Source organism: Bradyrhizobium sp. T-12 (assembly GCF_058314695.1).
This window is the reverse complement of the sequence record NZ_JBZFQJ010000002.1, coordinates 689,215-746,649: the sequence shown is the minus strand read 5'-3', so window position 1 is coordinate 746,649 and position 57,435 is coordinate 689,215. Positions and strand designations below refer to the sequence as shown.

The following is a 57,435-nucleotide window of genomic DNA, read 5'->3' as shown; positions in this document are numbered from 1 at the left end:
CAACAACATCTTTGTGCAGCAGGAGACGGCCGTGATGCCAAGACATACACAACTACCAGGAACGAAGGCGGACACCCGATGGCATCGATGACGGTGCGTCGGGACGCTGCGGAGAAACTCTCTCGCTCGTGTCCTCGGGCGTCCTGTAGCGACCGCTGCGGCGCCGGGTACGCCAGCGTGACCCGAATCGGCGCTTACCAGTAAGCTGACAGGATCATACCCAATGAGCGCCGGTTTTCAGTTTCATGTAGCGGCCGTGCCGTGCCGTCTAGACGCCGTTCTGTTCAAGCGGGATCTGTCGACGAGCCTCGCTTGTTGGAGTGTGATGACGCGGCACGCCACGCTCCGAATCAAAGCGGCCCGCCTCGTCCTACACTCTACATGTCGCGTAAGCGACATCGAGCCGCGCACATCGCGACTACCGGCCAGGAGACGCGTGGCCCGGGTCCTGCAGGGCCACCTGCTAGCATCATTAGAGTGCGCCCGCCGAGGCGCTATCAGGAGCTTCGCGTGACCCTCAATCTGCTGGACCGCCAAAATGTAACAGATGGCGCGCCAGCGCCCGCCGCGTGCCCATCTAGCAATAAGCGGCGCACTCAAAATGCCGAGGGGAAGACGCTCGTATTGACTGGTGCTTCCCGCGGTATAGGCCACGCGACCGGCAAATTGTTTTCGGCAGCTGGATGGCGGATCATCACGTGTTCTCGGCAGCCATTCGAGGGTAGCCGTTGTCCTTGGGAAGCAGGATTGGACAACCATATTCAAGCCGAACTTAGCGACTCTCGAGCGTTGCAGCACGCGATCGCGGAGATCAAGGAGCGGCTCAATGGCGGCCCTCTGCATGCGCTTATCAACAATGCGGGCATTTCCCCGAAGGCCGCTGACGGCACCCGATTAAATTCGCTGAACACTCCGGTCGACACCTGGAAGAGCGTGTTCCATGTCAATTTGCTCGCACCCATCATGTTCTCGCAGGGGCTCTTCCATCAGCTAACGCTCGCTTCTGGTGCAATCGTGAACGTCACCTCGATCGCCGGATCGAGAGTGCATCCGTATGCCGGTACTGCCTATGCGACATCAAAGGCGGCACTTTCGTGCTTGACCCGCGAGATGGCGCATGACTATGCGCCTTACGGGATTCGCGTCAATGCTATTGCACCAGGCGAGATCAAGACAGACATTCTGTCGCCGGAGACAGAAACCAATTTGATCCCAACTATCCCGATGCACCGGGTCGGAACACCGGACGAGGTCGCGAAGGTTATCTTCTTCCTTTGCTCGGAGGCTGCCAGCTATGTCACAGGTGCCGAAGTGCCTGCAAATGGAGGGCAGCATGTGTGATCAGACACCAAGAAGAGTTACTCACGCGCGATCGATTAATTGGCAGCTCCCGCATGGAGCGTTGAGCGCTCGCGTTACTCCCGACTAGCAATTCCTGATTCCGCAGTTTCGATCCAACGGCCACGCCGTACGAGCCAGGATAGCGCCGTTGCTCGCACGCCGCGGCGCGACCGCGATGGCACGCCTCTCGCCTGAGAGATACCACGTTTTGGCCCACGTTCCATTCCGGCCGCAGGAACATTTTTTATGAGCTGCCACATAGACGCTAGCCCCGATGCCCAAGGGGCGGCGGCCAGAAGGTGAAATTTATTAAGCGCGGCCTTTATAAAACAAGTCCCGCTAATATGGCTCGACGGGGCATGTCACATTTCGAACAATGCTACGAGTAAGAACATATCAGCACGCGGCTACGTCCACTTTGCGACAATCGGGTGCATCGACGCTGTCTGCCTCCGACCTTTTTCCTTCCTATCCGTCGGCACACTTGTTGCAAACGCCTTCTAATGCAGCCTCGCGTTAATAGATCGCCAGAAGCGCGCGCCGCGCAAGGCGCCCGATCGTTCAAGCACCGCATCCGAGGAATTCGTATGAGCATAGTCACTACCCAGAGCGCCGCGGAGATGAAGGCCCGCAACAAGCAACTGATCGATGAGGCCTTAAAAATCTACCCGGAAAAGACCGCCAAGCGCCGCGCCAAACACCTGAACGTACACGAGGCGGGTAAGCACGATTGCGGGGTTAAGTCGAACCTGAAGTCGATCCCCGGAGTAATGACGACTCGCGGCTGTGCATACGCTGGCTCCAAGGGGGTCGTGTGGGGCCCGATCAAGGACATGATTAACATCAGCCACGGTCCGGTCGGCTGCGGCCAATATTCCTGGGCTGCACGCCGCAATTACTACATAGGCAAGACCGGAATCGACAGCTTCGTCACCATGCAGTTCACCTCCGACTTCCAGGAGAAAGACATCGTGTTTGGCGGCGACAAGAAGCTCGGTAAGGTCATTGACGAACTTCAGGAGCTCTTTCCGCTCAACCACGGCATTACGATTCAGTCCGAGTGCCCGATCGGCCTTATCGGCGACGACATCGAGGCTGTGTCGAAGGCGAAGTCAAAGGAACACAATGGCAAGACCATTGTACCGGTTCGCTGCGAAGGGTTTCGCGGCGTCTCGCAGTCGCTTGGCCACCACATCGCCAACGATGCGCTGCGGGACTGGATCCTGGACAGAGTGTCGCCGGAAGCGACACCCGCGTTCGAGTCAACGCCCTACGATGTCACGATCATCGGCGACTACAATATCGGTGGGGACGCTTGGTCATCGCGTATCCTGCTCGAAGAGATGGGCCTGCGTGTGATTGCGCAATGGTCCGGCGACGGCAGCCTCGCCGAACTGGAAGCAACGCCCAGGGCGAAGCTCAACCTATTGCACTGCTACCGTTCGATGAACTACATCTCCCGACACATGGAGGAAAAGTTCGGCATTCCATGGTGCGAGTACAACTTCTTTGGCCCTTCCAAGATCGCCGATTCGCTGCGCAAAATTGCCAGCTTCTTCGACGAACGCATCAAGGAAGGTGCCGAGCGTGTGATCGCCAAGTACCAGCCGCTGATGGCCTCGGTAATTGAGAAGTACCGCCCCCGCCTCCAGGGCAAGACAGTGATGCTGTTCGTCGGCGGCTTGCGTCCCCGCCACGTAATCGGCGCCTATGAGGACCTTGGTATGGAGGTCGTAGGAACGGGCTACGAATTCGGCCATCATGACGACTACCAGCGCACTGCTCAGCACTACTTAAAGGACGGCACACTGATCTATGACGACGTCACGGGCTACGAGTTTGAGCGTTTCGTCGAGACCATTCAGCCAGATCTCGTCGGCTCCGGCATAAAGGAGAAGTACGTCTTCCAGAAAATGGGCATTCCATTCCGTCAAATGCACTCCTGGGACTATTCCGGTCCTTATCACGGCTATGACGGCTTCGCGATCTTCGCTCGTGACATGGACATGGCAATAAACTCGCCCGTCTGGAAGAAACTCAAGGCACCTTGGAAGGATACTCCAGCGCCAGGCCTAATGGCCGCGGAATAAAGGAATGCACAGATCTGGCTCCGCCTATGCGAGAAGGCGGGCCAACCTAGTCGATAAACCAATCGCCGAAAAGGAGAGTGCCGCGTTGACACAGAATGCCGAACACGTCCTCGATCACTTGGATCTATTCCGAGGTCCGGAATATCAGCAAATGCTCGCCAAAAAGAAGGCGCTGTTCGAGAACCCGCATGACCAAAGGGAAGTCGAGCGGATCAGCGAATGGTCAAAGACGCGAGAATACCGCGAGAAGAACTTCGCGCGTGAAGCATTGACTGTGAACCCCGCCAAGGCCTGCCAGCCACTCGGTGCGGTGTTCGCTGCCTCCGGTTTTGAGGGCACGCTGCCCTTCGTTCACGGCTCACAGGGTTGCGTCGCATACTACCGAAGTCATCTTTCGAGACACTTTAAGGAGCCAAGCTCCTGCGTCTCTTCCTCGATGACTGAGGACGCCGGGGTGTTCGGTGGTCTAAACAACATGATTGACGGGCTCGCTAACGCTTACAACATATACAAGCCCAAGATGATCGCGGTTTCCACCACGTGCATGGCCGAAGTGATCGGGGATGACCTGAACGCCTTCATCAAGACAGCGAAGGAGAAGGGGTCAGTCCCGGCACAATATGATGTTCCCTTCGCTCATACACCTGCCTTTGTCGGCAGCCACGTGACCGGGTATGACAATGCGCTGAAGAGCATCCTTGAGCACTTCTGGGATGGCAAGGCAGGCACCGCCTCCAAACTAGAGCGCAAGGTGAACGGCAAGATTAATTTCATCGGTGGGTTCGACGGGTACACGGTCGGGAACATCCGGGAAATTAAGCGCGTCTTCGAGTTGATGGGAATCGAATATACTATACTCGCCGACAACAGCGATGTCTTCGATACTCCGACCGACGGCGAGTTCCGCATGTATGATGGCGGCACCACGCTGGAGGACGCGGCTAACGCGATCCATGCCAAAGCCACGATCTCCATGCAGCAACACTGCACCGAGAAGACACTGTCCTTCGTCGAGGGGCACGGTCATGAGGTTGCCGCCTTCAACTACCCCATCGGTGTCAGCGCGACGGACGAATTCCTAATGACTGTGTCCCGCATGACCGGCAAGCCGATCGCGAAGGCATTGGAGCGGGAGCGCGGCCGTCTCGTGGACGCCATGGCAGACTCCAGTGCGTATCTGCACGGCAAGAAGTTCGCGATCTACGGCGATCCGGATCTCTGCTACGGGCTCTCTTCATTCCTCCTGGAGCTCGGTGCAGAGCCGGCTCATGTGCTGTCTACGAATGGTGGCAAGGCTTGGGCAGAGAAAATGGAGGAACTGTTTGTTAGTTCACTGTTTGGCAAGAACTGCTCTGCATATCCCGGCAAAGATCTCTGGCACATGCGCTCCCTATTATGCACTGAGCCGGTCGATTACCTGATTGGCAACACCTACGGGAAGTACCTCGAGCGCGATACCGGGACGCCACTGATCCGCATCGGTTTCCCTGTGTTCGATCGGCACCATCAACATCGGTATCCCGTCTGGGGTTATCAGGGCGGCATAAACGTTCTTGTCAAGATACTGGACAAGGTCCTGGACCAGATGGACAGGACTGGAGCGGACTATAGCTTTGATATCATCCGCTGACGTAAATGATTTGGTCTAGCGCCGGCCAGAGCAGGGTCGACGGCCGGTGTCTAGCCAGAAAGATCCACGTCGCGGCACAAGGCTCGCGCGGCGGGTCGAAGAAAATAGGAGATACGTATGAGCGTCGACACGTCCGCCATCGAGGACGTCTTCAACGAGCCGGGTTGTGGCAGAAACGACAACAAGACGGCGGCCGAACGTACTATGGGGTGCACTAGGCAGTTGAAGCCAGGAGAGGCGGGCGGCGGATGCGCATTCGACGGCGCCAAAATCGCGCTACAGCCGTTCACCGACGTTGCGCATCTGGTCCACGGCCCAATCGCCTGCGAGGGCAATTCCTGGGACAACCGAGGCAGCGCCTCCTCAGGCTCCGATCTCTGGCGCCGAAGCTTCACGACCGACATGAACGAAACCGATGTAATCTTTGGCGGCGAAAAGCGCCTTTATCAAGCGATCGGGGAGGTGATCGGCAAGTTCGATCCGCCGGCTGTCTTTGTTTACCAAACCTGCGTGCCAGCCGCGATTGGCGACGACATCAAGGCCGTGTGCAAGGCTGCCGTGGCCAAGTTCGGTAAGCCTATCATTCCTGTAAATTCGCCGGGGTTCGTCGGGTCCAAGAACCTCGGAAACAAGCTTGCCGGCGAGGCGCTGCTTGAGCATGTGATCGGCACTGAGGAACCGGACTATACCACTCCCTACGACATCAATATCATCGGCGAATACAACTTGTCCGGCGAGTTCTGGCAGATCAAACCGCTGCTCGATGAACTTGGCATCCGCATCCTTTCTTGTATCTCCGGCGATGGGAAATATCACGAGCTGGCCTGTTCGCATCGCGCAAAGGCTGCGATGCTAGTGTGTTCCAAGGCGATGATAAACGTCGCCCGTAAGATGGAGGAACGCTACGGCATTCCCTACTTCGAGGGCTCGTTCTACGGCGTGCAGGATTCCAGCAACTCCTTGCGGACGATCGCGCGCATGCTGATCGAGCGCGGCGCGCCGCTGGAGCTTGGAGGGCGTACCGAGGCTGTCATCATGCGTGAGGAAGCAAGGGTACGCGCGGCGATCGAGCGCTTCAAACCACGATTCAAGGGTAAGAAGGTTCTGTTGATCACCGGCGGTGTTAAGTCGTGGTCGGTGGTCGCGGCGCTGCAGGAGGCCGGTCTAGAGATCGCCGGCACCTCCGTGAAGAAGTCCACCAAAGAGGACAAAGACCGCATCAAGGAGCTGATGGGCCGGCACGCCCTTATGATCGAGGAAGCGGCGCCGCGCGACATCTACAAAATGTTGATGAACTCCCGGGCTGATATGATGCTCTCCGGCGGCAAGTCGCAGTTCGTCGCGCTGAAGGCGATGATACCTTGGCTTGACATCAACCAGGAGCGTTCTCAGGCGTACATGGGGTATATTGGCATGGTCAAGCTGATGGAGGAGATTGATAAGGCGCTCTACAATCCAATATGGACCCAACTACGCCGTCCCGCGCCTTGGGACGAAGCGGAGGTCAATCGGCAGACCAACATCCCGCACACGGATTCGCACGCCGCAGAGAATTCCACCGCCGTGCGAGGTCATTCCAGCGCCGCCGGATTCAAGGAACGCGCCAATGCCTCGGGCAGGTGGGTCGTTGGGCACATTTCCGCTGCGCAGGCAACATGCGCCGTCCAGGCGTCGGAATAGGGCGTCTGCCAATGGCCATCGTCTCCACCTCCGAGAAATCCTGCACGGTCAATCCGCTCAAGATGAGCCAGCCGATCGGCGGCTCTTTCGCCTTTATGGGCCTTCGCGGCGCGATGCCGCTGCTACACGGCTCCCAGGGCTGCACCTCGTTCGGCCTGACCCTGTTCGTGCGGCACTTCAGGGAGGCAGTGCCGATGCAGACCACCGCAATGAGTGAAGTCGAGGCCGTGTTCGGCGGTCAGGAAAATGTCGAACAGGCGATACTTAACATCTACAATGGTGCGAAACCGGAAATCATCGGGATCAATTCGACCGGCCTGACCGAGATAAAGGGAGAGGACGTCGAACGATTCATTTACCTGATTCAGCAAAAGCACCCACAGCTCGAAAGGCTTCCGCTGGTTTACGTCTCGACCCCGGATTTCAAGGGCGCGTTCCAGGACGGCTGGGACAAGACGGTCGCACGAATGGTGGAAGTCCTGGTCCATCCCGTCGAGACGGGTCGGGCGCGGGATCCCGCTCGCATCAATGTTCTGCCGGGCTGCCACCTCACGCCAGGCGATCTCAATGAGCTGCGGACGATCCTGGAGGATTTCGGACTGAAACCATCCTTCCTGCCGGACCTGGCCGGTTCGCTCGACGGTCAAATTCCCGATGAGTTCACGCCCACCACGATCGGCGGCATCGGGGTCGACGAGATTGCGACAATGGGGCAGGCGGCATGGACGATCGCGATCGGCGCGCAGATGCAACGTGCGGCGGAGGCCATGTATGCGAAAACAGGCGTACGATTTCGCTTGTTCGAACGCCTCTGCGGCCTCGTTCCCAACGACGAGTTCATCGCGTTTCTGAGCAAGATCAGTGACCGGCCAGTTCCGCTAAAGTACCGCCGGCAGCGCGGCCAACTCGCGGATGCTATGTTGGATGCGCATTTCTACATCGGGGGCCGTAAGCTGGCGATCGGCGCCGAGCCGGACTTGCTCTTCGATCTCTCCAGCATGCTGTACGACATGGGTGCCAATATCGCAGTCGCCGTGACCACAACAGCCTCCCCCGTGTTGCAGCGTATCAGGACGGAGGAGGTCCTGATCGGAGATCTCGAAGATCTCGAGGAACTTGCCAAGACCCACGGCTGCAATCTCCTCATCACCCATTCGCACGGCCGCCAGGCGGCCTCGCGCCTTAACATCCCGTTTTTTCGCGCTGGCTTCCCGATGTTCGATCGTCTTGGCGCCGGCCACCAGCTCTCAGTCGGCTACCGCGGCACGCGCGATCTCATCTTCGGCCTCGCCAATCTTGTCATTGCCGATCGCGAGGCGAAGCACCAGCCGACGCCCGATACTTGGCGAAGCGTTGACCGCGACTTCAAGACCGTCCCGTCCTACCCGCAATAACCCAATAAGGAGAATAGATCTTGAAAGTCGCTTTTGCCACCCAGGATCTGAAGTGCGTGGATGCGCATTTCGGTTGGGCCAAGAACATCGCTATCTACGACGTCACTCCGGACGCTCACCGCATCCTTCAGGTCATCGAGTTCGGTGACGATCTCACGGAAGATGGCCGCAAGGATAAGCTGACGCGGAAAATCGACGCCATCAAGGACTGCACGATCCTTTATGTCGCTGCGATCGGCGGCTCGGCCGCGGCACGCGTCGTTGCCAACAAAATCCATCCGTTAACGGTGATCAAGCGCGAGGCGATCGAGACCCTCTGCATCAAGCTCGAAGATGCGCTGAAGGGCTCCCCACCACCCTGGTTGCGCAAGGCGCTCGGAGGTACGAGCAAAGCCCCCCTCCATTTTGACGACTGCAGGACGCTTCCATGACAGACGCTGCTTAACCCGCTTTCTCCCGCACTGCGACTCGAGTCGGCCGCGCTCGCAATCGAGAAAGCGACTGGCGTCATGATCTTGACGATACTTAGAGATGCACCTCGAAGAATTTGAGCGCATGGACCTGCTCGGCGGCCGGTTCATCGTCATCAACAAACAACCGCGCGACGTGAACCGCTTAGACTTCGACGATTTCGGCACGCTCGCAGCCACGGTTAATATGTCTGTCGGCCGAGCGGCGTAGGCCAATCGGACCTGCACGATCTATCGACGGCGCTTACGCCGAACTTGGCCTCGATCCTGAGCGTCGCGCAGAAGGCTCATGATGCCTTCACCAAGCTTGATCGCAAGCGCAAACAGAAGAGACAGAAAACAGCGCAAAATGATCGCAATCATGTCCTACGTAACCCGCGACGGACGCGCCTGGATACCGGACTATCTGGTATCAATCGATACCCAGAAGTGCATCGGCTGCGGCCGCTGCTATAAGGTTTGCGGCCGGCAAGTCATGACGCTGAAGGGCATCAACGAGGATGGCGAGGTCATCGGCCTCGATGATGATGATGGTGACTTAGAGAGGAAGGCCATGGTGATGCAAGACGCCGGTGCATGCATCGGCTGCGGCGCCTGTTCGCGGATCTGTCCTGCGAACTGCCAGACTCACACCCGGCCGCTTGAACTCGGGCCGGAGTGGACGAACCCGCAAGTCGATCCGCCGCCGTTTTAGGCAGCGTTCTTGGCCTCCGCAAGCCATCTGTCGGCCCGTGGGCGGCTCGGCGCCGGACATCACTGCGACGAACCCGATCGCACCCGTTCCCCCGCGTAACTTTTCTACTTGGAACTGTGAACACACCGAGCCCGGTGAACCTGACGACGGTCTGCTCTCTCGTGCGACCGTGCTCTGAGCCTCGAGGGCTTGTCCTTGAACAGACCGAACCCGCTAGCCGGCGTTGTGCGCCTGTACCACCATGCTCCGGTGCAAGTTGTTTTGCCGCAACCAGTGGGCAGCTCCTGAGCACGTTGTTCTTAGTGCTATGGAGCTTAGGTTAGCGCGGATGTGCTTAATGCCTAAGGCTCGGCAAACGCATCGCCGACAGCGAACTATTCGTCACCACGCCGATCATCGCTTACGACGCCCTGACCGTGACGCCCTAGCTTTGGGGTACGCCACGGCAGCGTTGAGACAACGAAAAAGAGCCGTTCGTGTCTGGTCCGATCGACCTCCAAGAAGGCGACGCGGGATGGGATGATAGTACACATCTATGGACGAGTCCGCCGACAGCGCCAGAGTTAGCGCCGCCGACCTGTCACAGGCGCGATGGTTTTCGGCCGCCTTAGTCCGCCGGCGTCGACGAACGTTTCCATACATGGGATTCCGGACTGCTGTGTGCGGTACGCCCGGTACAGCTGTGCCATTCCGCTTCTCGTGCGCCACCGAGGCCGGTTGTCGCAGATCCGACACGCGAGGCGGAGCAACGGGCGGTGGCGGCGAAATGCCAGTGATTTCCGTCTTCTGTGTGCTCTGGCACGAGAGTTGCGATCTGTTGAACGATCCATAACAGCGGGACGTGCGATGATTGATTTGACGGAGAGCGCGGTGAATGCGGTGAAGGCAGCGATCTCGATGGCGCCGCAACAAACGAGCGGTTTGCGCATCATAGTCGAAACCGGCGGCTGCGCCGGGTTCAAGTACGTGATGGCCCTCGCCGTGGAAGCCAATCCGGACGATACTGTTATCGAGCGTCACGGCGTCAAGCTGTTCGTCGATCGCAAGAGCCTGACGCACCTCAACGGCACCACCATGGACTTCGTCGTGGGTCTAGATGGCTCCGGTTTCACGTTTGATAACCCCAATGTGAACTCACACAACGACTAACGAAGTAGCGATGTGATGCACGCACTGCCCGAGTCCCTATGGAATCAGAGAGCATCGCATCCGCCGTGCGAAGAGCGCACGAGCAGCGGCTCCCGCAACCAGAAGTTCAGATCATGAAAGTCACGATCCGCCGCTCAACGGAGACCGGTCTGTCGATTTACGTGCCGAAGAAGGATCTCGAGGAGCCAATCGTCGAAGCCGAGCACGAGACGCTGTGGGGCGGGTGGATCAAGATCGCCAATGGCTGGGTGCTCGACCTGCCGCACATGGCCTCCGACACCCAGTTGCCCATCACGATCAGCGCCAGGAAGCGGGGCGGAGAGGGATAGGAGTGATGAATGCGCTCGCCCCATACACGAATTCGCCGGCCCCACCCCGGCGCTGAAGCACATCAGAAGACCTCACCAAGTCCGCCCATGCCCCGTGAGAAGGCACCCCTGCAAGCGCCTTCGCCAAGCCACATTCGTTTTCGCCGCTTAAGTTGCCGCCAATCAGAAGAGGCTAGTAAAATTGCGCAACGGGAAGCCCTCTTCGCCGGGCGCTGCCATTTGACCCCGCCCACCTGGCGTAGCCCGCACCGATCTCGGCGATGATCGCTGGTACGGTTTTTTTTATGGCAAGCCGCGAAAGAAGGATGGACCACAGTCATAAGGCGTGCTGCATCGGCTACGGTCTTCACGTTTTTCGCCTGCAGCAGAAAACGGGCAACTCCTGCGCACCTACCGGGCTGTTGAAGAACTCAGCCGCGTCTACAGCGAACGCAAAGTCGTCGCCAATGTGGATCTAGAAGTGGCTCATCGCCGACACATGACAACTCGGTGCGGGGCGATCCGTGGCGGGTGACTTGGCAGCCATCAAGGAAGCCCTTCAGGGCAGCGAAGGCACATTTGTTGTCGGGCTTGTCCTCGAAGGTGAGATGCGCCTCTTCGACAAGATCGAGAAACTCTCTGTCCCGGTTGTCCATCTTGACAATGTTCGTCAGCGACCGGCCAAGCCCCAGCCGAAGCCGTGCACCTTAGCCTTCAGCCCGGTCCCGCGATAAGATTCGGCAATCGCACCAGCTTGTAGGCGGTGGCAACGAAGATAGAGGCCCATTTGGCGCGCTCACCACCATGAAACCTGTCTCTTGCCCGGCAACCGTATTGATCCCGCCGAATGCCTCCCGACCCGCTTGCAGATGCGCTGGCTTACGGCTAGTGACCGACCCAAACTCAGAGCTACGGCCGCTGGTATTCTGTGAAACATGCGCGTCACGTTCATCGAGCGCGGCTCATTGACGAACTCTTCCGCATCGTGGGCCGGCCATTCAGCACGCGGCTCCATCATGTGCAGCGCTGCGATGCATTCGGCATGCCCGCCAGCATGAGGCAGGCGTCGGCCAGCCGGTCGTGGCGGTTCTGCATCAGCCCGTGTCCACAGTGGCGTCCTCTTGCCTTTGCCCTTCCTGCAGCGCGGTAGCGCCTAGCATCGGGACTGGTGGTCGACGCATGGAGGTCCTTCCAGCGTGTTTTGGCTATGGAAGTCGGGCCGGCGGCTCGCCAGAGTCGTCCTTCGGACTGCCGATTGAGCACCCGGCCGCCGTTTTTCGAGAACATCGAACATCCCGGACCACGTCGTCACCCCCGATTGCGACAAACCAGCGGACAGCGGGCGGGTATTCCAGCCGCTCTTCACAAGCCGTTCCGCGCGGATCAAATAAAACGCCTGCAACAGCGTCGCCCGCAGCAGCTTCACTCTGCGAGATCGCAGCCCGTCCAATCGTCGAATAGAGCGCAGCGCAGTCCCGCTCCAACGCCGACAGCGCCTCGTTCACAATCGTTAGAATCGCGGCGGATGATCACGCCGCACCCGCGTCTCCAGATCAAGCTAGCTATACAGCTCGCCCATTCGATTATCGCCGCGACCCAGGCACCATCTCCGAAGTTTGTCGGAGCCGCCAATGGATCACGGTACCACCATCAGCGGCGAGCGACTTTTTTTCAACGGCCTGCTAGAACGCGACGGACGCCCCTACGCTTGGCGGGCGTCCCCCTTCGGCGCGCGACCAAACGCTGTCTTTAGAGCGAACTCCTCTTTGCGCCCTGGGCTTCAATTCGATTCATTTTAATTTGCGCGCGCGGCCAGGTTCGGGCTGACGCTCTGGCTCATGATAGCCAGATACGATCGGTCGAACCGGGGATGCGCAGACCATTTTCGTAAAAGCGCTCTCTGGTAACGCCAAATTCGTCCATTTTCCAACGTGCGTCGGCTACCCGACATACTCGACTTCTGTAACGACCAATCTTGCAGGCGCAAACCAGCGCATGGACCCAACGCTGGCATAGAGGTTGCTGAAGGCCGTTCTAGAACGACGCATCAGACGCTTGGCAAGATCCGAGCTTCCAATCTATTCGGTCTCCAGGGAGAATGACCAAATGTACGCTTCAGCTCAACACGGCGCTAGCAGGAGCGATATCCTCACCGCTCTCGGCGATACCAAGCAGGTCGGGCGCAAGAGCTGCAGCACCTCAGGTTGTTGCGGTCAAGGAAAGTGCGGATCGCAAAAAGGGCAGGGAGATCTGCCGTCCGGACTCTGGGACAAAGTGAAGACCCATCCATGCTATAGCGAGGAGGCGCATCATCACTACGCGCGCATGCATGTCGCGGTGGCACCCGCTTGCAATATTCAGTGTAACTACTGTAATCGCAAATACGACTGCGCAAACGAGTCGCGCCCTGGCGTGGTCAGCGAGAGGCTGTCGCCCGAACAAGCTGTCAAGAAAGTACTGGCGGTCGCCTCGGCCGTCCCGCAGATGACGGTGCTCGGCATTGCTGGCCCGGGCGATCCGCTGGCGAACCCCAAAAGGACGTTCAAAACCTTCGAGCTAGTCAAGACCGCGGCCCCCGACATAAAGCTGTGCCTGTCCACAAATGGGCTTATGCTGCCGGATTACATCGACGCCATTTCCAATTTCAACGTCGACCATGTCACGATCACCATCAACACGGTCGATCCTGAGATCGGCACTCGGATCTATCCTTGGATCTTCTATAAGCACAAGCGTTACACCGGCCATGAAGCGGCTAAGATTTTGACTGAACGCCAGCTTCAGGGGCTTCAGATGCTCACCGAGCGCGGTGTCCTCACCAAAGTCAACTCTGTAATGATACCGGGGATTAACGACCATCACCTTGCGGAGGTCAACAAGGTAGTGAAATCGCGCGGCGGTTTTTTGCACAACATCATGCCGCTTATCTCCTCACCGGAGCACGGCACTGCTTTCGGCGCCAGCGGTCAGCGTGGCCCGAGCCCTCAGGAGTTGAAAGCCGTTCAAGACTCCTGCGAAGGCGAGATGATTATGATGCGGCACTGCCGTCAGTGCCGCGCTGACGCTGTCGGTCTGCTTGGCGAGAGCCGCACCGCCGAGTTCACCATCGAGAGGATCATGTCAATGGAGCTGAACTACGATATGGACACCCGTAAGGCTTACCGAGCCAAGGTCGAGAAGGAGCGCGCCGCTATGATTGTGGCAGGGCATGACGCGCTTGTCGGACTGGCGGATGTGTCAAGCGACATCAAGGTGCTGGCTGCGGTCGCGACTAAGGGCTCTGGTCTGATCAATGAGCACTTTGGCCACGCTGCGGAGTTCCAGGTTTACGAGCTCTCGAAGGCAGGGGCGAAATTCGTAGGCCACCGCCGCGTCGATGTCTATTGCCAGGGCGGCTACGGCGAGGAGGGCAGCTTGGCTTCGATTATCAGCGCAATCAATGATTGCCACGCAGTGTTCGTGGCTAAGATCGGCGCCTGCCCGAGGGAGGCCCTGATCAAGGCAGGCATCACGCCAGTCGATCAATTCGCCCATGACTTCATCGTCAAGTCGGCGATCGTGTGGTTCACAGCCTATCTGAAGAAAGTCAACAGCGGCGAGATTGCACACGTGCAGCGCATTCAGGCCGGCAGTCGCAACGCCACGGTTATTTCTGCAGCTTGAGGAGACATCAATGCCATTCAAGATCGTTTCTTCGCAATGTACGGGCTGCTCCGCCTGCGAGCTGGAATGTCCGAATGCAGCAATCTTTGAGAGGGATGGCTCTTTCGTAATCGATTCAAAGAAGTGCACTGAGTGCATCGGGCACTTCGACGAGCCGCAATGTGTGGCCGTTTGTCCTGTGGACAGAACCTGCGTCATCGATACCTCGCTACCGCGCTACCAAGCGCCTGCTAGAGGGGAAACAGCATGACCTTCATGGTCATACCGACAACGCGCCAATCGACGTCAAGAATGCCCCGCAGCGACCGCGGCATTGGAGGCAGCTTTCTGCTCGGGCGACTGCTCCCAGCCTGGCAGCCGCCCGAGCGTAACCGCTGAGCCCCGACCGGCGGGCCGGGTCGCCGAGCGGCGGCTCGAGATCCAGGAGCTACTGGAGCTCGACCCCAGCGATACAATCGACGCCAAGGTTTTGCTGAACGTGTTCGAGAGGACAGACACTATGATGAGTTATGGCGGCGTCGAGGCTCTCGACCGGAACGCCAGGTCGACGCAATCGTTGTCTGAATTGGCGGTCCATGGCGCGGGCGCCTACCAGATCAGTCGCGCTTAGGTGTACCATTGCTAGCACCGCACCGCCTTTTCCTCGCCCAGCGCCTCGACGAGGCCCACCCGCCATATTCGCGTATCGTCGCTGCGCAATCGCAGTAGGGCTCTCATTCTGGTCTTGCGTCACCTCTGCTGGGCGATCTCGTCAACAGATCCGCGGGCATCCCCTCAACGCCTGGCCGAGCAATTTGGTGTGCCGTCGCGAAACGCTCCGCATCGCGCGACGAAGATGCGAGTTCGAAAGCCGATCGAGAATGGCAGCCTGCAGCCGATCGTTGCCGGCGAGGCCGGCGAAAACTCAGATGCTAGCATGTACCGGCTAACACCGGAGCTCCCTGGAGGGATAATCAAGACGAGGCCAATGTCCACCCGGTCGTGGCCCAAGGCATTTTACGCATGGCTACCCGGCATGCTTACCTAACGCCACGCTGCAGTGCACTTGACGGCCCGCCATCCGACATCCATTTCAGCGTTACGGCTCGTGCCGTGGCTGGCGAGCTCATGGTGCGGGGCGAAAGCCATGATAGCCTCGTGCAAAACGCGCGCGGCCGCCGGCCACCCCTCCGCTGGAGCGAGGAAATGCGAGTATGAGCGACCACGTGAACGACGACGACTTTATCGAGCTAACGGCCCAGCCGTTTTTCAGCTATGGAGAGAAAGTGCGGGCAACGCGCACCATTCGAAATGATGGGACGTATGCTGGCAAGGAGATCGGCGAGGTTCTCGCTGTGAAGGGCGAGATCGGCTATGTCGTCTCGATTGGCACCTTCCTCCAGCGATTCTACATTTATGGCGTCGATTTCATCGAAAGCGGTCGCCGCGTCGGGATGAAGCGCAAGGAGCTTGATCGCGTTGCGCCGCGCGACGGCATCAGGCACGTCCAGTTACCGGACGAGTGCTGATAGTCGCGCTGGATTGACAATTGTTAGTCGCCGGCACGTAAGGGGCAGTCGATCGGCACCACGACCGCGTCTTTTCCAAGAATCGACCGACGATGTCTAGGCGCGCGCCGACCAACTAGGCGCATTATGTTGCTGACCGACACTATGCAGACCTGTCGATCCAAATCGTTGATTCCGCGGGTGGCGGTCGGTCGCCTCCCAGGCGAGAAAGCGGGCGGTACGCATGCGCTTGCGGCACGAAGGCATCACCGGATGCACATCGAAACATGAGAGGGCACACGAGCGACGCATCTACGTACGATTATTCCAGTGAGAACGTGCTTTTATGGAAGATCGCACACACGGCGGTGCTTCTGCACGGCAGGACAACGGCGGCCGGTGCACACTTCCGGCTCTTCGCTGGCCAATGGCCGGCCTGAGGCCTCGCGATCGACGCTCGCTTCAGCGCTCGTCAGCCAGGGGTAAGACCAGAATATCCCAGAGCATTGGCGTAACTAGGCGCCGCCGCATCCGACCCGGCTCGCTCTATCTCGGCTCTCGGGTTTCCCTGCCGCGGCCAGTCCAGCCATAACGTGACAGGCGTCTTCCTAAGGAAGCCGCACCATCGCTGTGCGGTCCATTGCTCGCGCCAGAAGCTCCTTCTTATCGCGCTTTGGCGAGGCGCCTGCAGTTCAGGTTGCCCGAACGTCTTCAAGCACCTGCATGATTGCAACAGCCGTTAGCGCCAGTATTCATCGCTTATCCGTGGCTTCGTCGCACTTGTCGACGACAGCGAGATGTTCGCGCCGGGAGCGCGCTTCCTGCCTTAGGCGATCGGTTTAACGCTGCGCTCCATCAAGAAGGCGCCGAACAGCAGCCGAGCAGGGTTCAGCCAGCCCACGCCCCTTTCGGGAGAGTCGGCCTCCGCCCGAGGCGAGGCTGTCGCTCTCGATTCCCGCATGCGACAGGCTCTGGGCGGCATAGCTGATCCACTTTCGTCCGTCACAGACATTGGACAATGGCTCCTTAACTGTCGCAATACCGATCTGCACCGACGCGTCTAAACGCTAGCGCCCAACCTGAAGCAACCTTTCCCCCGCCTATGGCGGCGCAGATACGCTGTGATCTTACCATGGCGGCGCTCCTTTGTCTGGATCCTCACACTGGCCTGACTTTCGTAGAGGCGACATCCCTTCCAACTTCGGCTCCGGGCGAACCACTTTGCGAGCGTACTCAGCGCCTTAGTCCGCGCGGAGCCAACGGCACACCAGTTGCACTTCGCATACAGCAACACGGTGGGAGCTGAGAGCTCGGCTGGCGGCTCCAAACTCTCCCTACCGAATCCTCGGGTCGCCGCTTCTGACGGTGGCTCAATGCGACGCGAGACTGCGCGGTGCTTTTGGCACCCGCTTAATGGAGATGAACATGTCGTCACTGAGGCAAATCGCATTTTACGGCAAAGGTGGTATCGGAAAGTCGACTACGTCCCAGAACACGCTCGCAGCGCTTGCTGAGATGGGCCACAGAATCCTTATCGTGGGATGCGATCCTAAGGCGGACTCTACGCGCTTGATCCTGCACGCTAAGGCGCAAGACACCATTCTCAGCCTCGCCGCCAGTGTCGGCAGCGTCGAAGACCTTGAGATCGAGGACGTCATGAAAATCGGATATAAGGACATCCGCTGCGTGGAGTCCGGTGGTCCAGAGCCTGGCGTCGGTTGTGCTGGGCGGGGGGTCATCACCTCCATCAATTTTCTAGAACACAACGGTGCCTATGAGGACATCGACTACGTATCCTACGACGTGCTCGGCGACGTCGTCTGCGGCGGCTTCGCAATGCCGATCCGCGAGAACAAGGCGCAGGAAATCTACATTGTGATGTCCGGCGAGATGATGGCCATGTACGCCGCCAATAACATCTCCAAAGGCATTCTGAAATACGCCCATTCAGGCGGCGTCCGTCTTGGGGGGCTTGTCTGCAACGAGCGTCAGACCGACAAGGAGCTGGAGCTAGCGGACGCGCTGGCGAAGAAGCTGGGAACTCAGCTCATCTACTTCGTGCCGCGAGACAACATCGTGCAGCATGCTGAGCTGCGCCGCATGACGGTGCTGGAGTATGCGCCGGACTCCAAGCAGGCGGATCATTATCGCAACCTTGCATCCAAGATACACAACAACGGCGGGAAGGGCGTTGTTCCGACCCCGATCAGCATGGACGAGCTGGAGGATATGCTGATGGAACACGGGATCATGAAGGCGGTAGACGAGAGCCAGATCGGCAAAACCGCGGCCCAGCCCGCGACGCCATAAGGATCCTGCCGGTCTCCTCGTCTCATGGGGCCGGCTATCCAGCGGTCTTTCCAATAGCGGCGGGGCATTTCTTGGCTGAGGTGCAAGCGAGTAACATGGAAGTGTCGAACTCTCGATCGGCTGAGCCGAGCGCCGTTGTGCAACAGGTCGGAATCGCGCTCTATCGACTGCTCACGGGCAGCAACCCAGCGGAAGCCGAAATCAGCGCCGACGATGATTTCGATCGTCATGCACTGGCCTCAATCCTGGTCGCTGCCGCGTTGGATGGCGGCTCGATCGTAGAACGCGTTGGAATTCCAGAGCATGCCCTGAGAAAACTGCTCGCCGGCTTTTTCCCGGCGGCCGCGGCCCGCGCCTTCACATGGATACCAAACTCATCCTCCGACGTCCATGACGAAACCGCTGTCCTGCGCGAGCTCCTGCTCGCGCAGCGTTCGACTGCCGGCGACGTCGGCCATTGGCTCGCGGCAATGGTAGCGCGACGTGCAATGGAGCCTCACCACCTCTGGCAGGATCTCGGGCTGCGCGGGCGTACGGAGCTGTCCCGTCTCCTGACGCGCCATTTCGCGCCACTGGCCCGCCGGAACACCGGGAATATGCGTTGGAAGCGCTTCTTCTATCGCGTGCTCTGCGAACGCGATAGTTTAGGTATGTGCAGGGCGCCAGTCTGCACCCAATGCGCCGATTTTGGTCGTTGCTTTGGCGAAGAGAGCGGTGAGAGCCGCCTGGTCGAACGCAAGCTGTAGCTGAGGTGGCACGTGCATTGCTCACTTCGATGATTGGAATGAATATGGAAAGACCCAGATGACGGCACCCCGCCCGACACCATCAGACCTTGATCAGTCCCGATCTCTCGTCGACCAACAACATCATCTCGACCGATGGCACACCAAGCGCCAACCTCCAGAAAGCAAGACGGTGCCGATCGCATCAGCGCTAATTTCCGCAAGCATCAACAACGCCACAGCTTCATGGGGAAGTGACGGCCTTGCGCGAACACCGGTCCGTCGTGCCAGCCAACTCGTCCGACGACGGTCGGCTCCGGACTACCAGCATCGGCCACTGTTGCCGACGCCCGGAGTGAGCGCGCCGATGCGGACTCGCGGCGTGCAGATCGCCACCAATTAGATCGCACCGGGCCGGACGTTGAGGCGCAACGCTCGCTCGGCATATCAGCGCACCCGCGAAGCAGACCCGGCCGGTAGAGACCGCAGAGTATGAAGGAACTTGAATGTCTGATGGAATTATCGCGCGCCTCAGCAAAGCCGCTTCTGCCGAAGAGTTCTTCGCTCTGTTAGGCGTCGACTACGATCCTAAAGTGGTCAACGTTGCGCGGCTGCACATTCTCAGGCGCATGGGCGAATATCTTGCTAAGGAGAGCCTTAGCGATCTGGCGGACGACAGCGTTGCTAAACGGTGCAAACTCGTGCTTGAGCGCGCATATTCAGATTTCGTCACGTCACCGCCGATTGAACAGCGCGTGTTCAAGGTCTTAAAGGACGCCGCGCCCGACACCAAGCCTGTACCCGTACTAGTGCAGATTGGTAACGAAATTGAACTGCCCTCTGTCGGACTGGCTACGCCTAGTCGCAGCGGCGTACTGCCCTCCGGGCGCCTAGCGGTTACACCCGAAACCTCCGCCGACTGAAACGTTCTCGTTCTCGTTGGTGTGATTGCCATTCCACTCTGAACTGTTTTGGGGAGATTAGTCTTGGAGAAGATCATGCACTTGCTCGTTTGCATCAAGCAGGTTCCAGACTCCGGACAGATCCGCGTGCATCCCGTGACAAATACCATCATGCGTCAGGGCGTGCCGACCATCATCAACCCGTACGATCTCTTTGCATTGGAAGCTGCCCTTGAGCTACGCGATCAGTTCGGCGGCGAAGTCACGGTGTTGACTATGGGCCCCCCTTCTGCCGAGGACAGTCTTCGCAAGGCGCTCACCTTCGGCGCGGATCGTGCGGTGCTCCTGACCGATCGCTTTTTCGCGGGCGCGGACACCCTAGCCACAACCTACGCTTTGGCGACAGCGATCCGTAGGATCTCGAGCGAGTTCGGCGCCCCTGACATTGTCTTCACAGGAAAGCAGACCATCGATGGAGACACCGCACAGGTCGGCCCTGGCATCGCAAAACGGCTTGGCCTGTTTCAGCTCACCTATGTTGGCAAGATCAGCGCACTGGACTTGCATGCCCGCACCATCGACGTCGAGCGACGCTCTGAGGGTGGCGTCCAGTTGCTTCGGACACGGCTCCCCTGCCTGGTCACGATGCTCGAAGCGACGAACCAGATCCGCCGCGGTGCGATGGCTGATGCGCTGCGCGCTGCCCGCGCGACGATCCTGAAATGGAGCGCGCAACAGGCGGGGGTTGATGACATTTCACAATGCGGCTTGCGGGGCTCGCCCACCGTCGTCAAGCGCGTTTTCGCACCAGCCGCCCGCAACGAGAAGGCCACGATGATAGAGCCTGACGAGCAGCCCGCGGAGGCATTGATCAACGCTATTTTCAGGTGCCGGCCGGCCCTCGAGATCGAGCTCGCGGCACTGGCGCGCGGCTATTGAGCTAAAGAAAGGCGCAACATGAATACCGCATCTGAAATCGGCGCTTCCCCTTCGAGTCGCGCCGCGGCTAAGAAGCAGCTGTCTGACCGCTTCAAGACCTACAAACATGTGTGGGTCTTCATCGAGCAAGAACGCGGCCAGGTCCACTCTGTATCCTGGGAGCTAATGGGCGTTGGCCGCAAGCTTGCTGACAAGCTCAAAGTTGATCTCGCCGCAGTGGTGATCGGGCAAGAGGGCGAGGCATCGCAGGCCGCCGCTACCGAGTCGTTCTGCTACGGAGCCGACCTTGTCTATATGGTCGCCGATGATCTGCTCAAGGACTATCGCAACGAATCCTATATCAAGGCGCTCACCAAGCTCGTCAATAGCTACAAGCCCGAGATCTTGCTCCTAGGCGCGACCACTCTAGGCCGCGACCTAGCAGGTTCAGTCGCAACGACATTGCGCACTGGTCTGACTGCCGATTGCACAGAGCTCGACGTCGATGCCGACGGTTCCCTCGCCGCGACGCGTCCGACCTTTGGCGGCTCGCTGCTATGCACGATCTATACGCTGAACTACCGTCCGCAGATGGCTACAGTCCGGCCGCGCGTGATGCCTGTGCCAGAACGCTGCGCGCGCCCGATCGGCCGCATCATCACCCTCCCGCTTGGACTTGTCGAGGACGATATCGTAACGAAGGTGCTGTCGTTCCTACCGGATCGCGATTCCGCACGATCCAATCTCGCTTATGCCGATGTTGTCGTTGCCGGAGGCCTCGGCCTTGGTTCGTCTGAAAACTTCCGGCTCGTGCGCCGGCTCGCCGACGTGCTAGGTGCCGAGTTTGGCTGCTCGCGCCCCCTGGTGCAAAAGGGTTGGGTCACATCCGACCGGCAAATTGGCCAAACCGGCAAAACCATCAGGCCAAAGCTCTACATCGCCGCCGGAATCTCCGGAGCCATTCAGCACCGCGTCGGTGTCGACGGCGCCGACCTTATCGTCGCCATCAACACCGAAAGGAACGCGCCTATCTTCGAGTTCTCGCATTTAGGCATTGTCGAGGACGCGATCCGGTTGCTGCCAATCCTGACCGAGGCGTTTCGCGCCCGGCTGTCGCCGCATTCGCGCGACCGGATCGCAGGATAGGACAAGGAGAGACCTCGTGACCGCGGAAACATTTGACATCATCGTCGTCGGGGCAGGTATGGCCGGCAATGCAGCGGCGCTCACGCTTGCCAAGCACGGCCTGAAGGTTCTTCAGCTCGAGCGTGGCGAATATCCCGGGTCGAAGAACGTGCAGGGTGCGATCCTCTATGCCGATATGCTGGAGGCGCTTGTCGCTAACTTTCGACAAGACGCGCCGCTTGAGCGGCATCTGGTCGAACAGCGCTTCTGGATGATGGATGACCGCTCTCACACCGGCCTGCACTACCGCTCCGACGACTTCAACGAAGAAAGGCCGAACCGCTATACTATCATCCGCGCTCAGTTCGATAGGTGGTTCTCGCAGAAAGTTCGCGAAGCTGGCGCCACGGTGCTATGCGAGACAACGGCAACCGAACTAATGCAAGATGCTAACGGCAAGGTGGTGGGTGTGCGGACTGACCGCGCCGATGGCGAGATCCATGCTGGCGCGGTGGTCCTCGCGGAAGGCGTCAACGGCCTTCTTGGCACGCGGGCCGGCGTACGCAAGCGGCCTACGCCGGACACGGTCGCACTCGCCGTGAAGGAGATGCACTTCCTACCGCGCGAAGTTATCGAGGCCCGCTTCAATCTTAAGGGCGATGAAGGGCTCGTCATTGAGGCTGCGGGCACCATCTCCCGCGGCATGACAGGCATGGGCTTCATCTACACCAATAAGGAATGCATCTCCCTTGGCATCGGATGCCTGGTCGCGCACTTCACAAGCACCGGGGAAACACCGTATGGTCTGCTCGATCGCTTCAAGCGGCATCCTTCGGTCGCTCCGCTGATCGAGGGATCGGAAGTCAAGGAATATGCCGCTCACCTCATTCCCGAGGGTGGCTTCAAGGCCATTCCGCAGCTATATGGCGAGGGCTGGGTCGTCGTAGGCGACGCCGCTCAACTCAACAACGCTATGCATCGCGAGGGCTCAAACCTCGCAATGACATCGGGGCGACTCGCGGCCGAAGCGATCATCCAAGTCAAGTCGCGCGGCGCCCCAATGACAGCGACGAATCTGTCAATTTACAAGACGATGTTGGACCATTCGTTTGTCATTAGGGACCTAAGGAAGTACAAAGACATGCCCGCGCTGATGCACACCTACTCCCGGAACTTTTTTCTGACATATCCGGAGCTCGTCTCGGAATCGATGCAGAATTTCTTGCGGGTCGACGGGACACCAAAGGCCGAAAAGGAAAAGCAATCACTAAACTCCTTCGTCAAGAGCCGTTCGTGGAGCGGCCTGCTCGGTGATGCCGTTCGCCTCGCGCGCGCTTGGCGGTAACGCTTCTCTCACACCCCCATGAGGGCTAACCATGTCGACCGACCGATCCGCGCGCGTCGAGGACAGGCTATTCTACAACCGCTACCTGCTTGATCCTGGGCACCCTCACATCAAGGTGCGGCCACACACGATGCCATCCTCGGAGCTCGTGAGCATGCTGACAACCTGCCCGGCTCACTGCTATGTAGCTAACGACAAGCACCAGATAGAAGTCGCCGTGGACGGCTGCATCGAGTGCGGCACTTGCCGCGTGATCTGCGAGGAGAGAGGTGACATCGAGTGGAGCTATCCGCGAGGTGGTTACGGCGTACTGTTCAAGTTTGGCTAATAATTCGGCTCAACGTAGCTGTGATCTTTCAGGAAGTGCCCATCCGTTCTGAACCGAGAAAGCTGAGTTTCCGAAGCTGCAGTGTTCTGGGAGAGACCGGATGAACACCCACAAGAATGCGCCGTTGATGCCCAAAGGTCGATAGGCGATGCTGCGGAGGAGTAGGCTGCCGCAAGCCGATGGCTGACCTGTGAAACATCTTGCCGAAGACGATTGAAAATAGGTCAAGCGGTTCCGCGCGGAAGGTGTTGCTTGGTTGCGCAATCGCTCCTCCAGACCCTTTCGTCGCCAAGTCCCGCCAGCCACATGTGCAGGCTTCGACGCATTGCGCCGACATCTACACCGGCACGCAGATCGCCGACCAGGTCGAAGTGTCGACGGCCGCCGTCAGCCATCCTCGTCGCTTAGAATTGAACCGGATCGCGAGGAGCTGACTGAGCGGGGAAGGCCGATATGAGCGTGAAAGCCCAGGCGAGATCATTCACATCGACATCATAACGCTGTGGCGTTTTTGGAGGGATCGGAGACGGCATTACCCGGCGCTCCCAGCCCGTCTACATTGACGACCACTCCCGTGTCGCCTTTTCCGAGATCAAGCCATTGGCGCCCAAGGGACGCTGCTGCCTTTCGGACGTCCCTAAGACCCGCGCGGCATTTTTGGTTCGGCGTGCAATAGACGTGTTTCTGTTGCCTAACCTCGTCTGCAATGTCCCCGGCCGCGCGCCGCAAGCCGTCCATCACCGGAACAGTTGCGCCCCTCCACGTGCTCAACGCCGCGGGATTTGGTTACGCGAAGAAGTACTCACACCATGATCGCGCAATCATCAAAACCTCCGGCCTGCTGATGTTGCCATTCAGAGAGACATTTTCTCTTTCTTAAATTGACCATTGACCCATTTCTGTCGTCTCCCCTAAGAAGCGCAGCTGCAACGAATGCGGATTGAACACAACCGGGGATCGCAGATGAGCCACATATCTCAAGCGCCCAGTGCGCGAGTGACGATTCCGCTCCTTCAACAATGGAAGGAGGAACGGCGGCGCATAACGATGACCACCGCCTATGACGCCGTGACAGCGCGGATTGCCGATTCCATCGTCGATATCCTCCTCGTGGGCGACAGCGTCGGCAATGTCTGTCTCGGCTACGACAATACCCTTCCGGTCAGCATGCCGATGATGAACTATCATCTGGAGGCTGTCGCGCGCACAAGACCTCGTGCGCTGCTCGTGGCTGATATGCCGTTTCTCAGCTTCCATGTCAGCCCGCAGGAAACTATCCGCAACGCAGGTGGCTTCCTGCAACGGGGAGCAGATGCCGTCAAGCTGGAAGGGGGCGCCAAGCGCATCGACATGATACGCGCGCTGGTCCAATGCGAAATCCCGGTGATGGGACACCTCGGCCTCACCCCGCAAAGCGTCAACGTCATGGGCGGCTTCAGGGTGCAGGGTCGCACGAGCGAGGCTGCATTGCAACTGCTCGAGGACGCGCACCGGTTAGAGCAAGCGGGATGCTTTGCGCTCGTGCTCGAGGGCATTCCGGCCGAGCTTGCAGCGCGTGTGACCGAGATCCTGAAGATTCCGACCATTGGGATCGGCGCGGGAGCGAAATGTTCGGGCCAGGTACTCGTGTTCCACGACGTGGTCGGATTGACGGAGGGGCACCGGCCGAAATTCGTGCGCCCCTATTCGAACGGATTTCAGGTCTTGCAGGATGCCCTCGCAAGCTGGGCGACCGATGTCCGGGAGGGCACATTTCCGGACGCTCAGGAGTCCTACCGTTTGCCGGAATCCCTGGCGGAGGTCGTCGCAAACTGGACGCCAGGCGAGCGGGACGGAATTTAGCGTCGTGCGCACCATAAAAACCGTCCGCGAGCTGCGCCGCGCCCTCGCTGGTCACAAACCGAATGGTCGCGTCGGATTTGTGCCCACAATGGGATACCTGCACGATGGTCATCTCGCGCTTGTTAAAGCGAGCCGGGCACGCTGCAACACCACGGTCGTCAGCATCTTCGTCAACCCGGCCCAGTTTGGCCCGAAGGAAGATCTCAGCGTGTATCCACGGGACTTCCCCCGAGACGAACGACTGTGCCGCGAGGCTGACGTCGATATTATCTTTGCTCCCGGGGCGGAGGAAGTGTATCGGTCGGGGTTCGACACCTTTGTCGAACCGGGTGCACCGGCACAGCCCCTCTGTGGCCCGTTCAGGCCCGGCCACTTTCGGGGTGTTACGACCGTCGTCTGCAAGCTGTTCAACATGGTGCAGCCTGATCTGGCGTTCTTCGGACAAAAGGACTTTCAGCAATGTGCCGTAGTGCGGCGGATGGTCACCGATCTCAATCTCCCGATCGAAATCGTCACCGTCCCGACGGTTCGCGATCCGGACGGGCTCGCCATGAGCAGCCGGAACCGCTATCTCAGCGCTCCTGAACGCAGCAGCGCCCTTTCCATCAGCCGCGGCCTTTTCGCAGCAAAGGCTGTCTTTCAGGCAGGCGAGCGCGATTCCATCCGGCTGTTGTCACTCGCCAGGCAGACTATAGAGATCGACGAGCTGCAATACCTGGAAATCGTCGATGCCGAAACGCTCACGCCAGCTACAAGCGAGCTGACGCGTCCTGCTGCGATTTGTGTCGCAGGTTATGTTGGCTCAACCCGGCTGATCGACAACATCCTGCTCGATACCACGGAGGCTCGCAGGCTGACCGCGCGGTGATAAGCGAGCACGATCTCCGTCGCGCCAGGAGGCAGGGCGGTGCTCCAGCGCGCGTGCTGATCCCAGCCGCGCTCACTGCGATGATGTTGCAGCTCGTTCGACCTTTTGCACCTTGAGTGCACGACGCTTCATTGTCGCCGTCAGCTTTTTTGCTTTTGCCGGGCGAGGTTTCTTTGGAAAAACGATGCCGGCTTGAGATAGCTCCTTCGGTCCGCGCTTCGTCATCATCATTCTCCGAACATATCTGGTTGATTTCGGGACGGCGCCGCAGCAGCTAACGCCGCACACCTGGCCGCTCGCCAGCTCGCGGCGGTGAAGCTGGATGTCGCGCGCCGCCTGGCGCGCTGAGCAGCAAAAACAAAGCCCTGTTAGCCTCATACCGGGCGGCCAGCCGGCTACGTTTTGAACCTGCCATGACCAGCATCCCTTCATCCGTCGAGAGCGACCAGAACCAGCCGCGGCCACGGCGAGTGAGCAAAATCTCATAATAGGGAAAACGGTCGGACATCGAATCCATTGTTCGTCTGCGCGCGGCGAGTTCCGGACCACCCGCTCGGCCGCGCCTGCCTAGCGGATGGGTTCACATCCAACCGTTGGGGGGCGTGCTGAACAGCTGGATCGGCCTGTTGCAATCCCGCTGCGGTGAAAATCATCAACAAATCCCAGTTCAACGCCGAATTCCGCCAGGACAGCCGGGTCCGTTCTTGCCCCTAGTTGCGCAATGTCGTCCGTGTTCGTTGACACCCGGCCTGGGTGCGTCATCCGGGCTAACAGTTTATATTGTCCTACTTTCAGACGAAAGATCAAATTTGCAACGTGCCTGCTCGTGCCCTTATTTTCCTTCACGTTTTCGGAGTCGCCCGTGTTGGACCCAGCGACGAGTGTCCTTCTCCGCGCCGTGCTTGATGAGGTCTGCCAGGAGATCTCCCGCAGTGAAACTGGCCTTCGTGCCCATGTCGCCTCCAAGTTGATCGAAGCCGCAACCAAGGGTGAGACAACAGCGGAGCGCCTAAGGCAGGTCGCGCTTGAGGCACTTCGCTCGACGCCGACGATGTGGCGCTAGGGAAGGGCGTGGCTGTGACTTTCAAGGTTCGTGTTGAACATCCTGGCCACCGGCAAAGACGGCCTCGCACAGATGCCGGATCTCAAGCAAATATACCAGGTTTAGCTACGGTGGATCCGATTAGGCCAAGCGCTCGAGAAGAATGATCGCATACTTGAGCTAGCCTTTTCTCAGAAGTTGATCGAGCGCATCGATCGAGATAGCGCGTCACCGAACAGAGCCCCGTGCCCTGGAGGCGATGGAAGTAAAGTCGCCTGCTGTCAGCGAGGGCACCAATATCAACAGCGCTTTTCTCGATGCGATTGTAGCTGGCGAGCCGCAGCGCATGACAACAAGCAAGCCGGTGTTCTAGCGACGCCTTTGGCTGCACGCGGATGGAGCCGGTCGCCAAGGCGGCCGGCAGCGGCCCGCACGTCTGCATCTAAACGCATCATACGCTCGTGAAGGTAAGATCGTGCTGAGGGGAAATTTAGCTAGGCCTTCCGGCCTTCTGAGGTTGGAGCGCGCTAATTTTGCTCGGGCGCATCTCATGCCTCGCCCTGGTTATTGGAACATGCTGGCTTCTGGGCGGTTCAATGAAAGGGCCCTTGTGCCCCCACGGTCCTGCCGCATACCCCCAAAGCCCCCCAAAGGCGGGACCGTGCCCCCGCGGAGTCCGCCATGGCATTCCCGACCGAAGAGCAGATCAAAAACAAGGCCCACGAGCTCTGGGAGAAAGCAGGCAGGCCGGAAGGGCGCGAACTCGAATTCTGGCATCAAGCCGAACGCGAGCTGCAGGAGCAGGCAGAGCGCGGCGCTCCGGAAAATGGCTCGCCTGACGCGATTTAGCCGCCGCCGTTTGGCACTCTCTACACGGGATCATGTTGTGCGTGCCCGCAAGACCGCCCGAGCGGAGTGAGCGACGAGCAGACGGGTGGAAACGGTTCGGCCGGGTTATTCGTCAACGTCAACTCTCATCTCGCGTGAGCTCTGCACGTCTGATTGGACGGGCCTCAAACCGCTGGCCATTCAGATCCACGTCCGTCTTCCTCTTCTTCAATGCCGGTCGTTGTCGATGGCGTCGTTCGTTCCGCGCTCGCTCGGCATGTTTTCTGGCTTGGAGCGCGGATCAATCGCTCACGCGCACATTAAAGCGCGATGAGAATGAGATGAATCCTCGTCGCGCTTTAGGTTATTGTTTGAGCCTCCGAAAACCGCTGCACACTTCTCGGGATCATGCTCTAGAAGTTTTCAGTGTTTTGGCAGTGGTGAGGATAACCCGAGCAGCCCCAGAATTTGAAATGGGTTGTGTGATTCTCCCGGATTTTCATAGAGCGACCGCAGGCGGGGCAGGTCTTGCGAGCAAATACCCGCTGGTCCTTCGCCAGCGTCATGATCCTGACTTCGCCGGCGCCGCTGGCGGCGAGTGTCCGGACACATTCCCCGGTGGTCTCCCCGGTCGTGTAGACATCGTCGATCAGCAAGATCTTGTTATTGTTCCATCTGAAATTAGAATGGAAAGCGCCTTTGATTGCTTCGGCGCGCTCCAGCGAATTCATCTGCTTGTAGCCCTCGATTTCCTTGACGACACGCAGGCCCTTCAGCTCCAGTTCGATGTCCTCATCGAAATGATCTGCTGCCTCATTGAGCAGCAATTCAAAGCGATTGCGCTGTTGAGAAGGCTTCATCGGAACCGGCACAACATAGTCCGGTGCCCAGTCGAGGGTTGCGATGGCTCGACCTACGGCCTCACCGAGAATCTTGGCGTGGGTATCATCACTCTTCAGCGACAACACGGCTGCGCTCACGCTTCGCCAATATAGCCGCGGCCAGGAATGTTCGCGTCTCAGCAAGGTGGATGCCTTCGACATGAAGACGTCCGGTGCACTGGAGGAAAGCTCGAAGATTGACGTAGGCCCCCATCGGACCGCAACAGAAGTCACCCCGGCATGGTAACTGGCTTCGATGTCACCGACATCATCACCGATGTAGAGCGTTTCCGTCGTCGCAGCCACGCCGACACGACGTAGCGCTTCCAGGATCGGCTCGGGGTCGGGTTTGTGGTTCTGGGTATTGCCGTAGCTGACCAGCACGTCGTAAGGGATGCGGAATTGCTGGAGGACTGAAGTCGCGTACCATTCAGGCGAAGAGGTGACGATGCCGATCCTCTGTCCGTCCGCCCTGAGAAGGGCGGGAAGCTCATGAGGCGCCGCGCGGCCTTGCGCGGGGAACGGCCGGATCAGATGCATATTCTGCCGGACATTGTCCCACATCTGAAAGCGACGTTGCTGCGCAATGGCCGAGCTATCGAAAAGCGTCATGTCGAGGTCAAACAGGAACATCCCAGCCGTTAGAGCATCGACATCTGCGTGGGTGACGACGGCGGAGCGACTGTTTGGGTTTCGCCACCAGCCAAGCGGCTTTCCAATAAGCCAAGCATGGAGGCGTAGTCTTCCTTGCTGGCTAGCGGCACAGCCACCGGGCGGTTGCCATACCTCTCGGCGAGTATGCGTCGGTAGTCACCTTCAGCCCGCACAGCTTCGGCGAAGCGGCTCGCGGGCAACTGCGTCATGGCCAAGATGCCCTGGCTCTTAGGCTCTGTGGCATGACGGCCCTGCGGCACTGGCGCAAACAGCACGCGGTCCTGTTGGATCGTGAAGCGCACCGTGTGCATCGAGCCGCCCTTGATGTCTGTCTGCATGACAAAGGTTGCTATCGAAAGCCCGCTTTGCAGGCGATCGCGCTGCACAAGATTGCGCGGGGATGGCGGCACGCCGAAAGGCTGCTCGCTGATCAGCGCGCCATCCTTTTCCAGAATCTCTTCGGCGAGCTTGCTATTCTGCTTCGGGTAAATGCCCTCAAGACCACCCGCCATCACAGCGACGGTCCGCCCGCCGTGATGCAATGCGCTTTGGTGGCTCAACGTATCGACGCCGATCGCAAGGCCACTCACGATCGCCCAATTGGCGCCGACCAGTGTCTCCACGATCCTATCGCTGACGATTTCGCCGAATTCGGACGGCTCGCGCGTGCCGATGCAAGCGACGCTGCGGCGCGGCGGAAGCTGGCCCTTCACAAACAGGATGGGCGGGCGATCGGCAAGAGAGCGCAGAGCCACTGGATAATCCGTATCGAAGATCGACAGAACACGCACCCCACGCCGATCCGCCTCGTCGAGCACTCGCTGTGCCTTCTCGCTGGCTTTAACAATGGCGGCGGGCTCCTGAAGGCATTCAGCCACCGCGGCCGAAACGACCGATCGAAGCTTCGCAGGCTCGGCGCCCAAAATCGCTTCAAGAAGCGAGAATCGTTCAGCGAGACGCTCGGCCGTAGCAGGGCCGATACCGCGCAAAGCGGTGAGTGTGAGAATGCCGGCTGCAGTTCGTGTCTCGGTGCCAATCATCGCATTCAACGCCTTTCAAATTGCCCTACTTCGGCGTTCTAGAACGACAGTCTCTCTTAAGGACGAGGATGAACGAGTCCGAGGTTAACGCAGTAAATGGCGAGCACCCTAGGAGATCGGCGGCGGCGAAGGATCAAGATTGCCGTGAACACGAACTTGCGCTTGGCATCCGCACATCGATGGACATCTGCACAATAGGTCATCACAGCGTAAGCAGGCAAGCCGGCCTACTCGATCAGCAGGTTGATAGAGCCGATCACCCGTGTTGAGGAAGCCTCAGCAACGAGAGTTCTTGTCTCGACGAATTAACGACGTCGATGTTGCGGTTAAGTTGCGTTGAGAGGATCTTCTCAAATGCTTCTTCCTCCTCATCCTTCCCGTTCCGCCATCAGCTGTGTGTGTCAACGAGCGAGTAGCTGGTGCTTCTGCCCCCGGCGGCATCTTTCTTAAGGATGCCATGTTCGATCAATTCCTCAATGTCCCTTGCCGCCGTCGCCTGGGAGACCTTCGTTAGCTTTGCCCACTTTGAGGACGTTAGCTTGCCCTCAAATCCATCGAACAGGCAATTAAGCACAGTTCGTTGACGTTCATTGAGCTGGCGAGCCGCATGACGATCCCAGAAGTCCGCTTTCTGGAGAATTCTCCCGAGAATGGCATCCGCGTTGTCAAAGGCGCGATCTAAGCAATCCAGGAACCACGCCATCCAATCGGTGATGTCGAGGTTTCCTTTCTGGATCCGCTCGAGAATTGAGTAGTAGTCGTTCCGCTCGCGCCGAATCTGCGCGGACATACTGTAAAACCTTTGCGGGCTCCGCTCTGATCTTGCCAGCGCAAGGTCAGCGATCGCACGCGCAATACGACCGTTGCCGTCTTCAAATGGATGGATGGTCACGAACCAAAGATGAGCGAGAGCGGCCTTCAACACGGGATCGATGCTAACGATATTACGGTTAAACCACTCCAAGAAGGTCTGCATCTGCGCATCGAGACGCTCGGCCGATGGAGCTTCATAGTGTACGCGCTCGCGACCCATCGGGCCCGAGACAACTTGCATGGGTCCAGTCTCGACCGTCCGCCACGCGCCGACGACTATCTTGGTCATACCGCTGCGCCCAGTGGGGAAGAGCGCGGCATGCCAGCCGAAGAGGCGTTCGGCAGTTAGCTCCTCGGCATAGTGTTCGGTGGCGTCGAGGATCATCTCGACCACGCCTTCGACGTACCGGTCGGCAGGGATAAGGCCCCCAATGTCCATACCAAGATGACGAGCGATGGAGGACCGAACCTGCGCATGATCGAGGATCTCACCCTCGATCTCACTCGACTTCACCACTTCTTCAGTGAGGGTCTGAAGAGTAGCCTCAGTTTTGAGGGGGAATCCGAGCCGCTCCATCCGGCCGAGCAGGCGGCCCTGCTTATGACGGACCGCCGCCAATCGGTCTGCAATCCGCTGCATATCCCAAGTGAATGTGGGCCAAGCAGGCAGTTCATGAATGTAGGCCATAATCTCATCATCTCTTGCAGAGATTATGCAAGCTAATCATTGCGCTGACAAGCTATTCTCTGCAACAAATGATGAGAAAATTGCCATAATCTCAGCAAGAGAATTCGGGGACCTGCGTAATGAGAGTCCGGAGAAGATAACCGTCTCGGGCGGGCGGTAATCGCTTCGAAGGGTTGGATCACACTTCGCCAGCGCCGGAGAAGAGCACCGTCGGCGGCGTTGCGCGGGGCGGCGGGAGGGACCGAACGCCTGGCGATCCCGGTCTGCTCTTCAGATCGTAACGCTGGGCGAGGTCGAGAAGCCGCCGCTTGGTGAATGGGTCGGCTTTCTCTGCTAGATCGCGCGCCCGCTGCGCAAAGCCACTATAGAACTCTTCCACGACGCCCCCCCGCAACATCACTGATAACCCGAATATCATTGCCGGATGCGCGTTCCGTCAAGGGCCTGCTGATGCGTCGGACGGATTTAAAGGATCTGCTTGAGCTCACGGCGCCAGAGAAACTAAGCTCACAGCGGAGGTGTAGCGCGGCAATCTGGGTAGGAAGCGCCTTCCATCCTGATCGCCGCGCGACACGGGGGGAAATCCGATCACAAGGCTCTACGCAAGCCGAAACCCTGTGCCCGACCTGCGGCAAGCCGATGACGGCCGTGCCTGACGACGAGGCGCCCGGCCGGCCGGGCTACGTCTGCCTCGCCTGCGGAGGCGATCCCCTGCACGATCCAGCTGCGCGGAAGTGGGCGGATAGCCCGCTGTGGCCGCCGTCCAAATAGCGCAACAACGAAACCGTCCCCGAGAGCTGGAGCCGACGGTCCTCTCATCTCGTCCAAATGCTTCGTCGTCGACTGCATTTCCAGCCTTGGTTTCATCAAACGAGCTGGCGGTGCTGTAGCAGCCGACGCCACCTCTAGGACGCAAATAAGGGCGCAGAAATATCAAATCAACGGCGGCGTTTCGCGTTGCCTTCGAGAGATGAACAAAGTTGTGATCGGACGCGTCTGTTGGTCAACGCTCGCCTCACATCACGAATCTCCAAGTGCATCCTCAAGGATGGCTTTCAATCGCGCAGCTCCCTTTGCCAGCTCGCCATCAAGATCTGATTTGACGGCAGCGGCATACTCCGCTCCGAGCTCAATGGGATGACCAGCGTCGTTCTGCTCCGGCGCACCTTGAGGCAGAAGCTGATAGGCCCTTATCCCGAGCGCATGGGTGTCATTGGCCCAAGCAGCGATGCGTGCCTCATCATAGGGAGCGGGCTCAACCGCCGGCAACGATGCACCGTCGATTGCGTCCGCATAGCTTCCCCACGAATAGGCCTGAAGGTCGATCAGAGAATCATCCCACATGCTGTGAAACGTCGATGCGCGCGTGTATGACGTTCCATCCGAGCGTTTGGCACGCAATATGACGTGCAACTTGTTACCACCCTGGTCGCCATCCCGTTCACTTGCGTGAAGCGGTTGCTCAAGATCACCCGCAAGATGAACCACCAGCTTGAGCGCACGCAGCCTGTCGTCCTTACTGCGCGAAGTGTCCTTTAACACCGCAATCGCCTCAGGCAGGCCCCGCACGATGCAAGTGCCCTGATTGTTTGCCTCATTGCAGTCCAGCGCGGAATCATAAGTGGCGCGGGCGACATCGATGTCGACGAAGTGCCAGCGATACGTGTTCTTCCCTTCTGCCGTGAACTTGTAGTCGTCAGCCCAGTTCGAGATCGACGCCAACGAGGTCTCTCCGATCAGGTCCTTGAGCTTGGTCGTGGCAGCCGGGGTGAGATGTCGCTGCGCGAGCTCAGCAATCACGGAATGCCCGAGCTGTCCCCACGCGAGCGCAGTCGACGTGCTGCCCGCCAGGATGGTAATGCAGGCGGGAAGTAGAACTCTAAGCTTTGTCACGGCAACCTCCAAAAAACGCATCGCATGTCAAACAGATGGTTGTGTCGGCTCTCGCCGCATCTCGCGGGCACGGCGGAACGTTTCCGCGGATTGGGCTGTCTCAACGCTTCCGATAGCGCTGCTCACCGCGCTCTGCCCTCGACCGGCGCCGGCGGATAGTTCTTCGAATCTGACTGACGAGATAAACGCCCCAAATGATCAGCATCTTGCCAACGCATTCCTTGCTCCCGCCAAGCCTTAAGGTACGTTGACAGGCGGCATGGCTTCCGTCGGACGCAACGCGACACTCTCACGCTGGTGTCCGCGCACGGCCAAGATAATTGCAAAGATGGCAAGGACAATCAGAGACCCACGCATGTCGAAAGGATACTCCCGAACTCTTATCGCAATTATGAAGCCGCTCACATCTACCTGGACGGAGGTTCTGGACCATCTTGTACGGCCAACGTCCAAGCAGCTTAAGTCGTATGCCAAGCCTTAAACGAGGCCTGCTGCTGCAACACGCCTCAGTCGTCTCGAGCAGTGTCCAAAAAATGCATTTTCAACGCGCAATAGCCGAAAAAGTGCGAGCAAGCGGGCTAACAACAGCCGCTCCAAACCTGCTCTGATTCGAAGCTGGCAGAGACAGCTGAGGCACTCATGCGCGAACATGATCTCATCTCAGGAAGCTTCCTGGGCCTGACTGGAGCGGGATTTGTCCTCCTGTGCGCAAGCCTGTTTGCATTCACCTTTTTATAGAGAACCGCTAGATCGGAGCCGGCGCGGATCAAGCCACAGTTACTTTGATGTTTCGGTCTGGGCAGAGACGTGCGCTGGCCTTCTGCTCTTCGACTTCTAATTGCAATGATTTTGTTTGAAGGCGCCGTCAGGCGGAGTCTTGATGCTCCCGACCAAGAGAGGAACCCGATTCGTCCGTTTTGAACATGAACATCGGATGACCCTCCTGGCAGCGGACGGGCGATGGTGGCGCAACTGTATACTAATCGAGGCGTCCGAAACTGGCGCCCGCGTTCTTATCGACGGATCGCCAGACGTGCTGCGATCACGGCATTTTTTCTTGCTGCTTTCAACGACTGGCTTGGCGTTTCGGCGCTGCGAATTGGTCAGGCTGGACGGTTCTGAGGCGGACATTCTGTTCAAAACCGGCAACGCACCTTGCTGAAGAGACGACGTGCGCACGGCCCGACTGGTTTTCCACCCTCACGCAATGGCCCGCACGGCGCCCGAGAACAGGCTGGCCGGGCGGCTCAAACCGTAGTGATCGCGCAGACTGCTGCCCGCATAATCACGGCGGAAGAGGCCGCGCTTGCGCAAGATCGGCACGACCTGTTCGGCGAACAGGTCGAACCCGCCCGGCAGCCACGGAGGCATGACGTTGAAACCGTCGGCTGCGCCGTTCTCGAACCAGGTCTGGATGTTGTCGGCGATCTTTTCCGGGGGGCCGGCGATGACCCAATGCCCGCGCGCACCGGCGAGGCGCTGCACCAGCTGGCGGATCGTGGGCTTTTCGCGATCGATGATGTCGACGATCAGCTTGAAGCGGCTGGCAACGCCATGCGCACCGTCGGTATCGATCAGGTGACGTGGGAAGGGGCCATCGAGATCAAAGCCGGCGAGGTCGAGCCCGGTCATCTGGCGGAGCTGGGCGAGCGAGAACTCCGGCTGGATCAGCGCGTTGAACTCGTCCTGAAGCCGGTCGGCCTCCGCTTGTGTGCTGGCGATGAACGGCGAGATGCCGGGCAGGATCTTGATCTGGTCAGGGCTGCGATCGAACGCACGCGCCTGCCGTTTGATGTCGGCATAGAACTCCTGCGCGCTCGCCAACGTCTGGTGCGCCGTGAAGATGGCCTCGGCAAAGCGCGCTGCGAAGGCGCGTCCGTCCTCGGAAGAGCCGGCCTGGACATAGACGGGCCGGCCCTGCGGCGTCCGTGAGACGTTGAGCGGGCCGCGCACGCGGAAGTATTTCCCTATATGGTCGATCGCGTGGATCTTGCTGGTATCAGCGAAAATGCCGGAGACGGGGTCATTGACGAGCGCATCGTCCTCCCAGCTGTCCCATAGCGCGGTGACGACATCGAGATATTCGCGCGCCCGCTCGTACCGCTCGTGATGCGGAGGATGCTCAGGCAGGCCGAAGTTCTGCGCTGCCTGTGGCGAGCTTGTCGTCACGATGTTCCATCCTGCACGCCCGCGGCTGAGGTGATCGAGCGACGCGAACAGCCGAGCGAGATTGTAGGGTTCGGTGTAGGTGGTTGAAGCGGTCGCGATCAGGCCGATGTGCGTGGTAGCCGACGCGATCGCGGCGAGAAGCGTGATCGGCTCGAGCCGGAAGCGCTGCGCGTAGCGGACGTTATCCGAGAGCACCGGCCCGTCGGCGAAGAAGACCGCGTCGAACTTGTGCGCTTCGGCGCGTTGCGCCAGTTCCTGATAGTAGGTGACGTCGAGAATGCGGTCCGTCGTCGAGGCCTTGTGCCGCCACGCGGCCTCGTGATGACCGTCCGGATAGATGAAGAAGTTGAGGGAAAGCTGGCGTTTGCTCATCATCTGGCTCGCAATGGTTGGTTATCTCCGGATCGCGGCGTCACCGCGCGCGTTGCAGTTGACTCTATGTCGATGCTCGCAAAGCTGTCGATGTAATGAATTTGCGTTGTTGTCGGCGAAGCGAGCATGAACGATACGAGCGCGTCGCTAGCGGGAGATGAGTGCGTTCGTGCTGGTGATCAAGGCAAATGAACCGCGTCGTTTCGTGCGTCCGTTGGCTCGATTTTGCTCGTCTTCGCGCATGTGAGGCGCTCGCATGGGCCGTCATGATCGCAAATCTTTCCGTGCTCGCCGTCCCAACGAAGCGATCATTGCGCGGCGCCGAAAACAACGCTGGTTTCGTTTCATTGACTGGAGCGCCATCGCTTTTACCATCGGCAACGTCCAAGCGAGGTCGTTCACCATGCGGCAATCCGATCCAAACATCGTTCGCAATGTGGCCCGGCTAATGGTGCTGTGCGCATCGCTTCGCACTGCGGCGATGGCGGAGAGCTGTACCGCCGGGATCCGCCTGCTGCCGACTGTCTAGCCGCCGACGTGATCCCCTAGGGCCAACCAGGAAACCACCCGTCACTGTCCGCCGCCGCCGGCATGACCGGCGTATGGCGGAGCTTTGTCCACGAATTCAATGAGAGATACGATCATGAGCAACCCGATCACCATCGACAACGTCATTCCGCGCGCCGATATCGTCAAACGTGCGGCCCGGCTCGGTGCCGAAATCCGGAACGTCAAATTATCAGGCGATTTGTCCGACGACGTCATTCGCGCCATCAATCATGTGCTGCTGGAGCACAAGGTCACCTTCTTCCGCAACCAGGGGCATCTCGACGATGCCGAGCAGGAGCGCTTTGCTATCAGGCTCGGTAAGCTCGTGCCGCATCCGACGGTCGGTGCGACCAAGGGCACTTCATCGATCCTGGAGCTCGATTCAGGTCGTGGCGGCGGTCGTGCAGACCAGTGGCACACGGACGTCACCTTCGTCGATGCCTATCCGAAAATCTCGGTGCTGCGTGGCGTTGTGATCCCGCCATACGGCGGCGATACCGTGTGGTCGAACACGGCGGCGGCCTATCTCGACCTGCCGGCGCCGCTGCGCAAGCTTGCCGACGAGCTCTGGGCGGTCCACAGCAACGCTTACGACTACGCGGTGAAGACGCCCGCGAGCGAAGCGGATCGCAAGCATTTCGACGAGGTTTTTACCGGCACGATCTATGAGACGGAGCATCCGGTCGTGCGGGTTCATCCCGAAACCGGCGAACGCACCCTGGTGCTCGGCAACTTCGTGCAGCGCTTCGTCGGCTTGCCGAAATATGATGGCCAGAAGCTGTTCGAGCTTTTCCAGTCCCACATCACCGCGCCCGAGAACACCGTACGCTGGACCTGGCAGGCCGGTGACCTCGCGATCTGGGACAACCGGGCAACCCAGCACTACGCCGTCAACGATTATGGCGATCAGCACCGCGTCGTCCGCCGCGCCACCATCGATGGGGAAGTGCCTGTCAGCGTCGACGGTCGTCACAGCGTGACGCGCGTCAAGGCGCCGAAGGCGCAGGCGCCCAAGGCCGCTTGATCTCCAACACTTGACCGGGTTTGACACATGAACTCTCTGTTTCAATTTTTTCAAGCGCGGCATCGTGCTGCACGGAGCGCCGCACGGCGGCTGCTTGTCAGCGCGCTGGCATTGGGCCTTGCCGCTCCCGCCTTCGCCGAGCCGCCGCTCGACAAGAGCGAGATCCGGTATCAGGGCTGGGCGGGGCAGGTGACCTTCATCGAGCTCGCCGACGACCTCGGCTATCTGGCGCCCCTGAAGCTGAAATGGGTCGGCAACACCATCAGCGGCCCACAGGACATCCAGACCGTGGTGACCGGGGATATCGACATCGGCGGGGCTTTCTACGGCGCGATCCTCAAGCTGATCGCGGCAAAGGCGCCCATCAAGGCCGTGGTCGGCTATTACGGCTCGGACGCCAACACCTATAACGGCTACTTCGTCAGGGACGACAGCCCAATCAAGACCGCGCGCGACCTGATCGGCAAGAAGGTCGCCGTCAATACGCTCGGTGCCCATCTGGAATTTGTGCTCCGCGAATATCTCGCCCGCAACGGCTTGACATCAGCGGAAGCCAAGCAGGTGACGCTGGTCGCGATCCCGCCGGTCAGCGGTGAACAGGCCTTACGCCAGGGCCAGGTCGAAGTGAGCACCCTTAGCGGCGTGCTGCGCGACAAGGCACTGGAGCGTGGCGGCATCCACTCGCTGTTCAACGACACCGGTCTGTTCGGCAATTTCACCGGCGGCTCCTACGTCCTGCGCGACAAGTTCATCAAGGACAATCCGGAGGCCTCACGCAAGCTGATCGAGGGCATTTCGCGCGCCATCGCTTGGGCGCAGTCGACGCCGCCCGAGGAGGTGCGCGCGCGCTTCGGGCGCATCATCGCGGAGCGCAAACGTAATGAGGACGCGACGCCGATCAAATACTGGAAGAGCACGGGCGTCGCGAGCAAAGGCGGGGTGATCTCGGATGCCGAGATCCAGGTGTGGATCGACTGGCTGGAGAAGGACGGTCTGTTCAAGCCGGGCCAGGTCAAGGCCTCCGAGACCTACACCAACGCCTTCAACTATTTCCGTCCCGGCAAGACGGCGGAGGCCCAGTGACCCAAGCGAGCCCGATCAAAATCAGCTTCGAACACGTCCGCAAGGAATTCGTGACGCGCGGCGAGGGAGGCGGCCCGTTGGGCCGTTTCACCGCCCTCGAGGACATCACGCTCGATGTTCGCACTGGTGAGTTCCTGGCCCTGGTCGGTCCCAGCGGCTGCGGGAAATCGACCCTGCTCGATCTGTTGGGTGGGCTGACGACGCCGACCAGCGGCCGCATCCTGCTCGACGGGCGGCAGATCAAAGGGCCCGGCCGCGACCGCGGCATCGTGTTCCAGCAATACGCGCTGTTTCCCTGGCGCACCGCCCTGGAGAATGTCGAGTTCGGGCTCGACATCGCCGGGCTGAAGGCCGCGCAGCGACGCGAGATCGCGCGGCATTTCCTCGACCTCGTTGGCCTGTCCGGATTTGCCAGCCGCTATCCGCACGAGCTCTCCGGCGGCATGAAGCAGCGCGTCGCGATTGCCCGCAGTCTTGCTTACGATCCCGAGGTGCTGCTGATGGACGAGCCGTTTGCCGCGTTGGATGCCCAGACGCGCGAGACGCTCCAGACCGAGCTGCTGCGGATCTGGCGCGCCACCGGCAAGACCATCGTCTTTATCACCCATGGCATAGACGAGGCCGTAGCGCTTGGCCAACGCGTGGCCGTGATGACCTCGCGCCCGGGCCGGATCAAGCAAATCTTCGACATTCCGGCCTCGCTGCGCAGCGAAGATGAGGACGTGCGTTCGCTGCCGGAGTTCGGTCAGGTCAGGCACGAGATATGGAGCCTGCTCCGGGAAGAGGTGCAGAAGGCGCAGCAGGGACAATCGAGCCGCCCCGCCGATGTCCGTCGCGGCAACAGTGACGTGAAGGAGATCGCGCATGTCTAGCCTTGAAACGCTGACGCTGCTGGAGCTCGCGCATGGGCGTCCGAACGCGTTGTCAGGCGGAGATCGCGCATCCCCACGGATCGCCGGCCGGCTTCATGCTGCCCTGCGCGCGCTCGGCGCATTGGGGCATCGCTCGCTGCTGCTCATCGTGCTGCTGTCGGTGTGGGAGGTTGCCCCGCGACTTGGGGTGGTCGATCCGGTATTCCTGCCGCCGTTCTCCGAGGTGATTGCCGCCGGCTGGCAGCTCGCACAGAGCGGCGAGCTCTATGACGACGTGTCAGCAAGCCTGCTGCGTGCCTTGAGCGGGTTTCTGATCTCGGTTGCCTTGATCGTTCCGCTTGGCCTTCTCGTCGGCTGGTACGCGCGGCTCGGCAATCTCCTGAACCAGTTCATCGAAATCTGCCGTAACACCGCGCCGCTGGCGCTGCTGCCGGTCTTCATCCTGCTGCTCGGCATCGGCGAGATGTCGAAGATCACGATGGTAATCTACAGTTGCGCCTGGCCGCTGCTGCTCAACACGATCGCCGCCGTCAAGCAGGTCGATCCGCTCCTGATCAAGTCGGCGCGCACCATGGGCGCGAGCCCGCAGCAATTGTTCCGCAAGGTCATTCTTCCGGCAGCGCTTCCGACCATCTTCGTCGGCATTCGCCTCGCCAGCGCCTCTGCCATGCTGGTGCTGGTCGCCTCCGAGATGGTCGGGGCGAAGGCGGGGCTCGGCTATCTCATCATCAACAGCCAGTACAGCTTCCTGATCCCGCAGATGTATTTCGGCATCCTGGGCATCACTGTGATCGGGCTGGCGTTCAACGCTGTGCTCGAGGTGATCGAGCGGCGCTTCATGCGCTGGAAGGCGCCGGTTTCGGCGTGAGCGCGCCAATTGTAATGGTTCGAACTTGGGGACGTGTTCAATGACCAACCAAATCCATCGCGCCGAGCGTAGGTCCGCACCTTCAGGATCGGTCGAATATGATGCAGACGTGCTGGTGCTGGGTGGCGGGCCCGCGGGCACCTGGGCAGCGGTAAGCGCGGCCGAACGCGGCGCGCGTGTTGTTCTCGCCGATAAGGGCTTTTGCGGCACCTCGGGCTCGACCGCGGCGGCGGGAACCGGCGTCTGGTACGTCGATCCCACGCCGACTGACCGCGAGGCGTCGATGGCGAGCCGCGAGAAGCTCGGCGGATATCTTCAGGACCGCCGCTGGATGGTCCGCACGCTCGATCTCACTTTTCAGCAGAGCAATCGCCTCGCCGAATGGGGCTATCCCTATCCCGTGGATGACCACGGCAAGTCGCAGCGCAACTCGCTGCAAGGCCCCGAATATATGCGCTTGATGCGCAAGCGGACCAAGCAGGCCGGCGTCACCGTCCTCGATCACAGCCCGGCGCTGGAATTATTGCTCGACGAGGCCGGGGCGGTTGCGGGCGCGAGCGGCCTGCGTCGCCAGAAGCAGGATCGCTGGACCGTGCGCGCCAAAGCGGTGGTGATTGCGACCGGCGGCTGTGCGTTTCTGAGCAAGACGCTAGGTTCGAACGTGCTCACCGGTGACGGCTATCTCATGGCCGCCGAAGCCGGCGCCGAATTCAGCAGCATGGAGTTTTCCAATCCCTACGCGATCTCGCCGGCGTTCGGCTCGGTCACCAAGACGCTGTTCTATGGCTGGGCCAACTTCACCTATGAAGACGGCAGCTGGTGCTGCATCCAAAGGCGGTCGTTCCGCGATTGCCCGAGCCCTGCTTCGGGGGGCCGGTCTATGCGCGGCTCGACAAGGCCGACGCGGACGTCCAGCTGCACATGCGGGCCTCGCAACCGAATTTCTTCCTGCCCTTCGACCGCACCGGAATCGATCCGTTCAAGGATCGTTTTCCGGTTACGCTGCGACTGGAAGGCACCGTGCGTGGCACCGGCGGCCTTCGCATCGTCGACGAGACCTGCGCAACCACCGTCCCCGGGCTCTATGCCGCCGGAGATGCGGCGACGCGCGAATTGATCTGCGGTGGCTTCACCGGCGGCGGCAGCCACAACGCCGCCTGGGCGATGACGTCGGGGACGCTGGCCGGGCAGGGCGCCGCGGACTACGCGCGGCAAGCCGCTGACGGTCGAGAGCTGTCCTCGGCTGGAACGGTCGGCCTCCGGAGCCGGTCGCGGCGCGCATTCGAGCCGGCCGCGCTGGCGCGAGCCGTCCAGGACGAGGTCTTCCCCTATGAGCTGAATTATTTCCGCGAGGCCTCACGGCTCGGTGGTGCGCTGGCGCGCCTCGATGCCGCCTGGCGCGATGTCTCGGAAGCAGGCGCTGCCGGCGCGGCCGAATTGCTCCGCACGCGTGAAAGCGCGGCGATGCTGGCCACAGCGCGATGGATGTACCGCAGCGCACTGGCGCGTCAGGAAAGCCGCGGCATGCATCGTCGTGACGATTTCCCCGAGCAGGACCATCGGCAGCGCCACTACCTGACATCGGGCGGCCTTGACGAAGTCTGGACCGCCGTCCGGCCCCATGCCGAGGCGGCTTACGCGGAGGCTGCGGAATGATCGAGGTCATCGATAGCGAGCGCTGCACCTCTTGCGACATTTGTGTCGCGGTATGTCCGACCAACGTATTCGACAAAACGGACGGGCTTCCGGTGATCGCGCGGCAGAGCGATTGCCAGACCTGCTTCCTCTGCGAGCTCTATTGTCCTGAGGACGCGCTCTACGTCTCCCCTTTTGCCGATGAGACAGAGCGGGTCGATCTTGTCACCGTCAAGGAGGCCGGGGTGATGGGCAGCTATCGCCGTGCCGTCGGCTGGACCGACGAGACGAGCAATCGGCGCAACGCTGATCGCAGCTACCTCCTCTTTGTGCATTGAGGACAGTGCATGCATTCGCTCCCGCTCCGCCATCAATGCGACTAACGTTGCGGCGTAGGTGCGTAACGCGATGGAGGCAACTTCGCTGGGATCGACGCATAGATCTGATAGAAACCGTCAATGACGGTCTACTCGCAACTCAAGAATTTCATATCCAGCGCCGGGCGAGGCTCGCCTGACCCCACAGTCCGCGCGCAGGGACTTCATCGAATTCAAATAACCAGTGGGAAGGAAGCGTCTCTCACTCTATTCTGTCAGAAACCCCGGCTATTCAAGCCTTAGAGCTCCTTGTAGATCGGGATCGTCTCGGTATGTGCATCGATGACTTCGATGACTTGTCGTTGCAGCGGGAGTTCTGTCTTGCGCTCCTTCCAAAGTTTCTTGAAGCGCTGCACCGTTTCCGCAGCCGTTTCGAGCGCAAGCGTCTCCGACATCTTCGCCTTGGCAGCCAGATGCGCCAGCTCGTCCTTTGAGAATTCGGCCATCTTCTTCGTGCGCGAATAGTTCAACGCCATCTTGTCGTCCGGGATGTACGCAATAGTCGAGAGCAGATCGTAGGCGGGCGACAGGACGGGTGTCCGCCCATCAGGGTAGATCAATGACCAGTTCTTCAGGTGCATGTCGGCGTTGCCGATCAGTGTGCTGAATACGAGTCGTCGGACGAACTCGGCGAGGTCGGCCTCACCAGTCTCAATGCCGAGGACACGCGCGATGCTTCGGTAATTCGCCTTGTCGTATTTTTCATCCGGAAAGACGCCGAATACCTGAGCGAAATCCTCCATGTGGACCGGAGCATCAGCCGTGCGGTCGAACCGCTTCACGGCAAACGCCCGCCCCTCGAGTTCGCCGATTCCGTCCGGAAGACCTTTGATTGCCTCGACGTCGATCAGTTGAAGCTCGGGCACATCCATGCCGATGTCCTTCGCCAGGGTCATCATGGAGTATTCGTTCTCAGGCACGCCGATATACTGATGTGACGGTAGCTTGACGATCCATGAACCGCCGACACCTTCGACCGGAATAGTGAGTCCGCCCTTCTTGGGATCATTCTTGAGCGCGGAGAACTTCAGCTGCACGCCCGCAAGCGAGAAGCGCATCATGTTCTGCCGTTTATCGGGCGTAAGATTCTCCTCGACCTGGGGGGGCAGCGCGTCTCCATCGGCCGGGTGGACCGACAGGGCACCCGGAAGGTCTCGGCCCAGCATCCACAGGAGGAAGAACTCGCGCCGTTCCTTCACGCCCGCCCGTTCCGCAAGATAGCGACGAAGCGGCCCTTCCGGCAGAAGATTGGAGAAGAATGGCGCGAGAACTTGTTGATACGGTTTGAACGAGGTGAGCAGATTCCCGAACGAGTCCTTGAAAGACAGGCTCAAGGTGGAACGGTGGGCGTCATCGATGTAGGTCTGATTGAAGGCGAGCAGCGAACGATCGCCCTGCACGAGTGTGAGAGTCGCGATCGGGGTATCGTGCAGGTGGACATTTAGAACGGATACGTCAGGCATCGTCGTCCTCATCGTCGAGAGCGTAGGCGGGGCGAGGGGCTTCTTCGGGATGAGCGACCCTGTTGCGTACACCCTGTAACGCGCCTGCAGAATCTTCCAGCAGAGCCCTGGGTATAGGTTCGACGCTATAGGGACGCAGGCTCTCGACGATATCTGAGACAAGTGCCAGGTCGGTTTTTGAAAGATGGACCTGTTTCAGAAAGCGAAAATATTCGGCGATGCGGTCGAGGGTGGCTGAACTGCCATAGCGTTTCCTTTGACCAGAGACGATGCGTTCGGCCTTGCTGAAGACATCCGACGATCCTTGTTCGGACGAGAATTCGGCAGCGTTTGATCGCAGTAAGCCCTCTATCGCGGGAAGAAGTTTCTTCGGCACAAGGACGAGCTCCAGGTCGAGCGCCCGCGCCATCTGCATGAAGCTCGACAGGCCCGGTTCGAGGCGACTGGTCTCGATTTGCGAGATGTGCGCCTGGGTCATACCCGCGCGGGCCGCCAGCGCGCGTTGGCTCATGCCCGCCTTTGCGCGCTGAGCGGAGGCGGCTTTGATGAGCTCTTCACTTTGGTAAGTCACAATATATTATCCTGATCAAATAAGTCATTCGATCTGTATTATATATCGAAACGCCGACATGTCTCAAGCTGACCGATCAGTATTGTTATCAAGCAGCCATCATGATAAGTAAAATTATCGATGAAGCGCGGACGAATTTCGCTTGCGCGCGGCCTTCGCCGGGCCGGCTCTTGACTAGGCCGCCCGGCCCAGGCCCTGCGGCGTTCCCGCCCGCGCAAGAAACTGCGAAAAACCTAGCTGCCTAGACGATCATCGCTGCCATAGCCGAGAGGCGAACGGATCCATCGTGGACCGATAACGAAAGAGACTTTGAGAGCCTCAGATCCATCAACCCGCTTTGCAAAGGCCGGAACTCATAAACACGAGGGAATTGCTTCCTTGCGAACCAAAATAAAGCCTCAGCGATCGCGGTGTGTTATGGTTTTTTGCAACAACCCAAAATATAACTAGCAAAATTAGCCTCTTAGTTTGGGTTCCATGAAGCGTAGCGATCTCAGCCGCACCATCCGGGAAACCCTAAAACGGCTTCCGCCACCCTACGATTCCCACTACGGGATCGTTCCACCGGCACCTCCAGAGGACGGCGTATTCGCCCCCGGTGCAGCGAAAGCCCTGGAAGCGGCACAAGCGGCATTCGGGACGGTCAACGCCATCCTTACCAGGCGCGAGGCGGTCAGTTCCTCGTCGATCGAAGGCACCCAGAGCACTCTCGACGAACTGCTTTCCGTCGAAGAGACGGGCGATGACGGCGCCCGCAACGAGGCACGCCAGGTCTGCAGCTACGCCGTCGCCCTCGATAGGTTTGTCCCGCGGGCCACCGAGCTTGGCTACGGCGTCTTCACTATTGATCGATCAAGGATCTCCATCGCGCGTGATGAAGGACGACCCGGATTATCAGGACGATCCCGGCGACTTCCGAACGCGCGTAGTCTGGATCGGCGGGAACAAAGACATCGCATATTCAAGTATAAATCCTCCACCCCCACCCGACGTGCCAGATTGCCTCGCTCAGGCGGTCGACTACCTCCGGAACGAGGGCATGCAGCAGATGACTCAAGGGTTCATCACGCGCATGGCCATTGCGCACGCCCATTTCGAAGCGGTACACCCCTTTCGCGCCGGCAACGGTCGCGTGGGTCGTCTCCTCCTCCCGCTCATGATGGCGGCGGAGAAGCGTGTACCGCTGTACCTTTCTCCCTACATCGAAAGCAAGAAGGGCACGTACTACGCATCCCTCAAGAACGCCCAGCAGCGGCTCGACTGGGAGCCGATCATCACGTTCATGGCCGACGCCGTGACCGCCACCGTTGAAGAGCTCATCCGCACCCGGCAGGCGCTGTCGGAGTTGTCCGAACGCTGGAGGGGTCGCCGGAAATTCCGTAAGGGTTTCTGCGGCTCTTCGGGCGCTGGACGAGCTTCACAACTATCCGGTCGTGACGGCGAAACGGCTCCGCGAACTTCTCGACATCTCTACCGCCCAGATCAACCAGGGCATCGCGCAGCTGGAAGAGGTGGGCATCCTACGGGAGCGGACCGGCTACGCGCGCAACCGCGTACGCCGCCTCGGAGGCGCTTGCCATCATCAACCGCCCGTTCGGCGAAGAGCCGGTTCTCGCAAACGTCAGTCCCGAGGTCGGTCCTGACAAGATCTCGGTCGGCCCCAAGGGGCCATAGAGCGAATTCCGGAAGATGGCTGCGGCTCAGAATCGAAGAGGCGCTCCGGCTGCTTCATCGAAATAAATCCGTTCTCTTATGCCGGTATTGGCGGATGAAAAATTTAGAACTGGCAAATTTGGAACTATGGGCAGGCAAACTATGCCGCGAGAGCTAAGCGGATCGTCCAGGTGGTCCACGGCCATGGATGCTCGCGTCATGTTCAACCGCGGCCTTCTTCGCATCCGTCGCAACTGGCCGACCACTGTCCACGCCGCCGGCCTTTATTCGGTATTGGCTATCCGTTGAGCCTACGGCTGGCCGTCTGACAACGAAATCGGCCCCCGCAACCGAATTGCTGCCGGAGCCGGAATTCACCTCGTCCAAATGCTTTCGCCATCAAACTGCAATCCCACGCCTCGTTCCATCGAACGTGGCTCACGGTGCTGTCGACGCAGATCAAGGCGCGCAGGCTCGGAGTGCCGAGGAGTCCGGGGGTGCAACGTAACAGTGCCGGGGACCACGCTCGTGCCGATCGGCAGAATTCAACCTGCGTCTCGGCATGTCGCTTTGAACAGCGTCAACATCGCATCGGCCCACATAGCGGTGCCCATTCCGCAATGCGTCCGTCTGATCGTATTGCGGTCTTTTTCGAATGAACTCAGAGCCTTGATTTAGGCTGCTTCTCCTATGAGTCTCTTCGCGGCCTGAGTTAGGAGGCCCGATCTCGTAAAGCCGTGCGCTTCAGCATATTTGTCGATCTGATTCAGAACGTCCTCAGGAAGGGTGACATTCACACGTATAGCCTTTGGTTGTTCGGGTTTGACCGACACCAAAATAGCTACCCCAGTTCGATGATCAGGATCTGCCATAACATCCTCTAGAGTAGAGGGCTCCGGAATGGCTTCTCCATCTTCAGCAAGACCCTCGATATGAAGGGTGAGGGCTTCCTCTGCCATAGCACGAGCGTCATCAAGGCTTTTGCCTGCCGTGATCACTCCGGGGAAGTCTGGAAATGAGACGCCGAAATCGCTGTCGGCATCCTTATGGATAAGACCAATATAGTTACGCATGGCGCTTACCTCAGTTTGAGACCTGACTGCTTTTCAATACTCTTCAGTGTCCCGAGTGGGACATCCCGTTCGGGGTGCGGAACAATTACGCGACCCTTCTTGAATGGATGTTTGAACTGCACATGGCTGCCTTTCCGGCCCACCTCAAACCATCCATCCCCTTGAAGGATCGAGATAATTTCCCGGCTTTTCATAGTGTGTATTTATACACACTATGTGTAGACTGTCAACCCAATGGTAACCGGTATGAGCTCCCACGTCTGCAGTGATCAGCCTGTGCGAGCGTAGCGGGTCGGCATCCAGTACTGACGCATGGCCTCGACGACGTCCGGAATGTCGGCATGGGCGTTGCGCAGGAATTCCTCGGTCTCGCGGCCTTTCCTTGGTGGTCCAAGCAGTGGACGCCCTTGATCGTCGACGCAATGCAGCAGGATGGGCAGGAGCAAGCCGTGGTGTATGTTGCTGACGTCGAGCAGTGGGCCCCAGGCTGATAGTCGCAACCGCATGGCGGCATGGAATCCCTGACACCACGGCCGCGCATCAACGTCGCCATTCGGCTTGCGGCCATGGACCGGTGCGAACCGATGTGGTGCGGTGGAAAGAACATTACTGATGTCGTTGTGGCGCAGCGCGACGGCCGAAATCGCGGCGAACTCCGGCGTGCCGCCATGGTTGAATGCGTCGGCGTCGATGGCGAGCAGCGGACAGATCCAGTCGAGCGGACTCATCGACACCGGCCCGGCCACGATCGCGGCGACATAGCCGTCGAGCATGGGAAGACTGGTGGCGACGGGATGCTGCTCGGCACGAGCCTGTAGCCAAGGCTCAAGTTCGTCGAGCGGCATCGCGGCTGCCGCCATCGATGATGAAGATGATGAACGGCGGCGGCGGGTCATGCGGCCACCCGTGCGCTGAGCTCGCGGGTCGCCTTCCAGTTCCAGGGGAGAAGTTCGTGCAGCTGGTGGCTCTTGGTCTGACCGGAGACGATGCGCTCCAGCACATCGGCCAGATAGGCCTGCGGATCGAGTTCGTGGAGCTTTGCCGTATTGACCAGCGACGCAAGGATTGCCCAGCTCTCGGCGCCGCCCTCGCTGCCGCTGAACAATGAGTTACGGCGCCCCATCGCAATCGGGCGCATTGAACGCTCGACGGTGTTGCTGTCGACCTCGACGCGGCCATCGCGGAGAAATAGCGTCAGTCCGTCCCAGTGATTGAGCGTATAGTTGATGGCCTCCACTAGCTTCGATTGGGAGAACAGGTGGTCGAGCATCGAGGTCAGTCGCGCCTTCAGCACCTCCATCAGCGGTGCGGACCTGGTGCGGCGGGCGGCAAGCCGCTGTTCGGCGCTCAAGCCACGGATCTCGGCCTCGATGGCGTAGACCGCTTGCAGGCGCTCGATCACTTCGTGAGCGAACGGCGACTGCATCGTCTTGTACACCTCGACGAATTTGCGTCGGGCATGCGCGAGACAAAAAGCCAGCTGGATCGCCCCGCCTTGACCGCGGGCAAGCGCTTTGTAGGCGGCATAGCCATCCACCTGCAGAATGCCGGAGAAGCCGGCCAATTGCCCGGCGATCTCCTCGGTGCCGCGGCCATCCGCAAACACATAGGCGACCGCCGGCGGCGATGGGCCACCCCATGGGCGATCATCCATCGCATGCGCCCAGAACTGGCAGATACGAGTGCGATGTCGTCCGGGATCGAGCACCGGCATCGGCGTCTCGTCGCAGAACAGCCGCGGCGAAGCCTGGATCGTCCGCAGCTGAAGCTCATAAAGACTCTTAAGCCACCATGCCGCACGCTTCACCCAGCCGGCGAGCGTCGCGCGGTCGAGATGAAGGCCCTGACCGGCCAGGATCTGCACCTGGCGGTACAGCGGCAGATACCAGGCGAACTTCGAGATCACCACGTGAGCCACGAGTGCCGTCGATGCCATGCCGCTGTCGATCAGACGCGGCAGCACCTTCGCCTGCACCACGCCGTCGGTGCAGCCGCGGCAGGCGTATTTGGGACGAATCGTGCGCAGTACCCGCAGGATCGCCGGGATCACGTCCAGTACCTCGCTCACATCCTCGCCGATCCGGTGCAGAAGGCCCTGGCAGCACGGGCACGCTGTCGTGTCTGGCTCGAGCACCTGCTCGCAGCGAGGCAAATGCTTGGGTAGCGCGCCGATGTTGCGCCTCGCCTTCTTGCGCGGCTTCCCAGCCGGCTTCGTCGCAGGCAAATCGTCGTTGGCTGGCGCAGGTGATGTGACGCCAGTCGCGAGATCGTCCAGTTCGAGCGCGAGCTGCTCGGCCACGATCGCCGCCAGCCGCTCTGAGCGCTTGCCGAAGATCATCTCCTTCAGCGTCTGCATCGCCACACGTAGCTTCTCGTTCTCGGCGTCAAGCGCGAGCACCATCTCGGCCAGAGCCGCTGCATCGGTCGGAAGAGCTTCGGGACGAATCGCCATGATCGAACGATATATCCGCCCATCACAGGCTCCAGCAAAATCTTCGCCTCTCAGCCGACAACGGCCGGCTGCTTCACAGGCTTGTGTGAAACACGCGTCCACTCAAGTCCGTCGAGCAGCATCGCGAGTTGTGTCGCACTCAGATGCACCACGCCGTCGCGGACCGGCGGCCAGGTGAAGTGTCCCTGGTGCAGCCACTTCGTCACCAGCACCATGCCGCTACCATCCCATGCCAGAAGCTTCACTCTGTCCGCGCGCTTGCTGCGGAACACGAAGATGTCGCCGCAATACGAGGTTCGCGTGCAACGCTTCGCTCACCAGCGCCGACAGCGTGTGCACCGACTTGCGAAAGTCGACTGGCTGTGCCGCCAGCACCACCTTGAGGTCAGACCGTAATGCAATCAACGGATGCCCCGAAGCGCCGATAGCACTGTCGAAAGCGTCGCCAGCTCCACTCCGGGCTCGACCCGGATGCGTGCCCCGCCCAGCTCGATCTCGATCATTCCGCCAAGCTTGCCTGGAGCCGATGCCATCTGCGGCGGCACCTTATGCGCGCACGCTAACCGGTCCGACTCGTCTGCCGTCGCCGGACCGCTCTCGGAAGCGATCCGGACCGGCACGAAGCCTGGCGCCTGAAAGCTCACTGCCGTCGCGAACTTGCGCCGCCACACCGTCAGCAACCCACGGACAACGCCATGGCGCCGAGCGACCTCGGAAATATTGGCCCCTTCCTCGAAGCTCTCGGCCACGATCCGAGCCTTCTCTTCAGCCGTCCAGCGCCGTCGTCGACGCTGCCCTGTGATCACCTCGATCCGACGATAGGAGCCGCTTTCCTGCCTGGCATCAAGCCTGGCTTCATGCATGGCATCTGCCATAGCCCACCTCCAAAAAACAGTTCATGCCAGGCTGTATCGCAGCTCATTCGCGCGATGCCCAGGTGGGGGGCTCATGCCGGTTACACCCAATGTTGACCCCAGGGTTCCGCCTTCGATACCGGAATTTCTGAGGCGGCGGTAACAGGACCGAATCTGCAGCGGGCTGGCGTGTGGCTCTAAGCGGTTGGCTGATACAGTGTTGGAAACCAACGATCGACAACCGCAGTTGGGAAGCCGAGCTTCACCGGCGAGCGTGTTGTGGACGAGACGAGGTAACCCTTTTCAATAAGGGAGTTGAGCACCGCCCGCGCCTGGCGCTCTTTGTAGCCGGTGAGGCCGCGCGCAGGGCCCCGAGCATATTCGCCCGCCATGACCGCTTCGCGCAGCAAAGGCCATGAACCCTTTGGAAGGCGCTTTGCACGCGTCTCCTCCTCGGTCCAAATCTCCATCCGCCTCAGTAATTCTTCCGGCTCCAAAAGCCCGGCCATGAAGTTGACCTGGTCAACACAGGTGGCCAGGAAGAATTTGCAGAAATCAAGAAGCCCTGCCATCGTAAGATTGCCTCGGCTATCGAGGTCGCCGCGACGCGGCTCGTCAGCAGCCTGCAGATAGGCGTGGTATTCCTCGTGAAGCCAAGTCAGTCGATTACCTCCACGCTTTCCTATTCGATCGCATCAAAGTCGATCGCCCCTTCGTCGCGGAGCTTGGAACCAACCAGCGCTCCGACGCGATCATGCGTGCCATCGTGAGCAGGACCAGGAGTCTTGGAATACCGCTGCTGGCCGAGGGTATCGAAACGGAGCAGCAATGGTCGTGGTTGCCCAAACTCGGCTGCAACGCAGCACAAGGCTATTTGATCGGTAGGCTAAAACTGCCACACGCCGTTTTGTCCCACATGATGAGTGGCAGGTCACGTCGACGAAAGATGGGGCTTGGGCACTCCGTGTAATGCACATTGTAGCATACCGTTCGGGACCGTGAAGATCATGAAGTCTGCTTGATTTGCCGATGACAGCAGATCTTTCTGGTCGCTTTCCGTGACGCGCCTTTTCTTATCATTTTTCGAAATAATTTCGATCGGGAAGTGGGCATTGCGACGACGGCGCCGGAAGGCGCGCGACCAAAAAATTCGACGGTTGCGGGCGAGGGGGCCAGACGGCTTGGCCGGCAGGTCACTACACCCCGAAACACGCCAGTTGGCTCATCATGGTCGAGTGCGAGATCAGCGTGTTTCAGCGCCAGTGTCTTGGCCGCCGCATCGACGACCCCAAAAGGTCCCGAAACGAGATCGCAGCATGGCAAAGCCGGCGAAGCAAAACTCGAGCTCGCATCAAGTGGATGTTCGCAACCTGACAAAGCACGCGCCAAACTCGGCCGCGCCTATCCAGCCACCGCAAAGAGTCAAAATCACTGAGCTGAACCACTAGGTGCTCGCGCATTTTAGTCGTTCCAAAAAACGTTAGGGTGATCCCGCTCAAATTTCGGAGTTTCAGTCGTTTCCGACACCGATAAGCCGGGCTAGTAAGAGCAATAACCAGAAGGCACCGTTCATTCGAACACTCCCTTCTTCTCTACGCCGAAACGACGCACTCCATCCTGCTTCGATCCGTCGCGGAACGAGGAGCGGAGCTCCTCGCCGGGGGCGCTCGGGAACGGCATGCATGCCTATCTGTAGGTTCAATCCTAATTCGGACTCCGTAACGATGAATTAGGACACCGCGGTTAGGCGGAGATCGTCGGGTGCTTCCTCAGTCCCACCCGACACAGCTTAAATGCGTATATCGGAAAAGGGAGGTCCCGGCGGCAAACCGGGGCTTTTTCGTTTGGCTCAAGGCGGTAAACACAAAAAGGCAAAAACGCCGCCCGCTTGAAAAACCGATGCGAGCGGCGTTTAGCCAGCCAAGGGAAGGTGATGCAAAATCCCAGCGAGCACTAGTATGCACAGACTGTAACACGATTTTGTGTCGGGGAAAGGGACACCCGCCAGACGAGTACCTGCTATCTCGCAGCAGGGTATTGTGTGTGAGCAGACTTGGTGGAGACGCACGCATTGCTAAGCGCTCATGTCACGGCATGCACAACGTCATATTCTGGCCGCCGCCAAAGCTCCCGCGTAAATACCCGCTCGATCACCTCGATTGCTCTCATCACTTCGGCCTTGCCGATATAAAGCGGGGTGATACCGAACCGCATGATGTCGGGCGCCCGAAAGTCGCCGATCACGCCATGGGCAATCAGGGCTTGCATCGCTGCGTAGCCCCTTTCAAATGCGAACGAAACCTGTGAGCCTCGCTCTTCATGCGAGCGCGGCGTCACCAGCCTGAGCTGCGGGCAGAGACGCTCGACTTCGCCAATCAGCAGATCGGCGAGCTCGAGCGAGCGAGCGCGGACTTCATGCATGTCGATGCGGTCCCAGATATCGAGCGAGGCTTCCAGCGCTGCCATAGCGAGCACGGGCGGAGTGCCGATCCTCATGCGCTCAATGCCAACTGCTGGTGCATAGCCGAGATCGAAGGCGAAGGGCTTGGCGTGGCCCATCCAGCCCGACAGAGCAGGCCGCGCGTGATCAGCATGGCGCGGCGCAATGTAGAGAAACGCCGGCGCCCCAGGGCCGCCGTTGAGATACTTGTAGGTGCATCCGGCCGCGAAGTCGGCGCCAACGCGTGCGAGATCGACGGGCAACGCGCCGGTAGAATGTGCGAGGTCCCAGACAGTGACGATGCCCAGTGCGTGGGCTCTTGCGGTGAGCTCGGCCATGTTATGACGCCGCCCCGTGCGATAGTCCACCTCCGTGATATAGAGCACCGCGATTTCCTCGGACAGCGATTCCTCTATCTCCTCAGGCCGAACGAGCCGCAATTGGTGCCCGCGTCCCAAGGTCGCGATCAAGCCTTCGGCCATATAAAGATCGGTCGGGAAATTGCCGGTATCCGACAACACGATTTTGCGATCACGATTCATCTCGAGCGCGGCGGAGAGCGCCTGATAGACCTTCAACGACAGCGTATCGCCAACGGTGACAGACCCAGTTTCAGCGCCAATAAGCCGTGCAATCCGATCACCCAGCTTGCGCGGCTGCACATACCAGCCGGCAGTATTCCAGGCGCGGATCAGCTCGACGCCCCACTGCTGCTGGATGACGCGGCCCATTCGATCAGCCGTGCTAAGCGGCAGCGGACCAAGCGAATTGCCATCCAGATATGTCACACCGTCCGGAATGTTGAACAGCGGCTTTGTCTGTTCGTAAACGCGCAATCTGTTTTCTGTAGTGCTCATAGGACCGTTCGGACGCGCCAGAGTTCCGGGAATAGTTCGACCTCCAGCATTCGCTTGAGATAGCTGACGCCGCCGGTGCCTCCCGTACCTCGTTTGAAGCCGATGATGCGCTCCACGGTGGTCACATGGTTAAAGCGCCAACGGCGGAAATAGTCCTCGAAGTCGACGAGCTTCTCAGCAAGCTCGTAGAGCAGCCAATGCGTTTCCGGCGCCTCATAGACACAGCGCCAGGCCTCGACCACTGCATCGTTGAGGCGATGCGTTTCACGGACATCACGTTCCAGTACGGAGCGCGGAATCGCAAGCCCCTTGCGGTTGCCGAGGCGCAGCACCTCGTCGTACAGGCTTGGGATTGTGAGCTCCCTCTCAAGAAGCCGTGTCGCCTCCGCATCATGCGCGTGCGGCTTCAGCATGGCTGGATTGCGATTGCCCAAAACATATTCGATGAGGCGGTACTGACGGGATTGGAAGCCGGACGACTGTCCGAGCTTCGCCCGGAAATGCGTATACTCGCTTGGCGTCATCGTGCGCAGCACGTCCCATGCGCTGTTCAACTGTTCGAAGATACGTGAGACGCGCGCCAGCATTTTCATTGCCGGCGCGACGGCGTCGCGTGCAATCGCGTCGCGGGCCGCACCCAATTCATGAATGGCAAGTCGCATCCAGAGCTCCGAGGCCTGATGCTGCACAATGAACAGCATCTCATCGTGCGCATCCGACAGCGGATGCTGCGCGCTGAGAATGGTCTCCAATCGCAGATAATCGCTATAGGACATCCGCGCAGCGAAATTCGTTTCTGCGCCTTCTGCTGTTGGATCGTAGTCATTGTTGGCCATCGCGGGCGTCCTTAGTCAGACCGATCAGACAAGGGGTGAGCTCTGACCAGGGATCTCTTAGTGGGACGACTGCGCCTGCAGGGGTTGCGATTTGGCTCGACGACGAGACGACTCGGAACCTCCCGCCTGATCCGGACATCCCCCATCAGCTCGGCTTGGCAACTTAAGCTGAGACGTTCACCGCCGCCCACCCGCGCTGCGAGCGTGCCAAATTGCGCATTCATCGTCGCTGTTCCATCATCTGCCGGTCGACGATTTATGCAGATCTTTCGAACTGCGGCTGCCAACGCAAGAGGTATGATTGCAAATATTGTACAAGCAGCGCCAGCATGGTTCCGACGATCATCATTATAAAGATCGCGACCATCATTTCGCTGGCATTGGCGCGTGCCTCTGCCTCAATGATGAGCTTGCCGAGGCCACGTTCAGCGCCGATAAACTCTCCGACGATCACGCCGACAAGTGCAAACGACACTGCAGGGAGCAGAGACGCGAACACCCAGGCCAGCGCAGACGGAATGACAACGGTACGCAAGATGGTCAGCTCGCTCGCGCCCAATAGGCGGGCGGCGGCAATTTGATCTCTGTCGACCGCCCGCGTGCCTTCGAACGTATTAAAGAACACGATGAAGAACACGACGAGTGCGGCGGTCACCACCTTCGACACATCGCCAAGGCCAAACATGAGAATGATCAGTGGCACGAGCGCGATGCGTGGGATCGAATTGAACGCCAGAATGAACGGTCCAAATATGCGCGCAAGAACGTCCGAGCGTCCGAGGAGGAGGCCAACGACGATGCCGGCGGCCGAGCCGAACAGAAATCCCCACCAAGTATTCTTCAGCGTGACAAGCGTCGCTATCCAAAGATTGTTATCGGCATTCCTGAAGCAGACCAGAAAATCCGATGGGTCGTTGAGGCAGCTAAGCCGCAAGAAGCTCTGCCAGATCAATGACGGCTTCGCCACGAAATACGGGTCGAGAATCTTGGGAACATAGGCTCTTGGCAGAACTGCTTTGCTCCATTCAAAGCCCCATTGCCAAATCACAAGCAGAAAAGCGAAAATTGCGATCTGCCAGAGCACGATCACCTGACGACGGGTAGCCATGATCAATCGGCCTTGGTACGGCGAAACTCTTCGCCAAGCGAATGCCAGATGTGAGAATACAGGCGGCCGAATTCGGCCGTTTCGCGCAACCCGACTGGATCTCGCGGACGAGGAAAGGGCACCTGGAAGTCATCCTTCAGCCGTCCGGGCCTTGCGGACAGGACGATGATGCGGCTGGCCAGTGTAAGCGCCTCGCCGAGGTCGTGAGTTACGAACAGCACAGTCTGCCGTTCGCGCTCCCAGATATCGAGCAATGTCTTGTGCATTTCCAGCTTGGTATGAGTATCAAGCGCGCCGAAAGGCTCATCCATCAGGAGAATTTCAGGTTCGAGGATGAGGGTGCGCATTAAGGCCACCCGCTGACGCATCCCGCCCGAAAGCATCCGAGGAAAGCTCTGGCCGAAGCCAGTCAACCCGGCCTTTCCAATCGCATCGGCAACCCGCGCGGAACGCTCCGTCTTCGTGATACCGGAGATTTCGAGCCCGTAGCCGATATTCTGCTCGACCGTTCGCCAAGGAAATAGTGTGTCGCGCTGAAACACGTAACCGACGTTGGAATTTACCTTGCCGGTATCAACTAAGTCGCCGTCGACGAGAATTCGGCCGCCTGAATGTGGCAAGAGCCCGGCCACCATGTTGAGGATCGTGCTCTTTCCGCAGCCGGAGGGGCCGAGCAAGGCAACGAATTCGCCTTGGCGAACCTCGAATGATACATTGTCGACGGCAGCAAAATCGCCTCGACCGGCGCTGAAGCGCTTAACTAGTCCTTGCACAGCAATCCGAGTGCGACCAGCGTCCGCATTCGTCGTTTCTCGGGCAACGGCGAGGCTGGGGCCAGGCGCGGACATCACTTGTATTTTGCCTTCGCTACATTGAGAAAGCTCATATCGACAACGTCCTCGTATGCAGTCTCCGGAATTTCTGTACCCTTGCGGGACCGAATTCTGCTGCCCCGATCATAGGCGGCTTTGTCGATGTTTCCGTCATATGCCCAAGTCAATTTGTCAAAGCCAAGCTCTGCGCTAACGGCGGTGGGATCGATTCCAGAAAACCACTTGGGCGCAACCAGTG

Annotated in this window: 53 protein-coding genes and 6 pseudogenes (1 of these 59 only partly in view); 37 read left to right on the top strand and 22 right to left on the bottom strand. The window is 59.6% G+C overall.

Annotation, left to right across the window (positions count from 1 at the left end; translation table 11 throughout):
- The first annotated feature begins 510 nt into the window (after positions 1-510).
- The 12 genes from AC0WRY_RS37825 (at position 511) to AC0WRY_RS37770 (ending at position 11,490) form a co-directional block, all read left to right on the top strand.
- Positions 511-1,341 carry an SDR family NAD(P)-dependent oxidoreductase gene (locus AC0WRY_RS37825; RefSeq protein ID WP_232995639.1) on the top strand — a complete coding sequence of 277 codons (831 nt, stop codon included), beginning with the start codon at positions 511-513 and terminating at the stop codon, positions 1,339-1,341.
- A gap of 587 nt (positions 1,342-1,928) precedes the next feature.
- On the top strand, positions 1,929-3,431 hold the full coding sequence (nifD, locus tag AC0WRY_RS37820) for a nitrogenase molybdenum-iron protein alpha chain (protein ID WP_128929919.1): 1,503 nt from the start codon (positions 1,929-1,931) through the stop codon (positions 3,429-3,431).
- A gap of 85 nt (positions 3,432-3,516) precedes the next feature.
- The gene (nifK, locus tag AC0WRY_RS37815; RefSeq protein ID WP_128929920.1) at positions 3,517-5,061 is read left to right on the top strand and encodes a nitrogenase molybdenum-iron protein subunit beta; all 1,545 of its coding nucleotides are present in this window, start codon (positions 3,517-3,519) and stop codon (positions 5,059-5,061) included.
- A 117-nt stretch (positions 5,062-5,178) separates the two neighbouring features.
- On the top strand, positions 5,179-6,741 hold the full coding sequence (nifE, locus tag AC0WRY_RS37810) for a nitrogenase iron-molybdenum cofactor biosynthesis protein NifE (RefSeq protein WP_128929921.1): 1,563 nt from the start codon (positions 5,179-5,181) through the stop codon (positions 6,739-6,741).
- Positions 6,742-6,752: 11 nt separating this feature from the next.
- A complete protein-coding gene (gene nifN / locus AC0WRY_RS37805; RefSeq protein ID WP_128929922.1) occupies positions 6,753-8,135 on the top strand; it encodes a nitrogenase iron-molybdenum cofactor biosynthesis protein NifN in 1,383 nt (460 codons plus the stop codon).
- A 20-nt stretch (positions 8,136-8,155) separates the two neighbouring features.
- Complete coding sequence (gene nifX, locus AC0WRY_RS37800) at positions 8,156-8,566, top strand: nitrogen fixation protein NifX (protein ID WP_128929923.1); 411 nt, start codon at positions 8,156-8,158, stop codon at positions 8,564-8,566.
- A 100-nt stretch (positions 8,567-8,666) separates the two neighbouring features.
- Positions 8,667-8,816, top strand: coding sequence for a DUF269 domain-containing protein (locus AC0WRY_RS37795; protein WP_232995640.1), 150 nt, complete (start codon positions 8,667-8,669; stop codon positions 8,814-8,816).
- Positions 8,817-8,827: 11 nt separating this feature from the next.
- Positions 8,828-9,061, top strand: a complete 234-nt coding sequence (locus AC0WRY_RS37790; protein WP_128930194.1) for a CCE_0567 family metalloprotein — start codon at positions 8,828-8,830, stop codon at positions 9,059-9,061.
- On the top strand, positions 8,967-9,299 hold the full coding sequence (fdxB, locus tag AC0WRY_RS37785) for a ferredoxin III, nif-specific (protein WP_128929924.1): 333 nt from the start codon (positions 8,967-8,969) through the stop codon (positions 9,297-9,299). The genes AC0WRY_RS37790 and fdxB overlap by 95 nt, the downstream gene beginning before the upstream one ends.
- Before the next feature lie 846 nt (positions 9,300-10,145).
- Positions 10,146-10,448: a HesB/IscA family protein gene (locus AC0WRY_RS37780; protein WP_128929925.1), complete on the top strand. Its 303-nt coding sequence runs from the start codon at positions 10,146-10,148 to the stop codon at positions 10,446-10,448.
- A 113-nt stretch (positions 10,449-10,561) separates the two neighbouring features.
- Positions 10,562-10,777, top strand: coding sequence for a putative nitrogen fixation protein NifT (gene nifT, locus AC0WRY_RS37775; protein ID WP_128929926.1), 216 nt, complete (start codon positions 10,562-10,564; stop codon positions 10,775-10,777).
- 515 nt (positions 10,778-11,292) lie between these two features.
- Entirely contained in the window at positions 11,293-11,490 is a 198-nt protein-coding gene (locus AC0WRY_RS37770) for a hypothetical protein (protein WP_164934261.1), read from the top strand.
- Between the two features lie 122 nt (positions 11,491-11,612).
- On the opposite strand, the pseudogene AC0WRY_RS37765 reads toward AC0WRY_RS37770, so the two are convergent.
- A pseudogene (locus tag AC0WRY_RS37765) lies at positions 11,613-12,308 on the bottom strand (transposase); the annotation flags it as partial.
- A 554-nt stretch (positions 12,309-12,862) separates the two neighbouring features.
- Between AC0WRY_RS37765 and nifB the strand changes: the two are divergent.
- The 13 genes and pseudogenes from nifB to panC all read left to right on the top strand — a co-directional run bounded on the left by nifB (position 12,863) and on the right by panC (position 26,269).
- Positions 12,863-14,419, top strand: coding sequence for a nitrogenase cofactor biosynthesis protein NifB (gene nifB / locus AC0WRY_RS37760; protein WP_128929927.1), 1,557 nt, complete (start codon positions 12,863-12,865; stop codon positions 14,417-14,419).
- A gap of 10 nt (positions 14,420-14,429) precedes the next feature.
- Positions 14,430-14,669 (top strand): 4Fe-4S binding protein, encoded by a 240-nt coding sequence (locus AC0WRY_RS37755; RefSeq protein ID WP_128929928.1) that lies wholly within the window; start codon positions 14,430-14,432, stop codon positions 14,667-14,669.
- Positions 14,670-15,612: 943 nt separating this feature from the next.
- On the top strand, positions 15,613-15,927 hold the full coding sequence (locus AC0WRY_RS37750; RefSeq protein WP_128929929.1) for a nitrogen fixation protein NifZ: 315 nt from the start codon (positions 15,613-15,615) through the stop codon (positions 15,925-15,927).
- A gap of 1,404 nt (positions 15,928-17,331) precedes the next feature.
- On the top strand, positions 17,332-18,216 hold the full coding sequence (gene nifH, locus AC0WRY_RS37745) for a nitrogenase iron protein (protein WP_128929930.1): 885 nt from the start codon (positions 17,332-17,334) through the stop codon (positions 18,214-18,216).
- Positions 18,217-18,311: 95 nt separating this feature from the next.
- Complete coding sequence (locus AC0WRY_RS37740; RefSeq protein WP_128929931.1) at positions 18,312-18,962, top strand: nitrogen fixation protein NifQ; 651 nt, start codon at positions 18,312-18,314, stop codon at positions 18,960-18,962.
- A gap of 485 nt (positions 18,963-19,447) precedes the next feature.
- Positions 19,448-19,759, top strand: a pseudogene (gene nifW, locus AC0WRY_RS37735) (nitrogenase stabilizing/protective protein NifW); the annotation flags it as partial.
- Positions 19,760-19,939: 180 nt separating this feature from the next.
- Positions 19,940-20,782 carry an electron transfer flavoprotein subunit beta/FixA family protein gene (locus AC0WRY_RS37730; protein WP_128955188.1) on the top strand — a complete coding sequence of 281 codons (843 nt, stop codon included), beginning with the start codon at positions 19,940-19,942 and terminating at the stop codon, positions 20,780-20,782.
- Between the two features lie 18 nt (positions 20,783-20,800).
- On the top strand, positions 20,801-21,907 hold the full coding sequence (locus AC0WRY_RS37725) for an electron transfer flavoprotein subunit alpha/FixB family protein (RefSeq protein WP_128929933.1): 1,107 nt from the start codon (positions 20,801-20,803) through the stop codon (positions 21,905-21,907).
- Complete coding sequence (locus AC0WRY_RS37720) at positions 21,882-23,231, top strand: FAD-dependent oxidoreductase (RefSeq protein ID WP_283810024.1); 1,350 nt, start codon at positions 21,882-21,884, stop codon at positions 23,229-23,231. The genes AC0WRY_RS37725 and AC0WRY_RS37720 overlap by 26 nt, the downstream gene beginning before the upstream one ends.
- A gap of 31 nt (positions 23,232-23,262) precedes the next feature.
- Complete coding sequence (locus AC0WRY_RS37715) at positions 23,263-23,559, top strand: ferredoxin family protein (RefSeq protein WP_128929935.1); 297 nt, start codon at positions 23,263-23,265, stop codon at positions 23,557-23,559.
- A gap of 200 nt (positions 23,560-23,759) precedes the next feature.
- Positions 23,760-23,993 carry a hypothetical protein gene (locus AC0WRY_RS37710; protein ID WP_128929936.1) on the top strand — a complete coding sequence of 78 codons (234 nt, stop codon included), beginning with the start codon at positions 23,760-23,762 and terminating at the stop codon, positions 23,991-23,993.
- Between the two features lie 529 nt (positions 23,994-24,522).
- Complete coding sequence (gene panB / locus AC0WRY_RS37705; protein ID WP_128929937.1) at positions 24,523-25,401, top strand: 3-methyl-2-oxobutanoate hydroxymethyltransferase; 879 nt, start codon at positions 24,523-24,525, stop codon at positions 25,399-25,401.
- A gap of 4 nt (positions 25,402-25,405) precedes the next feature.
- Positions 25,406-26,269 (top strand): pantoate--beta-alanine ligase, encoded by an 864-nt coding sequence (panC, locus tag AC0WRY_RS37700; RefSeq protein WP_164934262.1) that lies wholly within the window; start codon positions 25,406-25,408, stop codon positions 26,267-26,269.
- 72 nt (positions 26,270-26,341) lie between these two features.
- On the opposite strand, the gene AC0WRY_RS37695 is transcribed toward panC, so the two are convergent.
- On the bottom strand, positions 26,342-26,494 hold the full coding sequence (locus tag AC0WRY_RS37695) for a hypothetical protein (protein WP_164934263.1): 153 nt from the start codon (positions 26,492-26,494) through the stop codon (positions 26,342-26,344).
- Between the two features lie 1,498 nt (positions 26,495-27,992).
- Between AC0WRY_RS37695 and AC0WRY_RS37690 the strand changes: the two genes are divergently transcribed.
- Positions 27,993-28,160, top strand: coding sequence for a DUF2934 domain-containing protein (locus AC0WRY_RS37690; protein ID WP_128929940.1), 168 nt, complete (start codon positions 27,993-27,995; stop codon positions 28,158-28,160).
- A 392-nt stretch (positions 28,161-28,552) separates the two neighbouring features.
- Here AC0WRY_RS37690 and AC0WRY_RS37685 read toward each other — a convergent pair whose 3' ends face one another.
- The 6 genes from AC0WRY_RS37685 to AC0WRY_RS37660 all read right to left on the bottom strand — a co-directional run bounded on the left by AC0WRY_RS37685 (position 28,553) and on the right by AC0WRY_RS37660 (position 36,652).
- Positions 28,553-29,653 carry an HAD-IA family hydrolase gene (locus tag AC0WRY_RS37685; protein WP_128929941.1) on the bottom strand — a complete coding sequence of 367 codons (1,101 nt, stop codon included), beginning with the start codon at positions 29,651-29,653 and terminating at the stop codon, positions 28,553-28,555.
- Positions 29,654-29,661: 8 nt separating this feature from the next.
- Positions 29,662-30,714, bottom strand: a complete 1,053-nt coding sequence (locus tag AC0WRY_RS37680; RefSeq protein ID WP_128929942.1) for a DNA-processing protein DprA — start codon at positions 30,712-30,714, stop codon at positions 29,662-29,664.
- A 388-nt stretch (positions 30,715-31,102) separates the two neighbouring features.
- Positions 31,103-32,215, bottom strand: coding sequence for a Fic family protein (locus AC0WRY_RS37675; RefSeq protein ID WP_128929943.1), 1,113 nt, complete (start codon positions 32,213-32,215; stop codon positions 31,103-31,105).
- 178 nt (positions 32,216-32,393) lie between these two features.
- Positions 32,394-32,594, bottom strand: coding sequence for a hypothetical protein (locus AC0WRY_RS37670; protein ID WP_128929944.1), 201 nt, complete (start codon positions 32,592-32,594; stop codon positions 32,394-32,396).
- Positions 32,595-33,235: 641 nt separating this feature from the next.
- Complete coding sequence (locus tag AC0WRY_RS37665) at positions 33,236-34,108, bottom strand: S1/P1 nuclease (RefSeq protein WP_164934264.1); 873 nt, start codon at positions 34,106-34,108, stop codon at positions 33,236-33,238.
- Between the two features lie 1,200 nt (positions 34,109-35,308).
- Positions 35,309-36,652: an LLM class flavin-dependent oxidoreductase gene (locus tag AC0WRY_RS37660; protein ID WP_128929947.1), complete on the bottom strand. Its 1,344-nt coding sequence runs from the start codon at positions 36,650-36,652 to the stop codon at positions 35,309-35,311.
- Between the two features lie 253 nt (positions 36,653-36,905).
- Between AC0WRY_RS37660 and AC0WRY_RS37655 the strand changes: the two genes are divergently transcribed.
- The 7 genes and pseudogenes from AC0WRY_RS37655 to AC0WRY_RS37625 all read left to right on the top strand — a co-directional run bounded on the left by AC0WRY_RS37655 (position 36,906) and on the right by AC0WRY_RS37625 (position 43,018).
- Positions 36,906-37,178: a hypothetical protein gene (locus tag AC0WRY_RS37655; protein ID WP_128929948.1), complete on the top strand. Its 273-nt coding sequence runs from the start codon at positions 36,906-36,908 to the stop codon at positions 37,176-37,178.
- 114 nt (positions 37,179-37,292) lie between these two features.
- The gene (locus tag AC0WRY_RS37650) at positions 37,293-38,222 is read left to right on the top strand and encodes a TauD/TfdA dioxygenase family protein (RefSeq protein WP_128929949.1); all 930 of its coding nucleotides are present in this window, start codon (positions 37,293-37,295) and stop codon (positions 38,220-38,222) included.
- A gap of 27 nt (positions 38,223-38,249) precedes the next feature.
- Positions 38,250-39,305, top strand: a complete 1,056-nt coding sequence (locus AC0WRY_RS37645; protein WP_128929950.1) for an ABC transporter substrate-binding protein — start codon at positions 38,250-38,252, stop codon at positions 39,303-39,305.
- Positions 39,302-40,177: an ABC transporter ATP-binding protein gene (locus tag AC0WRY_RS37640; protein ID WP_206733218.1), complete on the top strand. Its 876-nt coding sequence runs from the start codon at positions 39,302-39,304 to the stop codon at positions 40,175-40,177. Before AC0WRY_RS37645 ends, AC0WRY_RS37640 begins: the two co-directional genes overlap by 4 nt.
- Positions 40,170-41,045, top strand: coding sequence for an ABC transporter permease (locus tag AC0WRY_RS37635; protein ID WP_128929951.1), 876 nt, complete (start codon positions 40,170-40,172; stop codon positions 41,043-41,045). Before AC0WRY_RS37640 ends, AC0WRY_RS37635 begins: the two co-directional genes overlap by 8 nt.
- A 40-nt stretch (positions 41,046-41,085) precedes the next feature.
- Positions 41,086-42,701: pseudogene (locus AC0WRY_RS37630) on the top strand (FAD-dependent oxidoreductase).
- Entirely contained in the window at positions 42,698-43,018 is a 321-nt protein-coding gene (locus tag AC0WRY_RS37625; protein WP_128929952.1) for a 4Fe-4S dicluster domain-containing protein, read from the top strand. The pseudogene AC0WRY_RS37630 and the gene AC0WRY_RS37625 overlap by 4 nt, the downstream one beginning before the upstream one ends.
- A 278-nt stretch (positions 43,019-43,296) precedes the next feature.
- Here AC0WRY_RS37625 and AC0WRY_RS37620 read toward each other — a convergent pair whose 3' ends face one another.
- Together AC0WRY_RS37620 and AC0WRY_RS37615 are read right to left on the bottom strand one after the other, a co-directional pair.
- Complete coding sequence (locus tag AC0WRY_RS37620) at positions 43,297-44,520, bottom strand: type II toxin-antitoxin system HipA family toxin (RefSeq protein WP_128929953.1); 1,224 nt, start codon at positions 44,518-44,520, stop codon at positions 43,297-43,299.
- Positions 44,513-45,031, bottom strand: coding sequence for a helix-turn-helix domain-containing protein (locus AC0WRY_RS37615; RefSeq protein ID WP_249798546.1), 519 nt, complete (start codon positions 45,029-45,031; stop codon positions 44,513-44,515). The genes AC0WRY_RS37620 and AC0WRY_RS37615 overlap by 8 nt, the downstream gene beginning before the upstream one ends.
- Positions 45,032-45,568: 537 nt before the next feature.
- Here AC0WRY_RS37615 and AC0WRY_RS37610 point away from each other — a divergent pair.
- Positions 45,569-45,829, top strand: a pseudogene (locus AC0WRY_RS37610) (Fic/DOC family N-terminal domain-containing protein); the annotation flags it as partial.
- A gap of 4 nt (positions 45,830-45,833) precedes the next feature.
- The gene (locus AC0WRY_RS37605; protein ID WP_308421745.1) at positions 45,834-46,922 is read left to right on the top strand and encodes a Fic family protein; all 1,089 of its coding nucleotides are present in this window, start codon (positions 45,834-45,836) and stop codon (positions 46,920-46,922) included.
- Between the two features lie 496 nt (positions 46,923-47,418).
- On the opposite strand, the gene AC0WRY_RS37600 is transcribed toward AC0WRY_RS37605, so the two are convergent.
- The 7 genes and pseudogenes from AC0WRY_RS37600 to AC0WRY_RS37570 all read right to left on the bottom strand — a co-directional run bounded on the left by AC0WRY_RS37600 (position 47,419) and on the right by AC0WRY_RS37570 (position 51,695).
- Positions 47,419-47,817 carry a type II toxin-antitoxin system HicB family antitoxin gene (locus tag AC0WRY_RS37600; protein WP_128929955.1) on the bottom strand — a complete coding sequence of 133 codons (399 nt, stop codon included), beginning with the start codon at positions 47,815-47,817 and terminating at the stop codon, positions 47,419-47,421.
- Between the two features lie 5 nt (positions 47,818-47,822).
- Complete coding sequence (locus AC0WRY_RS37595) at positions 47,823-48,011, bottom strand: type II toxin-antitoxin system HicA family toxin (RefSeq protein WP_128929956.1); 189 nt, start codon at positions 48,009-48,011, stop codon at positions 47,823-47,825.
- A 75-nt stretch (positions 48,012-48,086) separates the two neighbouring features.
- Positions 48,087-48,713 (bottom strand): UPF0149 family protein, encoded by a 627-nt coding sequence (locus AC0WRY_RS37590; RefSeq protein WP_232995571.1) that lies wholly within the window; start codon positions 48,711-48,713, stop codon positions 48,087-48,089.
- Entirely contained in the window at positions 48,710-50,269 is a 1,560-nt protein-coding gene (gene tnpC / locus AC0WRY_RS37585; protein WP_128929539.1) for an IS66 family transposase, read from the bottom strand. Before tnpC ends, AC0WRY_RS37590 begins: the two co-directional genes overlap by 4 nt.
- Before the next feature lie 50 nt (positions 50,270-50,319).
- Positions 50,320-50,674 (bottom strand): annotated as a pseudogene (gene tnpB / locus AC0WRY_RS37580) (IS66 family insertion sequence element accessory protein TnpB).
- Entirely contained in the window at positions 50,671-51,144 is a 474-nt protein-coding gene (tnpA, locus tag AC0WRY_RS37575) for an IS66-like element accessory protein TnpA (protein ID WP_128929538.1), read from the bottom strand. The pseudogene tnpB and the gene tnpA overlap by 4 nt, the downstream one beginning before the upstream one ends.
- Positions 51,145-51,320: 176 nt before the next feature.
- Positions 51,321-51,695 carry a hypothetical protein gene (locus AC0WRY_RS37570; protein ID WP_188637391.1) on the bottom strand — a complete coding sequence of 125 codons (375 nt, stop codon included), beginning with the start codon at positions 51,693-51,695 and terminating at the stop codon, positions 51,321-51,323.
- 68 nt (positions 51,696-51,763) lie between these two features.
- Here AC0WRY_RS37570 and AC0WRY_RS37565 point away from each other — a divergent pair, with 68 nt between their 5' ends.
- Positions 51,764-52,093 carry an EAL domain-containing protein gene (locus tag AC0WRY_RS37565; protein ID WP_128930197.1) on the top strand — a complete coding sequence of 110 codons (330 nt, stop codon included), beginning with the start codon at positions 51,764-51,766 and terminating at the stop codon, positions 52,091-52,093.
- A 224-nt stretch (positions 52,094-52,317) separates the two neighbouring features.
- A pseudogene (locus AC0WRY_RS37560) lies at positions 52,318-52,558 on the top strand (IS630 family transposase); the annotation flags it as partial.
- 647 nt (positions 52,559-53,205) lie between these two features.
- Here AC0WRY_RS37560 and kynU read toward each other — a convergent pair.
- The 5 genes from kynU to AC0WRY_RS37535 form a co-directional block, all read right to left on the bottom strand.
- Complete coding sequence (kynU, locus tag AC0WRY_RS37555) at positions 53,206-54,420, bottom strand: kynureninase (RefSeq protein WP_128929957.1); 1,215 nt, start codon at positions 54,418-54,420, stop codon at positions 53,206-53,208.
- Positions 54,417-55,256: a tryptophan 2,3-dioxygenase gene (gene kynA, locus AC0WRY_RS37550; RefSeq protein WP_128929958.1), complete on the bottom strand. Its 840-nt coding sequence runs from the start codon at positions 55,254-55,256 to the stop codon at positions 54,417-54,419. Before kynA ends, kynU begins: the two co-directional genes overlap by 4 nt.
- A gap of 256 nt (positions 55,257-55,512) precedes the next feature.
- Complete coding sequence (locus AC0WRY_RS37545; protein ID WP_128929959.1) at positions 55,513-56,364, bottom strand: ABC transporter permease; 852 nt, start codon at positions 56,362-56,364, stop codon at positions 55,513-55,515.
- Positions 56,365-56,366: 2 nt separating this feature from the next.
- Positions 56,367-57,212 (bottom strand): ABC transporter ATP-binding protein, encoded by an 846-nt coding sequence (locus tag AC0WRY_RS37540; protein WP_164933581.1) that lies wholly within the window; start codon positions 57,210-57,212, stop codon positions 56,367-56,369.
- Positions 57,212-57,435 carry the end of an ABC transporter substrate-binding protein gene (locus AC0WRY_RS37535; RefSeq protein WP_237864943.1) on the bottom strand. It continues 823 nt past the right edge of the window, so 224 of the gene's 1,047 nt are visible here — the last part of the coding sequence; its start codon lies beyond the right edge, outside the window; it ends in the stop codon at positions 57,212-57,214. The genes AC0WRY_RS37540 and AC0WRY_RS37535 overlap by 1 nt, the downstream gene beginning before the upstream one ends.

Coding starts and splice junctions, on each gene's coding strand:
- AC0WRY_RS37695 (WP_164934263.1), bottom strand. CDS start 26,494: ATGACGAAGCGCGGACCGAAGGAGCTATCTCAAGCCGGCATCGTTTTT.
- AC0WRY_RS37660 (WP_128929947.1), bottom strand. CDS start 36,652: ATGATGAGCAAACGCCAGCTTTCCCTCAACTTCTTCATCTATCCGGAC.
- AC0WRY_RS37570 (WP_188637391.1), bottom strand. CDS start 51,695: ATGGCAGGGCTTCTTGATTTCTGCAAATTCTTCCTGGCCACCTGTGTT.
- AC0WRY_RS37545 (WP_128929959.1), bottom strand. CDS start 56,364: ATGGCTACCCGTCGTCAGGTGATCGTGCTCTGGCAGATCGCAATTTTC.
- AC0WRY_RS37645 (WP_128929950.1), top strand. CDS start 38,250: ATGAACTCTCTGTTTCAATTTTTTCAAGCGCGGCATCGTGCTGCACGG.
- AC0WRY_RS37715 (WP_128929935.1), top strand. CDS start 23,263: ATGTCGACCGACCGATCCGCGCGCGTCGAGGACAGGCTATTCTACAAC.
- nifE (WP_128929921.1), top strand. CDS start 5,179: ATGAGCGTCGACACGTCCGCCATCGAGGACGTCTTCAACGAGCCGGGT.
- AC0WRY_RS37750 (WP_128929929.1), top strand. CDS start 15,613: ATGAGCGACCACGTGAACGACGACGACTTTATCGAGCTAACGGCCCAG.
- tnpA (WP_128929538.1), bottom strand. CDS start 51,144: ATGGCAGATGCCATGCATGAAGCCAGGCTTGATGCCAGGCAGGAAAGC.
- AC0WRY_RS37625 (WP_128929952.1), top strand. CDS start 42,698: ATGATCGAGGTCATCGATAGCGAGCGCTGCACCTCTTGCGACATTTGT.
- AC0WRY_RS37730 (WP_128955188.1), top strand. CDS start 19,940: ATGCACTTGCTCGTTTGCATCAAGCAGGTTCCAGACTCCGGACAGATC.
- tnpC (WP_128929539.1), bottom strand. CDS start 50,269: ATGGCGATTCGTCCCGAAGCTCTTCCGACCGATGCAGCGGCTCTGGCC.
- nifD (WP_128929919.1), top strand. CDS start 1,929: ATGAGCATAGTCACTACCCAGAGCGCCGCGGAGATGAAGGCCCGCAAC.
- AC0WRY_RS37590 (WP_232995571.1), bottom strand. CDS start 48,713: ATGACCCGCCGCCGCCGTTCATCATCTTCATCATCGATGGCGGCAGCC.
- AC0WRY_RS37755 (WP_128929928.1), top strand. CDS start 14,430: ATGCCATTCAAGATCGTTTCTTCGCAATGTACGGGCTGCTCCGCCTGC.
- nifT (WP_128929926.1), top strand. CDS start 10,562: ATGAAAGTCACGATCCGCCGCTCAACGGAGACCGGTCTGTCGATTTAC.
- AC0WRY_RS37685 (WP_128929941.1), bottom strand. CDS start 29,653: ATGTTCCTGTTTGACCTCGACATGACGCTTTTCGATAGCTCGGCCATT.
- AC0WRY_RS37740 (WP_128929931.1), top strand. CDS start 18,312: ATGGAAGTGTCGAACTCTCGATCGGCTGAGCCGAGCGCCGTTGTGCAA.
- AC0WRY_RS37675 (WP_128929943.1), bottom strand. CDS start 32,215: ATGGCCTACATTCATGAACTGCCTGCTTGGCCCACATTCACTTGGGAT.
- nifB (WP_128929927.1), top strand. CDS start 12,863: ATGTACGCTTCAGCTCAACACGGCGCTAGCAGGAGCGATATCCTCACC.
- AC0WRY_RS37780 (WP_128929925.1), top strand. CDS start 10,146: ATGATTGATTTGACGGAGAGCGCGGTGAATGCGGTGAAGGCAGCGATC.
- AC0WRY_RS37600 (WP_128929955.1), bottom strand. CDS start 47,817: ATGCGTAACTATATTGGTCTTATCCATAAGGATGCCGACAGCGATTTC.
- panB (WP_128929937.1), top strand. CDS start 24,523: ATGAGCCACATATCTCAAGCGCCCAGTGCGCGAGTGACGATTCCGCTC.
- kynA (WP_128929958.1), bottom strand. CDS start 55,256: ATGGCCAACAATGACTACGATCCAACAGCAGAAGGCGCAGAAACGAAT.
- AC0WRY_RS37615 (WP_249798546.1), bottom strand. CDS start 45,031: ATGAGCCAACGCGCGCTGGCGGCCCGCGCGGGTATGACCCAGGCGCAC.
- AC0WRY_RS37725 (WP_128929933.1), top strand. CDS start 20,801: ATGAATACCGCATCTGAAATCGGCGCTTCCCCTTCGAGTCGCGCCGCG.
- AC0WRY_RS37690 (WP_128929940.1), top strand. CDS start 27,993: ATGGCATTCCCGACCGAAGAGCAGATCAAAAACAAGGCCCACGAGCTC.
- AC0WRY_RS37540 (WP_164933581.1), bottom strand. CDS start 57,212: ATGTCCGCGCCTGGCCCCAGCCTCGCCGTTGCCCGAGAAACGACGAAT.
- AC0WRY_RS37650 (WP_128929949.1), top strand. CDS start 37,293: ATGAGCAACCCGATCACCATCGACAACGTCATTCCGCGCGCCGATATC.
- AC0WRY_RS37635 (WP_128929951.1), top strand. CDS start 40,170: ATGTCTAGCCTTGAAACGCTGACGCTGCTGGAGCTCGCGCATGGGCGT.
- nifH (WP_128929930.1), top strand. CDS start 17,332: ATGTCGTCACTGAGGCAAATCGCATTTTACGGCAAAGGTGGTATCGGA.
- AC0WRY_RS37620 (WP_128929953.1), bottom strand. CDS start 44,520: ATGCCTGACGTATCCGTTCTAAATGTCCACCTGCACGATACCCCGATC.
- AC0WRY_RS37605 (WP_308421745.1), top strand. CDS start 45,834: ATGACGGCGCCCGCAACGAGGCACGCCAGGTCTGCAGCTACGCCGTCG.
- AC0WRY_RS37680 (WP_128929942.1), bottom strand. CDS start 30,714: ATGATTGGCACCGAGACACGAACTGCAGCCGGCATTCTCACACTCACC.
- fdxB (WP_128929924.1), top strand. CDS start 8,967: ATGTCCTACGTAACCCGCGACGGACGCGCCTGGATACCGGACTATCTG.
- AC0WRY_RS37795 (WP_232995640.1), top strand. CDS start 8,667: ATGCACCTCGAAGAATTTGAGCGCATGGACCTGCTCGGCGGCCGGTTC.
- kynU (WP_128929957.1), bottom strand. CDS start 54,420: ATGAGCACTACAGAAAACAGATTGCGCGTTTACGAACAGACAAAGCCG.
- AC0WRY_RS37595 (WP_128929956.1), bottom strand. CDS start 48,011: ATGAAAAGCCGGGAAATTATCTCGATCCTTCAAGGGGATGGATGGTTT.
- nifN (WP_128929922.1), top strand. CDS start 6,753: ATGGCCATCGTCTCCACCTCCGAGAAATCCTGCACGGTCAATCCGCTC.
- AC0WRY_RS37655 (WP_128929948.1), top strand. CDS start 36,906: ATGGGCCGTCATGATCGCAAATCTTTCCGTGCTCGCCGTCCCAACGAA.